The following is a 53,656-nucleotide window of genomic DNA, read 5'->3' as shown; positions in this document are numbered from 1 at the left end:
GGCAGCGGCAGCGGCACATGGTTGAACTGGGCCCAGGCCGCGCCAGTGGACGCAAGCGGGACCAGGACGAGTGCGGCGCGGCAGACGGCGCGGCGCAGGCAGGGCAGGGCGGCGGTCTTCATGCCCTGCTTTGTCGGCCAAAACCCGGCCGACCTGATGGAACCGGATGCAACAGGCGTGACGAAGCCGCCCGGAGCTGTCAGCGCATGTAGCCCTTGCGCCGGAAGTAGTACAGCGGCGCCGCCACCGAGGCCGCCATCAGCGCCAGCGCGAAGGGGTAGCCCCAGGGCTGGGCCAGCTCGGGCATGTGCTGGAAGTTCATGCCGTAGATGCTGGCGATCAGCGTGGGCGGCAGCAGCGCCACGCTGGCCACCGAGAAGATCTTGATGATCTTGTTCTGGTTGATGTTGATGAAGCCGACCGTGGCGTCCATCAGGAAGTTGATCTTGTCGAACAGGAAGGCGGTGTGGCTGTCCAGTGAGTCGATGTCGCGCAGGATCTGCCGAGCCTCCTCGAACTGCTCGGCGTTGAGCATGCGGCTGCGCATCATGAAGCTCACCGCGCGGCGGGTGTCCATCACGTTGCGGCGGATGCGGCCGTTCAGGTCCTCTTCCTTGGCGATCGCGGCCAGCGCTTCGCCGGCGGCGCGGTCGTCCACGTCCTGCTTGAGCACCCGCGCCGAGACCGATTCCAGCGCGTCGTAGATGCCTTCGAGCGCATCGGCCGAGTACTCGGCGTCAGCGTCGTAGAGCTTGAGCAGCACGTCCTTGGCGTCCTCGATCAGCGCCGGGTTGCGCCGGGCGCGCAGGCGCAGCAGGCGGAACACCGGCAGGTCCTCCTCGTGCACCGAGAACAGGATGCCGTTGAACAGGATGAAGGCCACCCGCACGTTGCGCGGCGTGACGTCGTCGTCGATCAGGAAGTCCGAGCGGATGTGCAGCTCGCCGTTGTCCTCCTCGTAGAAACGGGCGGACTCTTCCAGGTCGTCGTCGACGATGTTGTTGGGGATCTGCAGGCCGAAGCGGCCGGCGATCCAGCCGATCTCCTCGGCGGTGGGGGCTTCCAGGTCGACCCACACCGGCTGGACCTGGGCCAGGTCGGCGGCGGAGTCGATCTCTTCCTGCAGCAGGCGGCCGCTGAGGCGGCCTTTATCCAGCGTGAAGACGTTGAGCATGGGGCATCCAGCTGTCACGGGGCTGCGGCAGGCAGCCCGGGTGCGGTGTGGGGCGGGGGAAGACCGTCCGGGTCCGCACGGGCGCTGGGCCCTCTAGCCTGGGTGCTAGGCGGAGCGGACGGTCACCGAGGGTGCGGTGTGTCCAAGCGCGTGGCTCCGGTCATCAAGATGCGGTGATTATGGTGCAAGTTCAGGCACCGTCGGCACCCAGCAGGCGCTCGATCGTCTCGATCAGCTGCAGCGGGCTGAAGGGCTTGACCAGGTACTCGTCGGCGCCGGCCTGCTCGCCGGCCTCGCGGTCCTTCTGCTGGCCGCGGGCGGTCAGCAGCACCACCTTGGAGCCGGCCATCTCGGGGTCGCTCTTGATGCGCTGGCAGACCTGCAGGCCGTCGATCTCGCCGGGCATCATCACGTCGAGCAGCAGGATGTCGGGCTTGATCGCCTGGGCCATGCGCAGGCCGAAGGAGCCGTCCGCCGCTTCGTGGATCTCGTAGTTCTCGAACTCGAGCGTCATGCGGATCAGTTTGCGGATGTCCGCCTGGTCCTCGACGATCAGCACTCGTTTCATCGCTCGTCTCCAATGGGGGCGCCGGTGCGGCGGCGGGCGCGTTCCTGCAGGGCCGCCAGGTCCTGGGCGAAGCGCGCGGCCTGCAGCTGCGCGCCGGATGCATCGGCCTGGAAGGGCGCGCCGGTGGGCAGCTCGACGATCAGGTCGCGGGTGTCGTCGTCCTGTTCGATGCGCAGCTCGCCGCCGTGGGCCCGGGCGATGGCCTCGGCCAGGTCACGCGCCGGGCCGTCGTGGTCGGTGGTGAAGGCCCGCGTGCCCAGCAGCACGATCTGGGTGTGTGAACCGACAGGACGGTGCTCCATCTCGATCGGACAGCCCGGGGCATTGACCATGGCCGATTCTATGCACTCGCTCAGCAGGCGCCGCAGCCAGCGGCCACTGCCGTAGAGCGCGCCCAGCGCGCGCGGGTCGGCGTGCGGCCGGAACTGCGCCTGCACGCCCAGCAGCGCGGCCATCGGCGCCTGTTCCTGCCAGGCCTGCTGCAGCAGCGGCCAGGGCTCCAGTCGCTCGGTGGGCAAGGGTTGCAGTTCCTGCCGCAGGCGCAGCAGATCGGCGCGGGCGCTCAGCACCCGCAGGCCGGCGTCCAGCGCGGCGAGCTGCCGGGCCTGCCGCTGGGCGTCGGGCGACAGCCGGGCCAGCTGCAGCTGGTGACGCAGCGAACCCAGCTGGCGGCCGAAGTCGGTGGCGTCCGCGTCCGCGGCGGGCAGGTCAAAGGTGGCGGTCATGGCGGGCGGCTGGCGTGGGCACGGCACCGGGTGGCAAACACGTCCCGGCCCCTGGCCTATCGGCCGCCGACGCACCGACTTGAGGGCTTGCCGGGCAGGGCGCACAGCGACAGTCCGATGCGGTGACAACTGACCAGTCTACCCGCCACTTTCGCGCGCCACCATCCTTGTCAAAGCCCCCCCCGCGGAGCACACTGGGTCGGACGCGGCGGCCTCATCCGCCGGCCGCGGGCCGCAGCCCCCGGGGCTGCGAAGCGCAACCTCCCGAGAAAGGACGCCCCGATGAATCTGACGATCAGCGGCCATCACCTTGAAGTGACCCCTGCGCTGCGTGAGTATGTACTCACTAAGCTAGAGCGCGTCACGCGGCATTTCGACCAGGTGGTGGACGTGAGCGTGTTGCTCACGGTCGAGAAGAACAAGGAGAAGGAACGACGCCAGAAGGCCGAGGTCACTCTCCACGTCAAGGGCAGGGACATCTTCGTCGAGCAGTCGCACGAGGACCTCTACGCCGCGATCGACCAGCTGATGGACAAGCTCGACCGCCAGGTGGGTCGCCACAAGGACCGCATCCAGGACCACCACCACGCCTCGCCCAAGCGCCAGGAAGTGCCGGCGCCGTGACACCTGCCACGGCCTGAGTGGCTGAACAAGGAAGGCGGCCTGCGGGCCGCCTTGTCTTTTCCGGCGAATGTCGGCAGGATGTTGCTGCAACGCAGCATCATCGGGTCAACCCAGCGCGCCGAGGGGCCGTTCAAGTTCCCATCGTGAAGCGTCGATTCCTATAATCCGCAGCCTTTTGTCCGCCCGCCGGCGCATGCGTCCGGTGCCCACGAACGCCTCTGACACCCGCCGCCATGAACCGCCTCGCCGCCATCCTGCCCGTTGCCAATGTGGCCGTGGGTGTGGACGCCACCAGCAAGAAGCGCGTGTTCGAGCACGCGGGCCTGCTGTTCGAGAACCAGCACGCGATCGCCCGCGCCACGGTGACCGACAACCTGTTCGCCCGCGAACGCCTGGGCTCCACCGGCCTGGGCCACGGCGTGGCGGTGCCGCATGGCCGCATCAAGGGCCTGAAGAACCCGCTGGCGGCGGTGCTGCGCGTGCAGCAGCCGATCGCCTTCGACGCCCCCGACGACGAGCCGGTCAGCCTGCTGATCTTCCTGCTGGTCCCCGAGGCCGCCACGCAGCGCCACCTGGAGATCCTCTCCGAGATCGCCGAGCTGCTGTCCGACCGCGACCTGCGCGAGAAGCTCAAGGCCGAGGCCGACCCGGCCGAGGTGCACCGCCTGATCGCCGGCTGGGAGCCGCTGAAGTCGGTGGCCTGAGCCGGCAGCGCTCCGCGTGAAGCCGATCTCCATCAGCGCCGAGGCGCTCTTCGAGGAGCACCAGCCGGCGCTGAAATGGGAGTGGATCGCCGGCCACGCCCACCCGGAGCGCCGCTTCGATGAAGCCGCGGTGCGCGATGCGCGCTCGGCCGCCGACCTGGTCGGCTACCTGAACTACATCCACCCCTACCGGGTGCAACTGGTGGGTCGCCGTGAGGTGGCCTACCTGTCTGAATCAGCGGCCGCGCCCGAGGTGCAGGAGCGCCGCATCCAGCGCATCGTCACGCTGGAGCCGCCGGTGATCATCGTCGCCGACGGCGAGCGCGCCCCCGACCGCCTGGTGGCGATGTGCGACCGCGCCGAGATCCCGCTGTTCACTACCCAGCACTCCGCCGGCCACGTGATCGACGTGGTGCGCGCCTACCTGAGCCAGCTGATGGCCGAGCGCACCACGCGCCACGGCGTCTTCATGGACATCCTGGGCGTGGGCGTGCTGCTGACCGGCGAGTCCGGCCTGGGCAAGAGCGAGCTGGGTCTGGAGCTGATCTCGCGCGGCCACGGCCTGGTGGCCGATGACGCGGTCGACATCTACCGTGTGGCGCAGAACACGCTGGAAGGCCGCTGCCCCGAGCTGCTGCTGAACCTGCTGGAAGTGCGCGGCATCGGCCTGCTCGACATCAAGGCCATCTTCGGCGAGACCGCGGTGCGCCGCAAGATGCGCGTCAAGCTGATCGTCCACCTGGTCCGCAAGGAAACCATGGACCGCGAGTTCGAGCGCCTGCCCTACGAACCCCTCTATGAAGAGGTCCTGGGCGTGCCGGTGCGCAAGGTGGTGATCGCGGTGGACGCCGGCCGCAACCTGGCGGTGCTGGTGGAGGCGGCGGTGCGCAACACCATCCTGCAGCTGCGCGGGATCGACACCTACCAGGAGTTCATTGCCCGCCACCAGGCGGCAATGGAGCAGAACCGGGATTCTTGACCGGGCGGTGCTCGCAGTGTTCGCGGGTGCACACCGCGTACAGCGACAGCGCGTGTTCCTGCAGCTGGAAGCCGTTGCGCGCGGCGATGTCGCGCTGACGCGCCTCGATCTCGGGGTCGAAGAACTCCTCCACCCGGCCGCAGGTCATGCACACCAGGTGGTCGTGGTGCTGGCCCTCGTTGAGCTCGAACACCGACTTGCCCGACTCGAAATGGCTGCGCGCCAGGATGCCCGCCTGCTCGAACTGCATCAGCACCCGGTAGACGGTGGCCAGGCCGATGTCGGACCCCTCGGCCAGCAGGGCCTTGAAGACGTCCTCGGCCGTCATGTGCCGCAGGGTCGAGGTCTGGAAGACTTCGAGGATGCGGATGCGCGGCAGCGTGGCCTTCAGGCCGCTGCTCTTGAGTTCGTCGGCGTGCGTCATGGCAGGGTGTGGAGCCGGGTGTGCACCCCGGTCGGGGGCGCACCGCTAGAATCACCCGATCATAGCCATCTCGGCGGCCACCGCGCAGCGGCGGCCCTGCGAAACCCTGCGACACGCGTCGCCTGCTCCGTCCTGCCGCATGCCGATCACCCACCTTCCCCGCGCCGCCGCCCGCCGCCTTCCCGCCCTGGCGCTCGTGCTGGCGGCCACGCTGGCGAGCAGCGGCTGCGCCGTCGTCGACCAGTCCATGCACGCCGTGGCCGGTCTGCTGACGCCCTACCGCGCCGACATCCTGCAGGGCAACGTCGTCACGCGGGAACAGGCCCAGAACCTGAAGCCGGGCCTGAGCCGCGACCAGGTCCGCCAGCTGCTGGGCGCGCCGCTGCTGGCCGACCCCTTCCATGCGGACCGCTGGGACTATGTCTTCATGATCCGGCGCCAGGGTGTCGAGCCGCAGCGCCGCAACCTGGTGGTCTGGTTCGAGGGCGAGCGCGTCAGCAAGGTCGAGGGCGCCGACATGCCCAGCGAGTACGAATTCGTCGCCGCCATGTCCAAGGCGCCGCCCTCCGAGGGCAACCGCAAGCTGGCCCTGAACGACGACGAGCGCGCGGCCCTGCCGCCGCCGGCGCCGCGCGCGGCCGCGTCGTCGGTCTTCGCGCCGCTGGGCGCGGTGCGCAGCTACCCGCCGCTGGAGCCGCAATGACCGCGCCGCTGCGGGTGGCGGTGGCCGGCGCCTCCGGCCGCATGGGCCGCATGCTGATCGAGGCGGTGCAGGCCGCCGACGACTGCGTGCTGGCCGGCGCGCTGGACATGCCCGGCAGCCCGGCGCTGGGCCACGATGCTGCCGCCTGGCTGGGCCAGACCAGTGGCGTGCTGATCACGGCCGATCTGGACCAGGGCCTGGCCGACGCCGAGGTGCTGATCGACTTCACCCGCCCCGAAGGCACGCTGGCCCACCTGGCCGTCTGCCGCCGCCTGGGTGTGAAGCTGGTGATCGGCACCACCGGCTTCACGGAACCGCAGAAGGCCGAGATCGCCGCCGGTGCCCAGCACACGGCGGTGGTGATGGCGCCCAACATGAGCGTCGGCGTCAACGTCGTGATGCGCCTGCTGGACATGGCCGCGCGCGCGCTGAACCAGGGCTACGACATCGAGGTCATCGAGGCCCACCACCGCCACAAGGTCGACGCCCCCAGCGGCACCGCGCTGGCGATGGGCGAGGTGGTGGCCGCGGCGCTGGGCCGCGACCTGAAGGACTGCGCGGTCTACGGCCGCGAGGGCCACACCGGCGCGCGCGACCCGTCCACCATCGGCTTTGCCACGGTGCGCGGTGGCGACATCGTCGGCGACCACACCGTGCTGTTCGCCGGCATCGGCGAGCGCATCGAGATCAGCCACAAGTCCTCCAGCCGCGTCGGCTATGCCCAGGGCAGCCTGCGCGCGGCGCGCTTCCTGCGCGCCCACGCCAGCGGCCTGTTCGGCATGAACGAGGTGCTGGGTCTCTGATGGACGGCCTGGCCGGTTTCTGGGCGCAGAGCGACGCCATCGGGCGGACGGTGGCGGCGCTGCTGCTGCTGATGTCCATCGGCGCCTGGGTGGTCATCCTCTGGAAGGTCTGGGTGCTGCGCCGCGCCCGCCGGGGTCTGGCCGAGGGCATCGCCGCCTTCTGGGAGGCGCCCGACCTGGCCCAGGCGCGCGAGCGCGCCGCCGCGCTCGACCCCGAGGGCCTGCTGCGCCCGCTGATCGACGCTGCCGCCGCCAGCGCGCCGGCCGGCACGCTGCAGGACCGCGCCCAGCCGGGCGACCAGCTGACGCGCCGGCTGCGCGACGCATTGCACCGCACGCTGGCCCACCTGCAGACCGGCCAGGTCTTCCTCGCCTCGGTGGGCTCCACCGCGCCTTTCATCGGCCTGTTCGGCACGGTCTGGGGCATCTACCACGCGCTGCTGGGCCTGGGCACCGGCGGCGCGATCAGCATCGAGCGCATCGCCGGCCCGGTCGGCGAGGCGCTGGTGATGACCGCCGCCGGCCTGGCGGTGGCGATTCCCGCGGTGCTGGCCTACAACCTGTTCGGCAAGTGGGTGGGCGCCTGCGAGGCCGAACTCGAAGGCTTCGCGCATGACCTGCGCGGGCTGGCGCTGGCGGCATGAGGACACGCCGGGCCGCCCCAAGTGTCCTCATCCCCCTCGGGGGGCCTGACGCGCAGCGGCAGGTCTGGGGGCGCCAATGAGCTTCGGCCGGCTCGAGCGCACCTCGGCGCCCGCGCCGATGAGCGACATCAACATGACGCCGCTGATCGACGTCATGCTGGTGCTGCTGGTGATCTTCATGGTCACCGCGCCGCTGATGGCCAGCAGCCTGCGCCTGGACCTGCCGGCCACTGAGGGCGCCACGCCCAGCGACGCACCCCAGACGCTGATCGTGGCCCTCGACGCCGAGGGCCGGCTGTTCATCGCCGAGGAGCGCAGTGACCTCGCTGCGCTGGCCCAGCGCGCCGAGCGCACCGCCCGCGAGCATCCCCGCACCGAGGTGCAACTGCGCGCCGACGCCCGCGTGCCCTATGGCCAGGTGGCCGAGGTGCTGGGCGTGCTGCAGACCGCCGGCCTGAGCCACATCGCCTTCGTCGCCCAGCCCAAGCCCGCGCCGAAGTAGGCCTGGCGTGGCGGCGCGGCCCGCCGCTGCCCAGGTGCTGAGCCCGGGTGTGAAGCCCAGGTGCGACGGCGCCTCCTACAATCCGGGGATGAACGACAAGTACGCCCCCGCAGAGGTCGAGCGCGCCGCCCAGGCCCACTGGAACGCGGCCGATGCCTATCGCGTCACCGAGGACGCTTCCAAGGCCAAGTTCTACGCCTGCTCCATGCTGCCCTACCCGAGCGGCAAGCTGCACATGGGGCATGTGCGCAACTACACCATCAACGACATGCTCGCCCGCCAGCTGCGGATGAAGGGCATGAACGTGCTGATGCCCATGGGCTGGGACGCCTTCGGCCTGCCGGCCGAGAACGCGGCGATGAAGAACAAGGTGCCGCCGGCCGCCTGGACCTACGCCAACATCGCCCACATGAAGGGCCAGATGCAGGCCATGGGCCTGGCGATCGACTGGTCGCGCGAGGTGGCCACCTGTGACCCGGCGTACTACAAGTGGAACCAGTGGCTGTTCCTGAAGATGCTGGAGAAGGGCATCGCGGTGCGTCGCACCCAGGTCGTCAACTGGGACCCGGTGGACCAGACCGTGCTGGCCAACGAGCAGGTCATCGACGGCCGCGGCTGGCGCTCGGGTGCGCTGGTCGAGAAGCGCGAGATCCCCGGCTACTACCTGAACATCGTGCAGTACGCCGAGGAGCTGCTGTCGGCGGTGGCCAACCCCGAGGACCCGAACTACCTGTCCGGCTGGCCCGAGCGCGTGCGCCTGATGCAGGAGAACTGGATCGGCAAGAGCGCCGGCGTGCGCTTCGCGTTCCCGCACCAGATCCGCGGCGCTGATGGCGCGCTGATCCAGGATGGCCGGCTGTACGTGTTCACCACCCGCGCCGACACCATCATGGGCGTCACCTTCTGCGCGGTCGCGCCCGAGCACCCGCTGGCGGCGCACGCCGCCGCCGGCAACCCGGCCGTGGCCGCCTTCATTGCCGAGTGCGCACAGGGCGGCACCACCGAGGCCGAACTCGCCACGCAGGAGAAGAAGGGCGTGCCCACCGGCCTGACGGTGACCCACCCGCTGACCGGCGCCGAGGTGCCGGTGTGGGTGGGCAACTACGTGCTGATGAGCTACGGCGACGGCGCGGTGATGGGCGTGCCGGCGCATGACGAGCGCGACTTCGCCTTCGCGCTGAAGTACGGCATCGAGATCCGCCAGGTGATCGCCGCCGAAGGCGAGGCCTTCAGCGCCGCCGCCTGGGCCGACTGGTACGGTGACAAGCAGCGCGCCACCTGCGTGAACTCCGGCCAGCTCGACGGCCTGTCGCACAAGGCGGCGGTGGACAAGGTCGCCGAGCTGCTGGCCGCGAAGGGCCTGGGCGAGAAGAAGACCACCTGGCGCCTGCGCGACTGGGGCATCAGCCGCCAGCGCTACTGGGGCACGCCGATCCCCATCATCCACTGCGACAGCTGTGGCGCCGTGCCGGTGCCCGAGAAAGACCTGCCGGTGGTGCTGCCCGAGGACCTGATCCCGGATGGCAGCGGCAATCCGCTGAACAAGTGCGAGGCCTTCCTGAACGTGGCCTGCCCCTGCTGCGGCAAACCGGCGCGACGCGAGACGGACACGATGGATACGTTCATCGATTCGTCCTGGTACTACATGCGCTACTGCGATCCGACCAACACCGAGGCGATGGTCGCCGGCGGCACCCAGTACTGGATGGCTGGCGGCGGCATGGACCAGTACATCGGCGGCATCGAGCACGCGATCCTGCACCTGCTGTACGCGCGCTTCTGGACCAAGGTGATGCGCGACATCGGCCTGGTCACCGTGGCCGAGCCCTTCAAGCGCCTGCTGACCCAGGGCATGGTGCTCAACCACATCTACAGCCGCCGCACCGAACAGGGCGGCATCGAGTACTTCTGGCCGCATGAGGTGGAGAACGTCTTCGACGCCAGCGGCAAGGCGGTGGTGGGCGCGAAGCTCAAGGCCGACGGCTCGCCGGTGGACTACGGCGGCATCGGCACGATGTCCAAGTCGAAGAACAACGGCGTCGACCCGCAGGAGCTGATCGACCGCTATGGCGCCGACACCGCGCGCCTGTTCGTGATGTTCGCCAGCCCGCCCGAGCAGACGCTGGAGTGGAACGACGCCGGTGTCGAGGGCGCGCACCGCTTCCTCAAGCGCGTCTGGGCCTTCGGCGCGAAGAACGCCGAGGCGCTGAAGGCCGCGGCCGATGGCGGCGCCGAGTTGCGCGCCGATGCGAAGGCGCTGCGCCGCGAGGTGCACCTGGTGCTCAAGCAGGTCAGCTACGACTACGAGCGCATGCAGTACAACACCGTCGTCTCCGGGGCGATGAAGCTGCTCAATGCGCTGGAAGCCTACAAGAGCGACGGCTCGGCCGGCGACGCGGCGGTGCTGCGCGAAGGCCTGTCGGTGCTGCTGCGCGCGCTCTACCCCGCCTGCCCGCACATCACCCACGCGCTGTGGGTGGAACTGGGCTACGCGGCGCGCCTGGGCGATCTGCTCGATGCGCCCTGGCCGCAGGTCGACGAGACCGCGCTGGTGCAGGACGAGATCGAACTGGTGCTGCAGATCGCCGGCAAGATGCGCGGTGCCGTGAAGGTGCCGGCCGACGCCGACAAGGCGGCCATCGAGGCCGCGGCGCTGGCCAGCCCCGAGTTCGCCAAGTTCAGCGAAGGCAAACCGGCGAAGAAGGTCGTCGTCGTGCCGGGCCGTCTGGTCAACATCGTCGTCTGATGCAGCGCCGCGCCGGCCTGGTCCTGCTGGGCGCCAGCCTGCTGGCCGGCTGCGGCTTTGCGCTGCGCCAGCCCACCGAGGTGCCGTACGAGCGCATCGCGCTGGCGGGCTTCAAGCCACGCTCGCCGATGGCCGAGGCGCTGCGCCGCGAGCTGCCGGCGCGGGTGCGTATCGTCGAGGCCGCCGCGCAGGCCCAGGTGCAGGTGGTGGCCGACGAAGACGTGCTGCACCGCACCGTCGTGGCGTCCACCGCGGTGGGGCAGGTGCGCGAGTTCCGCCTGCGGGTGCGGCTGCGCTTTCACTTCGCGCGGCCGGACGGCGAGGCCCTGAGCGGCGTGACCGAGCTTGAGCAGATGCGCGACCTCAGCTATTCCGAGACCGCCGCGCTGGGCAAGGAGGTCGAGGAGGCCGAGCTGCTGCGCGAGATGCGCGCCGACATCGCCCGCCAAGTGGTGCGGCGCCTGGCGGCGCTGGGCCAGACCGGGCGCTGAATGCAGATCCGTGCCGACCAGCTGGCCACCGCGCTGCAGCGCCAGGGCCTCAAGCCGATCTACACGATCCACGGCGATGAGCCACTGCTGGCCCAGGAGGCGGCCGACCTGCTGCGCGCCCGGGCGCGCGAGGAGGGCTACGCCGACCGCCAGGTCTTCGTCGTCAGCGGCGCCCACTTCGACTGGAGCAGCGTGCTGGGCGCGGCGCAGTCGATGGGCCTGTTCGCCGACCGCCAGCTGATCGAGATCCGCATCCCGTCCGGCAAGCCGGGCAAGGACGGTGGCGCTGCGCTGCAGCAGTACTGCGAGCAGCTGGGCGAGGGCGTGCTGACCCTGGTGCACCTGCCGCGGCTGGACAAGCAGCAGCAGTCCAGCGCCTGGTTCTCGGCGCTGGACGGCGCCGGTGCCACCGTGCGCGTCGACCCGATCGAGCGCCACCAGCTGCCGGCCTGGATCGGCCGCCGCCTGGCCGCCCAGGGCCAGCCGGTGCCGCCGGGCGAGGAGGGCGAGCGCGCGCTGGCCTTCTTCGCCGACCGGGTCGAGGGCAACCTGCTGGCGGCCCACCAGGAACTGCAGAAGCTGGCCCTGCTGCACCCGCCGGGCGAGCTGGGCTTCGCGCAGATCGAGGCCGCGGTGCTGGACGTGGCGCGCTACGACGCGCGCCAGTTCGTCGCCGCGGTGCTGGGCGGCCAGGTGGGCCGGGCGCTGCGCATGCTCGACACCCTGAAGGCCGAGGGCGAGGCACCGGTGCTGGTGCACTGGACCCTCGCCGAGGAACTGCGCGCGCTGCAGCGGGCGCGCACCGCGCTCGACAGCGGCAAGCCGATGCCGGTGGCGCTGCGCGAGGCGCGGGTCTGGGGCGAGCGCGAGCGACAGTTCGAGCGCCTGCTGCCGTTACTCGGGCGTGACTCGCTGGCCGCCCTGGTGACCGCCGCCAGCCAGTGCGACGGCCTGGTCAAGGGCCTGCGCCACCCCGGCTGGCCCACCGATCCCTGGGACGCCTTGCGCCGTTTGGCCTTGTCGGCATTGGAGATTTCGGCCCGTGGCGGGCGCCAGGGCGCGTCGCCCGGCCGCCTGGCGCTGCATCTGTCCACCCCCTAAAGCGGGATACCCCTGGCCCTTGCATCGGCCCGGGGCGACGACAGAATGGGGTCGTCCGGTTGTTCGCGTCCGGCGACCCGATCTCTCCCCCCATGCCCCACCCCGAACGACGTCAGCCGAAGCGCCTGCTGAACCGGTCCGCCCACCGCTCGCCTGCGGCGGCCCGGCCGCCCGTGGCCCCCGCCGCCGCCCGCGGCGCGGTGTCGCTGCGCCTGCTGCTGATGGTCGCGCTGGTGGCGGCGCTGCTGCTGCCGGTGGCGGTGCTGAGCTGGCTGGCGCCGCAACCGGCGGCCTCGCTGGAGCTGCTGCCGGTGCTGGCCTGGCAGGTGGGCGCGGTGCTGCTGGTGCTGACCGCGGTCTGGATGCTGGGTGTGCTGCGCCCGCTGATGCGCCTGCGCGCCGCCGCGATCGGCCTGGCCGACATGCGCGGCGAGGGCGTGCAGGTCTGCCGCCCCGGCTGGCGCCCGCTGGGCAGCGAGCTGGACCAGATCACCCGGCTGCTGCAGCAGGCCCAGGGCCGCATGGCCGGTCTGCTGGGCGAGCTGGAAGAGCGCCACCGTGAAATGCACCGCATGGCGATGTACGACGCCCTCACCGGCCTGCCCAACCGCCGCATGCTGCGCGAGATGTTCGACCGCGCTGCCGCCCAGGCGCGGCGCCAGAACCGCCCCATGGCGGTGCTGTTCATCGACCTGGACCACTTCAAGGAAGTCAACGACCGCCACGGCCACCCGGCCGGGGACGAGTTGCTGCAGACCATCGCCCGGCGCCTGCAGGACACGCTGCGCCGTGCCGATCTGATCGGCCGCCTGGCCGGCGACGAGTTCGTCGCGCTGCTGCAGGACGCCAGCGACCCGCAGCACCTGGCGCACACCACGCTGCGGGTGATCCACGCGGTGGAGCAGCCGGTGCCCCTGGACGGTGGCCGCATCCAGGGCGAGGTCTCGGCCAGCGTGGGCGTGGCCCGCTTCCCGGCCGACGGCGACGATTTCGACCAGCTGCTCGACCACGCCGACCAGGCGATGTACCAGGCCAAGATGCTGGGCCGGGGCCGCTTCGCGCTGTTCCAGCCGCAGCTCTCGCCGGGCGAGCGACCGATCGGTGCCGACGGCGAGATGCTGCGCGCCTTCGACGACGACGAGCTGCAGCTGTTCTTCCAGCCGGTCATCGACACCGAAACCGGCCAGGCCGTCGGCGCCGAGGCCCTGATCCGCTGGCAGCACCCCAGCGAAGGCCTGCTGCCGCCCTCGCGCATCATCCACCGCGCCGAGGAAACCGGCGCGCTGCACCGGCTGGAGCTGCGCACGCTGGACCAGGCCTGTGCCCAGCTGGCCGCCTGGAAGCGCATGGGTCTGAAGCCGGGCAAGGTCTCGATCAATGTGTCGGCCCCCGAATTCCGCCACGCCGCCTGGGCCGAGGAACTGGGCCAGGCGCTGACCCGCCACGGCATCCACCGCGGCGAGCTGGCTGTCGAGCTGACCGAGGGCACGCTGATGGGCGACGCCGAGGACACCGCCCAGCGCCTGCGCGCGCTGCGCAGCCTGGGCGTGCCGCTGGTGATCGACGATTTCGGCTCGGGCCCGATCTCGCTGGCCCGGCTGGGCGAGCTGCAGCCGGCCATGGTCAAGCTGGATGCGGGCTTCGTGCAGCGTCTGCCGCAGGATGTGGCGGCGCGCGCGCTGGTGTCGGGCATCGTCGGTCTGGCGCGCAGCCTGGGCATCACCGTGATCGCCGAGGGCGTCGAGACCGAGGCCCAGCGCGACATGCTGGCCGACCTGGGCTGCCCGCTGCAGCAGGGCTACCTGTTCGCCCGGCCGCAGCCGGCGCTGCCCGAGCCGGCCTGGCCGCTGCCGCACGCCGAGCCCGACCTGGAGCCCTGGCCGCTCGAGGGTGCCAACGACGCCATGCTGTCGCCGCTGGACGCATTGCAGCCCAACCGCCAGCTCGGCCTGCGCTGAGCACCTGCACGCGGCCGGTCCGCGGCGAGCGTCAGCCCAGCGCGTCCACCAGCATCGTCAGCGCGCGCACCACGGTGGCGCTGCGCACCGCGGTCCGGTCACCCTCGAAGACCTGGCACTCGGCCCGGGTGTCGCCGCCGCGCTGTCCCAGCGCCAGCCACACCGTGCCCACCGGCTTGGTCGCTGAGCCGCCGCCCGGCCCGGCAATGCCGGTCACCGCCAGCGACCAGTCGGCGTCGCTGTGCTGCAGCGCGCCCTCGGCCATCGCGCGCGCCACCGGCTCGCTCACCGCGCCGTGGCGCTCGATCAGTGCCGCAGGCACGCCCAGCAGCTCGTGCTTGGCGGCATTGCTATAGGTGACGAAGCCGCGCTCGAACCAGTCCGACGAGCCCGCCAGCACGGTGCAGCTGGCGGCGATCAGGCCGCCGGTGCAGCTCTCGGCGGTGGTCAGCCGCTGGCCGCGGGCGCGCAGGCCCTGCGCCACCTGCTCCAGCAGCGGCGCCAGTGCCTGGGGGTCATCGATCAGCCGCATCAGGTACCGGCCCGCCACAGGGCCATGACGATCAGTGTGCAGAAGGCCGCCACCAGGTCGTCGAACAGGATGCCGAAGCCCTGGCGCCAGCCGGGCGCTTCACCTGGCCTGGCCTTGAAGAGCCGATCCGCCCAGCCCACCGGGCCGGGCTTGGCGGCGTCGAACAGGCGGAACAGCGCGAAGGCCACCAGCTGGGTCCACCAGCCGGCCGGCGTGACCACCCACAGCACCAGCCAGATCGCCAGCCACTCGTCCCAGACCACCGCGCCGGGGTCGGCGGTGCGCATCGCCTGCGCGGTGCGGGTGCAGGCCCACCAGCCGACCCCAAAGCCGGCCAGCAGCAGCACAGCCCACTGCGCATCATCCAGCCGGCCTTCCAGCAGATGGAAGGCCACCCAGGCCCACAGCGTGCCCACCGTGCCCGGCGCCATCGGCGCCAGACCGCTGCCGGCGCCCAGCGACAGGAAATGCAGCGGCGAGGACAGCAGCAGCCGCCAGTCGGCCCGCCGCGGGGCGCCGACGATCTGCGCGTCGCTGACCTCGGGGGCGGTGCTCATGGCGCGGCGAAATGGTCGAAGCCGCGCCAGCCGCGCAGGTTCAGCGCGGCGCCCTGGGCGTCGCGCACGACCAGACCGGGCTCGGCGGTGATGCGGCCGATCCGGGTGACGGCCACACCGGCGGCGGCGCCGGCGGCGCGCACGCCCTGGGCATGGGATTCGGGCGCGGCAAACAGCAGCTCGTAGTCGTCACCGCCGGCCAGCAGGCAGGTGCGCTGCAGCGCCGCCGGCTGGGCGGCCAGCAGGGCGCTGCGCGGCAGCGCCGCCTCGTCCAGCTCGGCGCCCACGCCGGAGCGCGCCAGCACATGGCCCAGGTCGCCCAGCAGGCCGTCGGACAGGTCGATCGCCGCGCTGGCCACGCCGCGCAGTGCGCGGCCCAGGGCGACGCGGGGCGTGGGCGTTTCCATCGCCCGGCGGGCCTGCTCGAAGCCCTCGCCGGCCAGCGCCACGGTGCCGCGGAAGGCCTCCAGCGCCAGCCGCGCATCGCCCAGCGTGCCGCTGACCCACAGCGCATCGCCCGGCCGAGCGCCGCTGCGCAGCAGCGCCTCACCGGGCGGCACCTCGCCAAAGACGGTGATGCCGATCGTCAGCGGTCCGGCGGTGGTGTCGCCGCCGACCAGCTCGATGCCGTGTTCATCGGCCAAGGCCAGCAGGCCCCGGGCGAAGGGGGCCAGGAAGGCCTCGTCGGCGCGCGGCAGCGCCAGGCTGAGGGTGAAGGCCAGCGGCTCGGCGCCGCTGGCGGCCAGGTCACTGAGGTTGACCGCCAGTGACTTGTGGCCCAGCCGGGCCGGGTCGACCGTGGAGAGGAAATGCCGGCCCTCGACCAGCAGGTCGGTGGACACCGCCAGCTGCAGGCCGGGGCGCACCCGCAGCAGCGCGCAGTCGTCGCCCACGCCCAGCGCGGCGCGCTGCACCGGGCGGCGGAAGAAGCGGTCGATCAGCGCGAATTCACCGAGGGCCATGGGCGGCATTGTCGCCCACGCCCTGCTGGTAGATCGCTTCGGCCAGCGCCAGCAGCTCGGCCTTGGGCAGGGCGCCGGTCAGCGCGTAGCCGGCGCCGCCCTCCACCCAGTAGAACTGGCCCAGGCCGTCCTGCTCGCGGTACTGGAAGGCGGCGGGCGTGCCGGCCTCGGGCTTGCGCAGGTAGACGGTGACGCGGCCGCCATCGGCGCGCTCGTACATCAGCTGGGCGCCGGGCGCGCCGCCATCAGGCAGCAGGCGGCCGCCCACCAGCTGGTAGCCGCGGGCCTGCAGGTCGAACAGCTTGACCGGCACCGTCAGGCGCTTGGTCAGCCAGGCCGCCAGATGCTGTTCCTGGGCGGCGATGGCCTGACCGTCGTCGCCGCGCACCGACACCTCCACCGGGTGGCGCTTCTCGGGCACGTAAACCGCGTGGGCGGCGGCGGCGCGCTGCACCCAGGGCGTGGCCGTGGCCAGGGCGGTGCCGCCGCCGCTCCAGCGTCCCGCGGCAAAGCCGGCCAGGCCGGTGGCCAGCGCCAGCGCGGCGGCCAGCGCCGGGCGGCGCCAGGCACTGTCGTTGGCGGGCGCGGCCTGCAGGCGCTGCACCCAGGGCTCGGGCAGCGGCTCGGCCAGTTCGGCGTCCAGGCGCTGGCGCAGCGCGTCGCGGTCGGCGGCCCACAGGCGCACGCGGGCGGCTTCTTCAGGGTGGGCCTGCAGCCAGGTCTCGACGGCCTGGCGCTCGGGCGGCGGCAGCTCGCCATCCAGCCAGGCCTGCAGGCGCGCGTCGGTGGGGGAAGGGGTGGAGGCGTTCATGGCTCAGACCACACGTTTGAGCGGCACCGGCGGGCGCGCCGGCGGCGCGCCGTCCAGCGCCTGGCGCAAGGCGGCACGGGCGCGCGACAGGCGCGACATCACCGTGCCGGCGGGCACCTGCAGCACCTCGGCGCACTCGGCATAACTCAGCTGCTCGACGCCCACCAGCAGCAGCACCTCGCGGTGCAGCGGTGCCAGCTGGGCGAAGGCGGCCAGCAGGTCGATGCGCAGCCCCGGGTCGCGCGGGCCGTGGTGCGCCTGGGCGTCCTGCAGTTGCGCCAGCTCGTCGGGCGGCAGGCCCTGCCAGCGGCGGTCGCGGCGCAGGGCGTCGTGGTGGGCGTTGTGGGCGATCGACAGCAGCCAGACCAGCAGGTCGCGCCGCTGGTCGAACTGGTGCCAGTGGCTCAGCGCCCGCTCGATCGTGCCTTGCACCAGGTCGTCGACGCCGGCGCTGTCGTGCACCAGGGTGCGGGCATAGCGCCGCAAGCGCGGGAGGGCATCCAGCAGCTGGCGGCGGAAGGGCTCGGGGGCGTGCATCACTCGGTAGACGTCGCGCGGCGTCCGAATATTCCCACGGCCCGCGGCCCGAGCTCTTGAAATACCGTCGCCGGTACCCATCGTGCTGGGCATGGACTCTTCGCATGCTCCCCACATCGTCTGCACGCACTGCGGCGCCACCAACCGCGTCCCGGCCCAGCGCCTGGGTGAGGACCCCCGCTGCGGCCGCTGCGGCCACGCGCTGCTGCCGGGCGAGCCGGTGGAGCTGACCGACGCCAACTTTGCCCAGGTGGTGAACGGCACCGACCTGCCGGTGATCGTCGACGTCTGGGCCGCGTGGTGCGGCCCCTGCCGGATGATGGCACCGCAGTTCGCCGCCGCCGCGGCGCAGATGAAGGGCCGGGCGCTGTTCGCCAAGCTCGATTCCGACGCCCACCCGCGCACCGCCGGTGCACTGGGCATCCGCAGCATCCCCACGCTGATCAGGCTGCAGCGCGGGCAGGAGCTGGCGCGCCAGTCCGGCGCGCTGCCTGCTGCACAGATTGTCGCTTTCGCGGGCTGATCGCCGCCGAATATTCGGTAGCAAGGCGCCTACACTCGGCACTCCCACCAGGAGTGCTTTCCGATGAAACCGGTCACCCATGTGCTGGTCGTCAGTGCCGACCCGGCCTGGCGCCAGCCGGTGTGTGACGGCCTGAACCAGGCCGCCGCCCAACGCGACAACCCCCACGGCCTGCTGGCCGTGCCCTGCGCCTGCGACACCAGCGCGCTCGAAGCCGCGCTGTCCACCCAGCACGGCGCCGATGTGCAGGTGGTGCTGGTCGACCACGGCCCGGCCGGCGGCGGCCAGGGCCCGGCGGCGGTGCTGCTGGCCCAGCGCCTGATCGAGGCGCGGCCCGAGCTGTCGCTGTACATGGTGCTGGAGGACGATGCCGACAAGCTGCTCGTCGAGCAGCTCGCCAGCGACGCGGTGGACGGCTATTTCTTCCGCGGCGAGGACGACCCGGTCGGCTGGCTGCGCATCCTGGCCGCCGAAGTGGCCGAGAAGGCCGACACCCCTTTCTACGACGCGCTGCGCGACTATGTGGCGCAGGCCAAGGACAGCTGGCACACGCCCGGCCACGCTGGCGGCGACGCCTTTAAGGGCAGCCCCTGGGTGGGCGATTTCCATGGCTTCGTCGGCGAGGAGATGCTGCGCGCCGACCTCTCCTGCAGCGTGCCCGCGCTGGACTCGCTGTTGCACCCCACCGGCGTGATCGCCCAGGCGCAGCGGCTGGCGGCCAAGGCCTTCGGCGCGCGCGCCACCTACTTCGCCACCAACGGCACCAGCACCTCCAACAAGGTCATCTTCCAGAGCCTGCTGACGCCTGGCGACAAGCTGCTGCTGGACCGCAACTGCCACAAGAGCGTGCACCACGGCGTGATCCTGTCGGGCGCGCGGCCGGTGTACCTGGATTCGGCGGTGAACCGCCACTTCGGCCTGTTCGGTCCGGTGCCCAAGGCCACCATCGCGCAGGCCATCGCCGAGCACCCCGACGCCCAGGTGCTGATCCTCACCAGCTGCACCTACGATGGCCTGCGCTACGACCTGCGCCCCATCATCGAGATGGCGCACGCCGCCGGCATCAAGGTGATCGTCGACGAGGCCTGGTACGGCCACGCGCGCTTCCACCCCGAGCTGCGCCCCACCGCGCTGGAGTGCGGCGCCGATTACGCCACGCAGAGCACGCACAAGGTGCTGTCGGCCTTCTCGCAGGCCAGCATGATCCACGTGAACGACCCGGGCTTCGACGAGCACCTGTTCCGTGAGAACTTCAACATGCACGCCAGCACCAGCCCGCAGTACACGCTGATCGCCAGCCTGGACGTGGCGCGCAAGCAGGCGGTGATGGAGGGCTACCGGCTGCTCGACCGCTCGCTGGCCTATGCGCGCGAGCTGCGCGAGAAGATCAACGCCACCGGCGCCTTCCGCGTGCTGTCGCTCGAGGAGCTGCTGCCGCCCGAGCTGAAGGACGACGGCATCCGCCTGGACCCGACCAAGCTGACGATCGACATCAGCGCCAGCGGCTGGAGCGCCGACGCGCTGCGCGACGAACTGATCGGCCGCTTCAACATCCAGGTCGAGAAGAACACCCACAACACGCTGACGCTGCTGCTGACCATCGGCACCACGCGCTCCAAGGTCTCGCGCCTGTTTGACGCCATGCTGCGCCTGACCAAGGAGCGCCGCACGCCGCTGACCTACGCCCGCATGCCCGAGGCGCCGCGCTTCAGCACCCTGGCCTGCCTGCCGCGTGACGCCTTCTACGAGGCCGGCGAGCGCCTGCCGCTGCTCGACGAATCGGGCCAGCCCAACGCGGCGCTGTCGGGCCGCGTCTGCTGCGACCAGATCGTGCCCTACCCGCCGGGCATCCCGGTGCTGGTGCCGGGCCAGGTGATCGAGCCCGCGGTGGTGGCCTACCTGGTGCGCCTGCTGCAGACCCAGCGCAGCATCGACCTGCACGGCCTGGCCACGCAGGATGGCGAATGGCACCTGCGCGTGCTGACCCCCGCCGAGCAGGCGGCGCTGCCCACGCTCGATCGCGCCAACGCCTAAAGGCCCTGCGCGCGGCGGGGCCGAAGCCGCCGGCTGGCCCTGGCGCATCGGCGTGACTAGACTCGACAGCTTCACGCTCGTGCTGTGCGCGAGAGACGTGCGCGGAGGTGTCATGGAACGACGCACGACAGTCGGCTGGGCGTTGGCGCTGCTGCTGGCCAGCCTGGTCGCTGCCGGGGCAGGCGCCCTGGTGCACCGGCACAACGCCGAACAGCGCCAGCAAGGCCTGGATAGGCTGGCCGAGCGCGCCGTCGCGCGGGTCATGTCGCGCGTCCGCACCTATGAGTACGGCCTGCGCGGCGCCCGTGGCGCGGTGGCGGCGGTCGGACTTGATGATCTGACGCGCTACCGGTTCCAGTCCTACATCGCCACCCGCGACCTGCCGCGCGAGTTTCCGGGGGCCCATGGCTTCGGGTTCATCCGGCGCGTCGACCCGTCGCGCCAGGCCGAGTTCGTCAACGCACAGCGCCGTGACGGACGGCCCGACTTCAGCATCCGGCAGTTCGAGCGCCATGACGGCGATCTCTTCGTCATCGAGCACATCGAGCCCGAAGCCTCGAACCGCGTGGCCGCCGGCCTGGACATCGCGTCCGAGCCGCGGCGCCGCCGGGCGGCCGAGGAGGCCGAACGGCGCGGCCAGGCCATCCTGACGGGGCCGATCACCCTGGTCCAGCAGGACCGCCAGTTCGATGGCGGCCTGCTGATGCTGCTGCCGGTGTTCGATCCGCGCGGGGCGCTGGACCGGGCCGCGGGCTGGGTCTACGCGCCGCTGCTGCTCAGCGAGGTGATGGCCGGCTACGACTTCGAGGGCAATACCTTCGGCCTGGTCATCGACGACATCACCGACGGCGCGTCCGCACCACAGCGCGGCTTCCTCTCGGCCGGCTTCGAGGCCCTGGCCGACGATCTGCCGGCCACCACACGCAGCCTGGACCTGTATGGCCGCCGCTGGCGCATCGGCGTGCAGACCACGCCCGCCTTCATCGTGGGGCTGCGCGAGACCTCGGCGGTCCAGGTCGGGGTGGCGGCCTTCCTGCTGCAGGTGCTGATGCTGGGCGGCCTGGCCTACTACCTGCGCAGCAGCCTGCGCCTGCGGCAGGCGCACGAGGACCATGCCGAACTCGCCGCGATCGTCGAGAACTCGATCGACGCCATCATCGGCAAGCGGGGCGATGGCGTGGTGACCAGCTGGAACCGTGCGGCCGAGCTGATGTTCGGCTACACGCGCGAGCAGGCGCTGGGCCGGCCGCTGGCCGAATTGATCATCCCCCCCGAGTTGCACGACGAGGAGGTGCGCATCCTCGGGCGCATCGCCAGCGGCGAGCGGGTCAGTCATTTCGACACCGTGCGGCGCACCCGCGATGGCCGGCTGCTCAATGTCTCGATCGCGGTGTCGCCGATCCGCGATGAGCGCGGGCACATCGTCGGTGCCTCGAAGACGGTGCGCGACATCACGCTGCAGAAAGAGACTGAGCTGCGCATCCGCCAGCTCAATGCCACGCTGGAGCAGCAGGTGGCCGAGCGCACACGGGAGCTGTTCCATGCGCTGGAATCGGCGCAGCAGGCGGCGCAGGCCAAGTCGGCCTTCCTGGCCAACATGAGCCACGAGATCCGCACGCCGATGAACGCGGTGCTGGGCTTGGCCTACCTGGCCGAGCGCCAGTCGACCGACCCGACCGTGCGCTCGATGGTGGCCAAGATCGGTGAGTCCGGCCGGTCACTGCTGCGCATCCTGAACGACGTGCTGGACTTCTCGAAGATCGAGCAGGGCCGGCTGGAGCTGGAGGCCACCCCCTTCGACCTGCAGGGCGTGCTGGACCGCCTGGCCACGATGATGGGGGCCTCGGTGGGCGACAAGCCGGTGGAGCTGGTGATCTCGCCGCTGCCCCCGGCGCTGCGGCGCGTGGTGGGCGACCCGACCCGGCTGGAGCAGGTGCTGGCCAACCTGGTGGGCAACGCGATCAAGTTCACCGCCAACGGCTATGTGCAGGTGGCCGTGCGACTGGTCTCGGACCGCGACGGTGACCTGCTGCTGCGCTTCGTGGTGCAGGACAGCGGCATCGGGATTCCGTCGGACAAGCTGTCGCAGATCTTCGCGCCGTTCACCCAGGTCGATGCCAGCACCACGCGGCGCTTTGGCGGCACGGGCCTGGGACTGGCGATCTGCCGCGAACTGGTCACGCTGATGGGCGGCGAGATCGGTGCCGAGAGCGTCGAGGGCCGCGGCAGCGAGTTCTGGTTCACCGCGCGCCTGCGCCGAGACGATGAACCCGAAGTGGCGCCGCGCCGCCTGCTGGGGTCGCTGCAGGTGCTGCTGGCCGATGACAACGCGATCGCGCTCGATGCCCTGCAGCGCACCAGTGAGCAACTGGGCTGGCGCTGCCAGGCGGTGGGCGATGGCGAGGCCGCCCTGACGGCCGTCACCACGGCAGAGCAGCCGCCCGACGTGCTGGTGCTGGATTGGCAGATGCCCCTGCGCGACGGCCTGGCGGTGGCCCGCGCGCTGAAGGAAGGCGAGCCCCAGCAGCACCGCCCAGTGGTCATCATGGTCACGGCCCATTCGCGGGAACAGCTGTCGGGCCATCCGGATGCCGTCTTCGCCGACAGCGTGCTGGCCAAGCCGGTGACCGCGTCGGCGCTCTACGACGCGGTTGCGCGGGCGATGAGCGAGCGGGGGCTGGTCGAACTCCCACGCCACTCGGCGGACATCGCCCACCGTCTGGCCGGCACGCGCGTGCTGCTGGTCGACGACAGCGACATCAACCGCGAACTCGCGCGGCGCATCCTGGAAGCCGAGGGCGCGGTGGTGGAGGAAGCGGCCGACGGCGAGCAGGCGGTGCGGTGGATGCAGCAGCACCCGAGCCGGGCCGATCTGGTGTTGATGGATATCCAGATGCCGGTGATGGACGGCCTCACCGCCACCGGCATGATCCGTCAGATTCCCGGTTGTGCGGCCTTGCCGGTGCTGGCGCTGACCGCCGGGGCCTTCGCCAGCGATCGCGAGGCGGCGCTGGCCGCCGGCGTCAGTGCGGTGGTGACCAAGCCGTTCAACATCGACCACACGGTGGCGGTCATCCGTCGCCTGATTGACGAGCATCGTCCGGCGCCCGATGAGGCACCGGCCGCAGCGGCGCTCCCAGACACGGCCACCGACGGCTTGATCGACTTCGCCGCCGGGCAACGCATCTGGGGCGATCCAACGATCTACCACCGCTACCTCGACCGCTTCTTCGGCGAATACGCCGGCTTCCCGGCCGAGGCGCGCGAACTGCCACTGCTCACGCTGGGGCGGGCGATGCACAAGTTCCGCGGCGCGGCGTCGGCCGTGTGTCTGCCGGCGCTGGTGGCCCAGGCCCAGGCCGTCGAGGAGCAACTGGTGGCCGGGCGGCCGGTCGAGTCGGCGCTGGCGTCGTTCGCGGCCACGATGGAGGCCACGCTCGCCGGCTGGGAGCGGTACCGCGAAGCGCTCACCCCGCCCTCGGCTGCAGCCACGCCACAGGTCGTGGCCGCGCTGCGTCGCCTGGTGCGGTCGCTGGAGTCGCAGGGCGACCCGCAGGCCGCGATGGCGGAGCTGGCCAGTCAGCTGCCTGAGCAGTCGCTGAGCGGCCTGCGGGCCGCCGTGTCGCGTGGTGATCGGCGCGCCGCGGCCGACGAGGCGCGGGCGCTGGGGCATGCGCTGCGCGAGGGCCCGGTGCCGCGGTAAGCTCGCCGCATGACGGTCGCGAACGCCTCGGTGCCACGGCTCAACCTGGTGGGGGCCGGCCGCGTCGGCCGCACGCTGGCGCGGCTGTGGCAGCGTGCGGGCGTGGTGCAGGTGCAGGCCGTGCTGGCGCGCCAGCCCGGCAGCGCCGCGCAGGCGGTGGCGGTGATCGGTGCGGGCCAGGCGGTGGATCGGCTGGCGGCCCTGCCGCCGGCCGAGCTCTGGCTGCTGGCCGTGCCCGACACCCAGATCGCGCCGGTGGCCGCGGCGCTGGCCGCGACGGGTGCCGCGCCCGCCATCGCCTGGCACGCCAGCGGCTTCCTGCCCGCGTCTGAAGCCGCGCCGCTGCAGGCCGCCGGCTGGTCGGTGGCCAGCACCCACCCCGCACTGAGCTTTGCCGATGTCGACCAGGCCTGCGCCCAGTTCCCCGGCACGCTGTGCGCGCTGGAGGGCGACGCCGCCGCGGTCGCACGAGCACGCGCCGCCTTCCAGGCCATTGGCGGCCAGTGCGTGGACCTGGCCGCGGCCGACAAGCCGCTCTACCACGCGGCCGCGGTATTCGCGTCCAACTTCGCGCCGGTGCTGCAGGCGGTGGCGGCCGGGCTGTGGCGCGACGTCGGCCTGCCCGCCGACCGGTCAGAGGCCCTGGCCGCCGGCTTCCTGCAGCGCGCAGCGGCCAACCTGCAGGCGCTGGGCCCGCGCGGCGCGCTCACCGGCCCGGCGGCGCGGGGCGACACCCGCGTCCTGACCGAGCAGGGCGCCGCGCTGACCGCGCACGACCCGGTGCTGGGCCAGGCCTACGCGGCGCTGAGCGAGTTGGCCCGGCGCCTGGCGGCTCAGAGCAGGTAACGCGCCAGCGACTCCGCCACGCAGGCCGGTTTGGGCGCGCCTTCGCGCTCCACCGTGACCTCGTTGCGCAGCTGCCAGCCGCCGTCGATCGGCTCGCAGGCCACCAGGGTGAACACCGCGCGCAGCCGGCTGCCCACCGGCACCGGCGACGGAAAGCGCACCTTGTTCAAACCATAGTTCAGGCCCATGCGCACGCCGTCCACCCGGAAGGCCTGCTCGCTCATCACCGAGATCAGCGACAGCGTCAGAAAGCCGTGCGCGATCGTCGTGCCGAACGGGCCGGCCGCGGCGCGCGCCGGGTCCACGTGGATCCACTGCAGGTCGCCGGTGGCGTGGGCGAAGGCGTCAATGCGGGCCTGGTCGATCAGCATCCAGTCGCTGGTGCCCAGCGCCTGGCCCACGAGGTTCGGCAGGTCGGCGGCGGCGTGGACGGTCAGGCTCATCGGACGGGCTCCAGTGGGGGTCGAGGCGCCGACGATAGCGTTGCCGCCCCGCCACGGCTGTCGCCTGGGTTACCCGACCGCCATGGTTGGTGATGCGAACAATTCTCATTCGATAAGCGCACAATCGGGCGCATGAACCTGGCCGATCTGCCCGACGGCGCCCATGCCACCGTGACTGCCCTGGCGGAGCGCTCCGCTGACCTGGACGCCAACCAGTTGCGCCGCCTGGGCGAGCTGGGTTTCCTGCCGGGCGAGCCGGTGCAGGCGCTGCGCCGCGGGCCGGGCGGTCGCGAGCCGATCGCGGTGTGCATTGGCGACACCTTGATCGCGCTGCGCCAGGTCGAGGCCCGCTGCGTGCAGGTGCGCCTGCCCGAGGGCGCGTGAACGCCGCGCTGCTGTCGCGCGCACACGCCGGGCCGCCGCGCTCGGTGGCGCTGGTGGGCAACCCGAACTGCGGCAAGACGGCGCTGTTCAACCGCCTGACCGGCGCGCGCCAGAAGGTGGCCAACTACAGCGGCGTCACGGTGGAGCGCAAGGTGGGCATCGCCCGGCTGCCCGACGGCAGCACGGTGCAGGTGGTCGACCTGCCCGGCACCTACAGCCTGCACCCGGTGTCGGCCGACGAGGAGGTCACGCTCGAGGTGATCGAGGGCCGCCGCGCGGGCGAGGAAGCGCCCGACCTGATCGTCGCCGTGGTCGACGCCACCAACCTGCGCATGAACCTGCGCCTGGTGCTGGAGCTGCGCCGCATCGGCCGGCCGATGCTGGTGGCGCTGAACATGATGGACACCGCGCGCCAGCAGGGCCTGCGGCTGGACCGCGAGCGCTTGGCCGAGGAGCTGGGCTGTCCGGTGGTCGAGACCGTGGCCATCGCCAGCCACGGCCACGAGGCGCTGCTGGCCGAGCTGGCGCGTGACCTGCCGCCGGTGCACCAGCATGTCGACGGCCACCACGTCGAGACCCCCGACGCCCGCGCACTGCAGAACGAGGTGCGCCGCCTGCTGGCCCTGGTGGCCAGCGGCGCCGCGCCGGCCACGCGCTTTCACCCGCGCCTGGACGCCTGGCTGATGCACCCGGTCTGGGGCCTGCTGATCCTGGCCGGCCTGCTGTTCGTGATGTTCCAGGCGGTGTTCACCTGGGCCGAGGCACCCAAGGGCCTGATCGAGGACGGCGTGGCCGCGCTGGCCGGCCTGGTCGAGGCCGGCATGGACCCGGGGCCGCTGAAGAGCCTGCTGATCGACGGCGTGCTGGCCGGCGCCGGCGGCGTGCTGGTCTTCCTGCCGCAGATCCTGATCCTGTTCGCCTTCATCCTGGCGCTGGAGGACTCGGGCTACCTGCCGCGCGCCGCCTTCCTGCTCGACACGCTGATGGGCAAGGTGGGCCTGTCGGGCCGGGCCTTCATCCCGATGCTCTCCAGCTTCGCCTGCGCGGTGCCCGGCATCATGGCCACGCGCAGCATCACCCACTGGCGCGACCGCCTGGCCACCATCATGCTGGCGCCGCTGATGACCTGCTCGGCGCGGCTGCCGGTCTACACCCTGCTGATCGGCGCCTTCGTGCCCGAGCGCGGTGTCGGGCCGGGGGGCTTTCTGGACCTGCGCGGCCTGGTGATGTTCGGCCTGTACGTGGCGGGCGTGGCCTCGGCGGCGGCGGTGGGCTGGGCACTGAAACGCACCTGGCTGAAAAGCCGCTACCAGCCGTTGATGCTGGAGCTGCCGCCTTACCGCTGGCCCAGCCCGCGCACGCTGGCGATCGGGCTGTGGGAGCGCGCGCGCATCTTCCTGCTGCGCGTGGGCACCATCATCTTCGCGCTGACCGTGGTGCTGTGGTTCCTGGCCACCTGGCCGGCGCCGCCCGAGGGCGCCAGCGCCGCACCCATCACCTACAGCCTGGCCGGCCAGATCGGGCGGGCGCTGGAGTGGGTGTTCGCGCCGATCGGCTTCAACTGGCAGATCTGCATCGCGCTGATCCCCGGCCTGGCGGCGCGCGAGGTGGTGGTGGGCGCGCTGGGCACGGTCTACGCGCTGTCGGCCAGCGGCGACGCGGTGGCCGACGCGCTGACCCCGCTGCTGGCCGCGCAGTGGTCGCCGGCCACCGCCTATGCGCTGATCGCCTGGTTCATCTTCGCGCCGCAGTGCCTGTCCACGCTGGCCACCGTGCGGCGCGAGACCAACCACTGGCGCTACCCGCTGATCATGGCCGGCTACCAGTTCGCGCTGGGCTATGCGGCCGCCTTCGTCACGTACCGGGTCGCGCTGGCCTGGGGAGGCTGAACACCATGCAAACGCTGATCGTGGGGGCCATCGTCGCCGTCTGCGGGGTCTATGCCACCTGGTCGCTGATGCCCGCCGCCTGGCGCCGTGCGCTGGCGCGGCGCCTGCTGCGCTGGCCCGGCCTGGGCCGCTGGCGCGCCGTGCAGCGCGCGGCCGGTGGCAGCGGCGCGGGCTGCGGCGGCTGTGGCGACTGCGGCGAGGCCCCGATCCAGGTGGTGCGCCGACCCCGCTGAGCGTGCGGCCCTGGCCGGGCGGCTACCATCGCCGCCATGGCCAACCGTCTCACCCAGATCGCCACCCGCACCGGCGACGACGGCACCACCGGGCTCGGCGACGGGCAACGGGTGCCGAAGACCCACGCGCGCATCGCCGCGATGGGCGATGTCGATGAACTCAACTCCCAGCTCGGCGTGCTGCTCGCCGAGCCGCTGCCGCCCGATGTGCGCGAGCTGCTGGTGGTGATCCAGCACGAGCTGTTCAACCTGGGCGGCGAGCTGTCCATTCCAGGCTTCACGCTGCTCAAGGACGAGGCGGTGCTGCGCCTGGACGAGGCGCTGGCGCACTACAACGCCACGCTGCCGCGCCTGGCCGAGTTCATCCTGCCGGCCGGCACCCGCAGCGCCGCGCTGGCCCATGTGGGCCGCACCATCGCCCGCCGCGCCGAGCGCGCGGTGGTGGCGCTGGCCGCGGCCGAGCCGGTCAACGAGGCGCCACGCCAGTACCTGAACCGGCTGTCGGACCTGCTGTTCGTGCTGGCCCGGGTGCTCAACCGCGCCAACCTCGACGGCCTGGGCGGCGACGACGTCTACTGGCGCAGCGAGCGGCTGCAGCGCGACGGCGGCGCCTGAGCCGTCAGGCGCGCGTCGCTCAGCTGACCTTCATCGTCTGCAGGTTGATCGTCACCGCCGGGCGCTGCAGCTGACCCAGCACCGCGCGCGCGAAGGCCAGGCGCAGCGCCTCATCGGCAAACCCGGCGGGGCCGATCTCCTGCGCCAGCACCAGCAGCTTGTCGGTGGTCAGCAGCTTGCCGCTGGGGCGCAGCGGCTCGCATTCGCGGCGGGTGAATTCCTCGTCCAGCCAGCGGCGCGCGTCCAGCGGGTCGGGCAGTTGGGCCGCATCGACGGCGATCTCCACCGTGGTCTGGTCGTCGAACTGGATCAGCAGGTCGTGGCGCATGGTCACTCTTTCGGGGAGGCGGAAGGGGGGCTGTGGCTGAGTTCTCGGTGGAGCCAGGACTTGGCCAGCGTCCAGTCGCGCTTGACGGTGGCGGGGGAGACCGCCAGCACCTCCGCAATCTCGTCGATCTCCAGGCCACCGAAGAAGCGCAACTCCACCACTTTGGCAGCGCGCGGGTCGACCGTCTCGAAGGCCAGCAAGGCATCGTTGACCGCGATCAAGTCCCGGTCAGGTGGCAGGGCCAGCGACTCCAGGCCCGAGACGGTCAGGCTGGTCAGTTCGGCATCGCGCTTGTTGGCGCGCCGGGCCTGCTCGTGGTTGATCAGGATGCGCCGCATCATCGTGGAGCTGACCGCCAGGAAGTGCGCCCGGTTGCGCCACTGGGTGCGGGTCTGCTCGGCCATGCGGAACCAGGCCTCATGCGTCAGCGCGGTGGCGCTGAGGGTGTGGCCGGCGGCTTCCTTGCGCATGTGGTTGCGCGCCATGCGCCGCAGGTCCTCGTAGAGGCTTTCGAACAGGCGCTGGCCGGCCTCGGGATCGGGACCCGCGAACTGGCTGAGCCACTGCGTCAGGGAAGGGTCGGGCGCCGACATGGTGTCGAACACGGCATCTTGGGGGGACGACACCCGAGTCTAGCGTGCGGGTGAGCCACTGCACGCGCCAGCGCGGCGTATGTGATCAAGTGCACAGCGCCGATCGGCGGCGTCTGGCACCTCACCTGGTACCCACGATGCACACGATGACCCGACCGCTGACGCTGGCCCTCACGATGGCCGCCCTGCTGAGCCTGACCGCCTGTGGCGGCGGTGACAGCACCGCAGCCGCCGACGGCGTGGCGGCCGACTGCGACACCAAGGCCTATGTGGCCGGTGCCGTGGTGGCGCCCACGCTGGATGATCTCAAGGCCTATGCCGGCACCTTCAACGGCGATGAGGGGTCCTATGACGGCGGCGGCACCTTCACCAAGTCCGGCACGGCCAAGCTCGTGATCGGCGCGGATGGCGCCATCACCTACAAGGACGCCAAGCAGACCGTGACCTCGATCTGCATGGACAAGACGGCCGGCCCGGTGGGCAAGCTGGTGTACTTCATCGTCGGCAAGGGCCACCTGGACGTGGCCGACAAGCCGGCCATGGGTCTGGGCCAGGCCTGGGGCGTGTCGCCTGTCGATGGCACCACCATCTTCACCAACGGCCTGAAGTGATGGCGGCGGGCCGCGCGCGCCGGCCCTGCGTACACTGGCGCCGACGGCCGTTGGCGGCGGAAGGATGAGCGTGCACACGGGCGAACACTGGCAACAGGTCAAGGCGCTGTTCGAGTCGGCGCTGGAGCATCCGCAGGCGGCGCGCGAGGCCTTCGTGCGCGCCAGCGGGGCCGACGCGGCGGTGCAGGACGAGGTGCTGAGCCTGCTGGCGCACGAGCGCGCACTGAGTGAGGCGACGACCGACGACTTCCTGGCCCCGACCGAGCCGGCCGCAGCGCCGCCGCTGCTGCAGCCCGGCGAGCGCCTGGGGGCCTGGGAGATCGTCGGCCCGCTGGGCGCGGGCGGCATGGCCGAAGTGATGCGCGCGCGCCGCGCCGACGGCGCCTGGGACGGCGAGGCGGCGGTCAAGGTGCTCAAGCGCGGCATGGACTCGGCCGCGGTGCTGGCGCGCTTCGCGCTGGAGCAGCGCGCGCTGGCGCGGCTGAACCACCCGCACATCGCCCACCTGCTGGACGCCGGGCGCAGCGCCAGCGGGCTGCCCTACTTCGTGATGGAGCTGGTGCGCGGCCGCCCGATCGACCAGGCCTGCGAGGGCCTGGCGCTGGAGGCGCGGCTGGCGCTGTTCCTGCAACTGGCCGACGCGGTGGCCTTCGCCCACCGGCAGCTGCTGGTGCACCGCGACCTCAAGCCCAGCAACGTGCTGGTCACCGAGGACGGCCAGGTCAAGCTGCTGGACTTCGGCATCGCCAAGGCGCTGGACCCGGCCGAGGGCGAGCACACCGGCGCCGGCCCGCGGCCCTACACGCCCAACTACGCCAGCCCCGAGCAGGTGCGCGGCGAGCCGGTGGGCACGCTGACCGACATCTACAGCCTGGGCGTGCTGCTGTACGTGATGCTCACCGGGCTGCGGCCCTACGGCAGACACGCGACGACGCCGCAGGAAGCCGCCCGCAGCGTGCTGGAGGAAGAGCCCACGCGGCCCAGCGCGCTGAGCCCCGGCCTGGTGACCGACCCGCAGTGGATGGCCACGCGCAAGCGGCTGAAGGGCGACCTGGACAACATCCTGCTGAAAGCCCTGGACAAGGCCCCGGCGGCGCGCTACCCCAGCGTGGATGCGTTCGCGGCGGATGTGCGGGCGCACCTGGCGGGGCTGCCGGTCAGCGCACGCGCGCCCAGCGCCGGCTACCTGCTCAGCCGCTTCGTGCTGCGCCACCGGGCGGCCAGTGCGGCGGCGGCGCTGGCGGCGGTGTCCCTGGTGGTGGGCGCCGGTGTGGCCGGCTGGCAGGCCCATGTCGCTGGCCAGCGCCTGGAGCAGTTGCGCGGCCTGAGCCGCGACGTGGTGCTGCGCTACGCCGATGCTGTCACCTATCTGCCCGGCGGCCTGGTGGTCAAGGAGAACCTGCTCAAGGGCCTGCTGGGCCAGCTCAGCGAGGTCGAACAGGAGGCCGGCGACGATGCCGAATGGCTGGCCCTGCTGGCCGGCGTCTACGCCCGCCTGGCCCAGGTGGGTGGCGACGACGGCGGCGTGTCGCTCAGCAAGATGGGCGAGGCGCGCCAGCACGCCGAGCACGCGATCACGCTGGCCCGGCAGGTGCTGCTGGCGCGGCCCGACGACGCCGCGCTGAGCCTGGCGCTGTCGCAGGCGCTGCAGATCCGGGCCCGCGCGCAGCGCGCCGACGGCCAGCCCGAGCAGGGCCTGAAGACGCTGGAGGAGGCGATGGCGCTGATCGACCAGCGGCTGCAGCGCCTGCCACCGGCCGAGCAGCGCGACCTGCAGGTGCAGCGCGCCTCGCTGCAGATCGTCGAGGCGCAGTTCTTCGACCAGCAGACCGTGGCCAGCCTGAACCGCCCCGAAGACGCGCTGGCGCTGTACGGCCAGGCCGAGCAGGCCTTGCGCCGCCTGGAGCGCGACGGCGACGCCAGCCTGGCGCCGCTGCTGGGCACGCTGCTCGGGGCGCGGGCGATCACCCATGCGCGGCTGGGCCGGCTCGACGCCTCGCGCGGTGACGCCGAAGCCGCCTGGCAGCAGCGCCTGCGCGCGGTGCAGGCCGAGCCTTTCCACACCGGCCGGCGCGACGAGCTGGTCACCGAGGCCACCAATGCCGCGGTGATCCTGATGCGTGCCGACCAGCCCGCGCGTGCCGTGCTGGCCAGCCAGGCGGCCTGGGACACGGTGCAGCGCCTGGCCGCCGAGAACGGCCCGCAGAGCAAATGGGCCGAGAACCTGCCGCGCGTGGCCCAGCACCATGGGCGGGCACTGGCGCTGGTCGGCCGCTCGGCCGACGCGCTGCCGGTACTCGACAGCGCGCTGGCCTACTGGCAGCGCCAGCGCGAGGCCAAGCCCGGGCCACACCCTGAGCGCCTGTGGGCCTGGCTGGGCATCTACCGTGCGGTCGCGCTGCTGGGGCTGCAACGGCGCGACGAGGCCCTGACGCAGCTGCGCCAGAGCCAGGCCATCCTGGAGCCGCTCTCGCGCGAGCCCAAGGCCCGCGATGCGCTGCTCAACCTGGCCGAGTCGGCGCTCGTGATGGCGGCGGCCGAGCCCGCCGCCGCCCCCGCCTGGCGCCAGCGCGCGCTGCAGCACTACCAGGCGGCCGACGCGCTGCTGGCGCTCAACGGCGAGCACCTGCGCCGCCGCGATGCGCTGGCGCGCGGCGAACCGATCGGTCTGTAGCCTGCCATGACCGCCGGCGACACCCACTGGCCGCAGGTCAAGGCGCTGTTCGAGTCGGCGCTGGAGCATCCGCAGGCGGCGCGCGAGGCCTTCGTGCGCGCCAGCGGGGCCGACGCGGCGGTGCAGGACGAGGTGCTGAGCCTGCTGGCGCACGAGCGCGCACTGAGTGAGGCGACGACCGACGACTTCCTGGCCCCGACCGAGCCGGCCGCAGCGCCGCCGCTGCTGCAGCCCGGCGAGCGCCTGGGGGCCTGGGAGATCGTCGGCCCGCTGGGCGCGGGCGGCATGGCCGAAGTGATGCGCGCGCGCCGCGCCGACGGCGCCTGGGACGGCGAGGCGGCGGTCAAGGTGCTCAAGCGCGGCATGGACTCGGCCGCGGTGCTGGCGCGCTTCGCGCTGGAGCAGCGCGCGCTGGCGCGGCTGAACCACCCGCACATCGCCCACCTGCTGGACGCCGGGCGCAGCGCCAGCGGGCTGCCCTACTTCGTGATGGAGCTGGTGCGCGGCCGCCCGATCGACCAGGCCTGCGAGGGCCTGGCGCTGGAGGCGCGGCTGGCGCTGTTCCTGCAACTGGCCGACGCGGTGGCCTTCGCCCACCGGCAGCTGCTGGTGCACCGCGACCTCAAGCCCAGCAACGTGCTGGTCACCGAGGACGGCCAGGTCAAGCTGCTGGACTTCGGCATCGCCAAGGCGCTGGACCCGGCCGAGGGCGAGCACACCGGCGCCGGCCCGCGGCCCTACACGCCCAACTACGCCAGCCCCGAGCAGGTGCGCGGCGAGCCGGTGGGCACGCTGACCGACATCTACAGCCTGGGCGTGCTGCTGTACGTGATGCTCACCGGGCTGCGGCCCTACGGCAGACACGCGACGACGCCGCAGGAAGCCGCCCGCAGCGTGCTGGAGGAAGAGCCCACGCGGCCCAGCGCGCTGAGCCCCGGGCTGGTGACCGACCCGCAGTGGATGGCCACGCGCAAGCGCCTGAAGGGCGACCTGGACAACATCCTGCTCAAGGCCCTGGACAAGGCCCCGGCGGCGCGCTACCCCAGCGTGGATGCGTTCGCGGCGGATGTGCGGGCCCACCTGGCGGGGCTGCCGGTCAGTGCGCGCGCGCCCAGCGCCGGCTACCTGCTCAGCCGCTTCGTGCTGCGCCACCGGGCGGCCAGTGCGGCGGCGGCGTTGGCCTTGTCGTCCCTGGTGGCTGGGGTCGGCGTCGCCACCTGGCAGGCCCACGAGGCCGATCGGCAACGCCAACGCGCCGAGGCCCGCTTCGCCCAGGTGCGCCAGCTGGCCAACCAGATGGTCTTCAAGTACCACGACCAGATCGCCCACCTGCCCGGGGCCACCGCGGTGCGCGATGCGCTGCTGCAGGACGCCGCCGGCTACCTCGACGCGCTGGCGCGCGACGTGGCGGATGACGCCGGGCTGGCCCGCGAGCTGGCCGAGGCCTGGTTCCGCCTGGCGGTGCTGCAGGGCGAGTCCTTCTCGCCTGGCCAGGAGCGGCCCGACGATGCGCTGCACAGCGCCGAGAAGGCGCTGGCGCTGCTGCCGCTGTATCTGCCGCAGGCCGATGTGCCGGCGCTGGACAAAGCGGTCGACCTGCGGCTGCTGCACAGCGACCTGCTGCTGCGCCAGGGTCGGTTGATTCCGGCGAACGAGGCGCTGGCCGAGGCCAGTCGCCTGGTCGAGCGCATCGTGGCCCAGAAGCCCGATGACCTGCAGACCCTGTCGCGCCAGGCCACGGTGCTGGGCCGGCGCGCGGTGCTCACCGGCGGCAGCGTGGCCGCGTCCAACCTGGGACGCACGGAGGAGGCGCTGCAGTTGTGGCAGCAGGCACTGGCGATCTTCGAGCGCATGCGCGCCCGCGAGCCGGGTGAAGTCGAGTGGGTGCACCAGACCGCCTGGGCCCACCACGGCCTGGGCAGCGTGGGTGTGCTGCGCGGTGACAACGCGCTGGCCCTGGCTCACACCGCGCAGGCGGTGGCGCTGCGTGACGAGGCCGCTCGGCGTGCGCCGCAGAGTTCGCACTTCCGCCACCAGACCGCGATGGCCCGGGTGGTGCGCGGCGTGGCACTGAATCAGGCAGGACACAACGCCGAGGGCCGCGCCCGGCTGAACGAGGCCGAGGCGACGATGCGCGCATTGTCCGCCGAGGACCCGGGCAACGAGGTGCTGCAACGCGACCGCGTGCTGCTGGGGCTGCTGCAGGGGCGGTTGCTGATCGATGCCGGCCAGCCCGCCGAGGCGCGGCAGCGCATCGACACCGCCGCCGAAGCCCTGTCGCGTCGTGCCCAGGGCGGCCACGACTTCTACGTCCAGCGCTGGTGGGCCGACGCGCTGCTCTGGTCAGCGCGGCTGCGCCTGTCGCAGGACCCGGCCGAGGCCGCACACCGTGCCGCCCAGGTCGTGGCGATCATGCAGGGCGACGACGCCACCAGCAACGCTGCCCGGGGCTGGCAGCTGGCCCAGGCCCTGAGCACCGAGGGCCAGGCGCTGGCCGCGCAGGGTCGCCGTGACGATGCACGCGAACGCGGCCGCCAGGCCCTGCGCCTGTGGAACGCACTGCACCCCGATGGCCAGATCCCCGGCGCCTTGCAGCGCTGGTTCCGCGAGGCCCAGGCGCTCAGCGCCGCCGCGCCTTGATGGCGCTTGCCGGGCTTGGCGCGCTGCGCCATTCAAGCCCGATGGACCACCGCTGGGTGGCCGGTGGCCGTCAACGACCGGTCAAGCGACTCCACAGCGCAGACAGCGATGCCTGCCAACCCGCATCGTCCGGCGCGGCCAGCGTCGACCGAGCGCTGATGCGCACGTCGGCCGCCTGCGCGACCGTCGACAACAGGCTGACACCGAGTGCGACGGCACACGCGAACGACTTCAGACGCGACATGGCAACTCTCCCTTGAACCTGTTGTGGATGCGAGATCCTAGTTCAGGGTGTGAGGTGGCGCGTCATGGTTTGCGCGAACTTCAGCGCCGCCGCGCCTTGACCGCGTCGCTCAGCACCTGCAGCGCATCGATCGAGTCGTCCCAGCCCAGGCAGGCGTCGGTGATGCTCTGGCCGTAGGTCAGCTGGGCCGGGTCGTCCTTGCCGGGGCTGAACTTCTGGGCGCCGGCCTGCAGGTGGCTTTCGATCATCACGCCGAAGACCTGGCGGCTGCCGCCGGCGACTTGCGTGCCGATGTCGCGCGCCACATCCAGCTGGCGCTGGTGCTGCTTGCTCGAGTTGGCGTGGCTGCAGTCGACCATCAGCGTGCCGGGCAGCTTGGCGGCCTCGAGTTCCTTGCAGGCCGCGGCCACGCTGGCGGCGTCGTAGTTGGGCGCCTTGCCGCCGCGCAGGATGACGTGGCAGTCCTTGTTGCCGCGCGTCTCGACGATGGCCACCTGGCCGTTCTTGTGCACCGACAGGAAGTGGTGCGGCTTGCCGGCGGCCTGGATGGCGTCGGTGGCGATGCGGATGTTGCCGTCGGTGCCGTTCTTGAAGCCCACCGGGGCCGACAGGCCGCTGGCCAGCTCGCGGTGCACCTGGCTCTCGGTGGTGCGCGCGCCGATCGCGCCCCAGCTGATCAGGTCGCCGATGTACTGCGGGCTGATCACGTCGAGGAACTCGCTGCCCGCAGGCACGCCCTGGCGGTTGATCTCGACCAGCAGCTGGCGGGCGATGCGCAGGCCCTCGTCGATGCGGTAGCTCTCATCGAGGTAGGGGTCGTTGATCAGGCCCTTCCAGCCCACGGTGGTGCGCGGCTTCTCGAAGTACACGCGCATCACGATCTCCAGCGTGTCCTTGAACTTCTCGCGCTGGGCCTTCAGGCGGCGGGCGTACTCCACCGCGGCGGCCGGGTCGTGGATCGAGCAGGGGCCGATGATGACCAGCAGCCGGTCGTCCTTGCCGGTCATGATGCGGCGGATGGTCTCGCGGGTGGCCTTCACCATCTGCTCGACCGGCGTGCCGGCGATGGGGAAGAAGCGGATCAGGTGTTCAGGCGGCGGCAAGGGGGTCACCTCCTCGATGCGCTGGTCGTCGGTCTGGCTGGTGCGTTCTCCGGGCGGATAGCCCGACCAGTGCTCGTGGGTGGCTTTGGCGTTCATCGAGGTCTTCTCCTGGGTGGGTGCTGGGGGCCGACCGGCGAAAAAAAACCGCCGGGGGTTCCGGCGGTTTTCTGGGGGTGTTCGCTTGGTCTCAGTTGCGCGCGATTGCCTCTCCAGCCGCCGATCGGGGCGAGAACCAAAAGTACGCAAAAAAGTAGGCCGATGCGCAACGTATGACCCAAGTCTAGCATCATCTGCAGTCCGGGACAGGCCCTAGACTGTCGCCCGATCCGACACCCGCGTGGGTGGAAAGGCCCCGATGAGCAGTGACCCCGCCCCGCCACCGGCCGGGCTGATCAACCGACGGCGCTGGCTGCACCTGGCCGGCTGGAGCGGTCTGGCCACGGCCTGCGGCGGTGGTGGCGGATCGGCCACGCCCTCGCCCCCGCCGCCGCCGCCCATCAGCGGCAATGTGCTGATGATCGCGGTGGACGACCTGAACGACTGGGTCGGCTTCCTGGGCGGCCACCCCCAGGTGCGCACGCCGGCGCTGGATGCGCTGGCGGCCCGCTCCACCGTGTTCCGGCGGGCCTACTGCACCGCACCGGTGTGCTCGCCAGCGCGCGCAGGCGTGCTGTCGGGCCTGCTGCCACGCCGCACGGGGGTGGTCGACAACACGGCCACCTTCAGCAGCGTCAACCCCGGCAAGCAGACGGTCGACCAGCAGTTCGCCAGCGCCGGCTACACCGTCGAGCGCTTCGGCAAGATCGACCACATCTGGTCGGTGGTGCCCACGCCCCTGCCCAGTCCGATGCCCTACACCAACAAGCAGTGCCCGGCACCGGTGGGCGAGAACGGCTTCGACTGGGGACCGGCGCGCGGCGAGGACAACAACCAGCCCGACTACCAGTACGCGCAGGCCGGCATCGATTTCCTGAACCAGCACGGTGCCGACCAGCCCTTCTTCCTGTCGGTGGGCTTCACCCGCACCCACACCGGCTGGTATGTGCCGCAGCGCTACTTCGACCTCTACCCGCTGGGCAGCATCCAGCTGCCCTACGCCCCGCCGGACGACCTGGACGATCTGGGCCCGGAAGGCCGCGCCACCGCGCTGCGCTTTGACATGCACAACTGCATCGTGCGCCAGGGCCTGTGGGCCTCGGCGGTGCGCGGCTACCTGGCCAGCATCAGCTGGGTCGATGCGCAGATCGGCCGACTGCTGGCCGCGCTGGCGGCCAGCCCGCACGCCGACACCACCACGGTGGTCTTCTGGAGCGACCACGGCTTCATGCTGGGCGAGAAGTTCCACTGGCACAAGATGGCGCTGTGGGAGCACGCGACCCGGGTGCCCTTCCTGATCCGCCGGCCTGGCCAGACGACGGGGGCGGTGGTCAACGCCCCGGTCAGCCTGGCCGACCTGGCACCCACCCTGCTGGGCCTGCATGGCCTGACGCCGGCCTATTCGATGGACGGCCAGAGCCTGCAGCCGCTGCTGAGCAACCCGGCGCAGGCCTGGGAGCGCCCGGTGCTGATCACTCGCCGCCAGGCCGATGCGCTGCAGAGCACCGGCCTGGACTATGCGATCCGCACCGCGCAATGGCGCTACATCCGCTATGCCAACGGCGAGCAGGAGCTCTACGACGTGATCGCCGACCCCGGCGAGCTGCGCAACCTGGCGGCCTCGCCGGCGCATGCGGCGGTGATCGCCCAGCTGGATGCGCAGATGCCGCCGACGGCCTGGCCCTGAGGTCGGAGCGAAGGGGCGGCGGCGGCCGCGTCAGTCGTCCTCGGACAGGGGCAGCAGGCGGCGGTCCCAGCTGACGCCACTGCGCACCACCCGGGCCGGCACGCCGACAGCCAGGCTGTTCGGCGGAACCTCGCCGGAGACCACGGCGCGGGCGCCCACGATGCTGTGGGCGCCGATGCGTGCACCCTTGAGCACGTAGGTGCCGAAGCCCAGCCACACGTGTTCGCCGATCTCGAGGTCGCCGGGCGGGTTGATGCGCCGCCCCGTGGCCACGTCGATGATGCTGTGCATGTCGCTGGTGTCCATCCGGACCTCGGCCGCGAACATGCAGTCCGTGCCGATGCGGATCGTGCCCGGCTCGTGCAACGTGATCGTGGCGCCCATCATCGTGGTCTTGTCGCCGATCAGCAGCCGCGTGTGGCTGGCGCGGCACACGAAGCCCCCGGCCAGCTGGCAGCCCTGGCCGATCTCGATGGTGCAATGGTGGCCGCGGATGTCCAGGCGACAACGCGTCAGCTTGACGCCGGCGCCGATGCGCACCTGGTTGTCGTGACCGTTGATCATGAGCTTGAGCTCGCCTCGCAGGTCGGGCGGAATCTCGATGACATTGCGCTGGCCCTTGTCCTGCACCGAGATCGCGGGCGCGGTGCCCGACGCCCCGGCCGGCGCAGCGGGAGGCGTGCTCACTTGAAGGCGACGATGCAGCGCCGCTGACCGACGCCGTAGGGGTCGGTCTTGAAGCCGGCCCAGGCGGGATCAGGCTCGCCCTGCAGCTCGATGACTTCCTTGAAGCCGGCCAGGTAGGCCAGCTCGATCAGCGCGCGGTAGGTGGGGTGCAGCTCGCAGCCGGTGGCGGTGGCGGCGTGTTCGGGGGCGTGCTCGCCGGTGCCCAGGATGAAGCCCGAGAAGGGCTCGCGGTGCACCACGGTGTCGAACACCGCCATGTGCTTGCACAGCGCATGCGTGGCCCGCACCAGCTCGTAGGGCTTGGTGATGTGGTACATCAGGCCCAGGTTCAGCACGATGTCATAGGTGCGCTGGGGCTGGAACTCGTAGACATCGGCCACCGAGAAGCGGGTGTTGGCTTCGGTGCCGAAGTACCCGGACAGGCGGCGCGCCCGCTCGATGTTCTGGGTGCGGATGTCGAAGCCGTCCACCTCCTGCGCGCCGCGCAGTGCCGCCTCGATCGCGAAGGCGCCCCAGTTGCAGGCGATGTCCAGCAGCGACAGGCCGTCCAGGCGCCCGCCCACCAGCTGGCTGACGCCGTCCATGATGAAGTTCAACCGGTACAGGCTGCGCCAGCGGGAGGTGGCCTGCGGCACCGTCAGGCTGCCCACCGCGCCCAGCGTGCCCAGCCCCGGCGCCAGCGGCATGAAGTAGCCCCACTCGTTGGGCGGCACCTCGCGCAGCAGCGCACGGGCGGCGGCCTCGTTGTCCTGCTGCTCGGCCCAGCGCTCGGCGGCCGATGGCCGGCGCGGCACGGTCAGCAGCGGCACCAGCTGTTCCACCACCTGCATCTGGGCCGGCTTGCTGTTCTGGAGGAACTCACCGTAGCGGGCCGACAGTTTGGTGCCGCGCATCTGGTGGTTCACCCGCACCAGCGGCGACACGCGCGCCGTCAGGTCGAGCTGGCAGCCGCCGGCCACGGCCTTGTTCACCGCCTCGCTGGCCTGGGGCAGGCCGATGGCCAGCGGTGCGTCCGTGGCGGGCGCCGGCCCGACACCGGAGCCGACCACCGGTTTGGAGCCGGGCTTGTTCTTGCCGAAAGGGGACCACATGGCGGCTCCAGGGGGGACGGAAAAGAAGGGCGAAGGGATCAGGCCGTGCCACCGACGGTCAGGCCGTCGATGCGCAGCGTCGGCTGGCCCACGCCCACCGGCACGCTCTGGCCGTCCTTGCCGCAGGTGCCCACGCCGGAGTCCAGCGCCAGGTCGTTGCCGATCATGCTGACGCGCTTCATCGCGTCGGGCCCGTTGCCGATCAGCGTGGCGCCCTTGACCGGGTACTGGATGCGGCCGTTCTCGACCCAGTAGGCCTCGGACGCCGAGAAGACGAACTTGCCGCTGGTGATATCGACCTGGCCGCCACCGAAGTTGGTGGCGTACAGGCCGCGCTTGATGCTGGCGACGATCTCCTCGCGCGGCGTGCTGCCGGCCAGCATGTAGGTGTTGGTCATGCGCGGCATCGGCACGTGGGCGTAGCTCTCGCGGCGGCCATTGCCGGTGGGCTTCACGCCCATCAGGCGGGCGTTCATGCTGTCCTGGATGTAGCCGCGCAGGATGCCGTCCTCGATCAGCACATTGCGCTGCGTGGCATGGCCCTCGTCGTCGATGTTGAGCGAACCGCGGCGGTCGGCCAGCGTGCCGTCATCGAGCACGGTGACGCCCTTGGCCGCCACGCGCTGGCCGATGCGGCCGCTGAAGGTGGACGAGCCCTTGCGGTTGAAGTCGCCCTCCAGGCCGTGGCCCACGGCTTCGTGCAGCATCACGCCGGGCCAGCCCGCGCCCAGCACCACCGTCATCTCGCCGGCCGGCACGGGGCGTGATTCCAGGTTGGTCAGCGCGGCGTTCACCGCCTGGTCCACGTACTCGGTCAGGTGGCTGTCCTGGAAGTAGCCCAGGCCGAAGCGGCCGCCGCCGCCGCCGGTGCCCACCTCGCGGCGATCGCCCTGCTCGGCGATCACGGTGACCGACAGGCGCACCAGCGGGCGGACATCGGCGGCGCGGGTGCCGTCGGTGCGCGCCACCATCACCACGTCGTACTCGGCGGCCAGGCCGGCCATCACCTGCACGATGCGCGGGTCCTTGGCGCGGGCCATGCGCTCGACCTTCTCGAGCAGCGCCACCTTCTGCGTGCTGTCGAGCGTGGCGATCGGGTCCAGCGGCGCGTAGAGCAGCCGGCTGGGCGCCACCTTGGGCGCGCCCACCTTGACGCGCCGGCTCTGGCCGGCGGCAGCGATCGTGCGCACGGTGCGCGCGGCATCGAGCAGCGCGGCCTCGGACAGCTCATCCGAATAGGCGAAGGCGGTCTTCTCACCCGCCACGGCGCGCACGCCCACGCCTTGGTCGATCGAGAAGCTGCCGCTCTTGACGATGCCTTCCTCCAGGCTCCAGCCCTCGTGGCGGGTGTACTGGAAGTACAGGTCGGCATCGTCGACACGGTGTTCGCCGATCACCGACAGCGCGCGCGCCAGGTGGACTTCATCCAGCGCATGGGGCTCGAGCAGCAGGCTGCTGGCGACGGCCAGGCGCTCCTGCGTGGTGGCGCGGGAGGTGGCGGCAAGAGGGGTGGCGGAGAAGGGCGTCAACATTTCTTTGCAAACTCGCTGTGGTCCGGGCCCGGTCGGCCTGCGTTGTCTGCGCATGGTGCCACACAGGCTGGCATCTGTTGAACAAGGAGATTGAACATGCAGACCCCCTCCACCCGCACCCTCTTCGGCGCCCTGATGCTGGCCCTGTCCGCCGGTGCCATGGCCCAGACCGCCACGGCCACCGCCGCCTCGGGCGCCGCCCGCATCGACCAGCGCCAGGCCAACCAGGAGCAGCGCATCCAGCAGGGCAAGGCAGACGGCTCGCTGACGCACCATGAGAAGCGCAAGCTCGTGCGTGGCCAGAGGCGCATCTCCGCCGCCGAGGACCGGGCCGCCGCCGATGGCAAGCTGAGCGCCGCCGAACAGGCCAAGATCGAGGCGCGCCAGGACCACCAAAGCAAGGTCATCCACCGCGTCAAGAACGACACCGACAAGCCCCAGGCGCAGCCCGCCAAGTGATCGGGCGAAGTGTCAGGCCGCTCAGTCGCCCTTGAGCCGCAGGGCCTCGTCGTAGAGCAGGTTGCGCGGCAGGCCGCAGAGCTCCACCGCCAGCGCCACCGCCTGCTTCAGCGGCAGCTCGCGCATCAGCACCTGCAGCTGGCGGCGCGCGGCCTCGGGCACCGCGTCGTCGGTGACGACCGGCTGCGCCTGGGCATGCAGCACCACCACGAACTCTCCGCGGCGGCGCGAGGCCTCCTCGGCCAGCCAGGCCGGGGCCTGGGCGGCGACCAGGGTGTGAACCTGCTCGAACTGCTTGGTCAGCTCGCGGCACAGCGTCAGCGTGCGGTCGCCACAGGCCTGGGCCAGCTCATCGGCCAGCGCCTCGATGCGGTGCGGCGCCTCGAACAGCACCACGCTGCGCGGCTCGTCCGCCAGCGCGCGCAGGCGGGCGCTGCGATCGCGGCCCTTGGCGGGCAGAAAACCGGCAAAGACAAAGCTGCCGGTCTGTCCGGGCAGCGGACCGTCACCGGCCGCGCTGAGCGCGGTGACCACCGCGCTGGCACCGGGCAGCGCGTGCACTGCATGGCCGGCCGCCCGCACCCGTGCCACCAGCCAGGCCCCGGGGTCGGAAATCGCCGGCGTGCCGGCGTCGCTGACATAGGCCACGCGCTCGCCGCGGGCCAGGCGCTCCAGCACCCGCTCGGCGGCCTCGCGCTCGTTGTGCTCGTGCACCGCCAGCAGCGGCTTGTCCAGGCCCAGGTGGCGCAGCAGTCCGGCGCTGACGCGGGTGTCCTCGCAGGCCACGGCGTCGGCCAGGGCCAGCGCGTGGATGGCGCGCAGCGTGAAGTCGGCCAGGTTGCCGATCGGCGTGGCCACCACGTACAGTGCGCCGGAGGGCCAGTGCTGGTGGCCGGCGGCCTGCCGGGCGGTGGCCAGCAGCTCAGAGGCGGGGAGGGACATGGTCTGGCGGTGGGGTTCCGGTGCGCGCAGTGGACAGGCGACGCAGGCCAGCGGCGCCCAGGCCGAGGACCGTGCCCTGGCCTACCTGCAGGCGCAGGGCCTGCGGCTCGTCGAGCGCAATTATCGGTTCGCGCCGGGCCGCTCGCGCGCTGGCGGCGAGATCGACCTGATCCTGCGCGAGCGCGACGGCACGCTGGTCTTCGTCGAGGTGCGTGCCCGGGCCCGCGCCGAGCAGGGCGGCGCGGCGGCCAGCATCACCGCGGCCAAGCAGGCCCGCATCGTGCGGGCCGCCCAGGCCTACCTGCTGCGCCTGGCGGCGCCGCCGCGCTGCCGCTTCGACGTGGTGGCGATCGACGGCGAGCAGCTGCAGTGGCTGCGCGCTGCCTTCGATGCCGGCTAGACCCCGGTGCGCCGCTTATCATGGCGGCCCATGCTCGAACCCCGGATCCAGCAGCACTTCTTCGAGAGCGCCGACCAGCTCTACCAGGTGGCCGAACCCATGGCGCGGCCGATCGCCGACGCCGCGCAGTTGATCGTCGCCTGCCTGACCGGCGGCGGCAAGCTGCTGGTGGCCGGCGAGGGCCGGGCGCGCTGGCTGGCGCGCGCCGCCGCCAGCGCCCTGCAGCAGGGCTTCGAGCGCGAACGCCCGCCGCTGGCCGCCTGCCTGCTGGGCGACGGCGCGCTGCCGGGACCGCGGGCGCTGGCGCAGTCGGTGGCCGCGCTGGGGCAGGGCGGCGACCTGCTGCTGCTGTTCAGCCTGGCCGACGAGGACCCGGCCGCCCAGGCCGCGCTGGACGAGGCGCACCAGCGCGACCTCAATGTCGTGCTGCTCGGTGCCGGCCTGGCCGCCCCCTGGGCCTCGCTGCTGTCCGAATCCGACGTCTGGATCGCCGCGCCGGTCAACGGTGGCCCGCGCGCGATGGAACTGCTGCTGCTGGCGCTGCATGCGCTGTGCGACGCGATCGATGTGCAATTGCTGGGCGAGGCCGATGAGCCCTGAGCCCCTGAGGAGATCCCCGTGATGAACCCCCTCCAACACCGTGTGTCCACGCGTGTCCTGCTATCGGCGCTGGCCCTGAGCGGCCTGCTGGCCGGCTGCGCGCCGCTGCTGCTGGGCGGTGCCGCCGTGGGCGGTGCGCTGATGTACAAGGACCGCCGCACCACCGGCACCCAGCTCGAGGACGAGGGCATCGAGATCAAGGCCGCCGCGCGCCTGCGCGAGCGCCTGGGCGACAAGGCCCACCTGAACGTCACCAGCTACAACCGCATCGCGCTGGTCACCGGCGAGGTGGCCACCGATGGCGACCGTGCCGCGGTCGAGGAGGTGGTGGCCAAGGTCGAGAACGTGCGCTCGGTGGTCAACGAGAGCGCGGTGATGGGCATCACCTCGATGACCGCGCGCTCCAACGACCTGATCATCACCAGCCGCGTCAAGGCGGCGCTGATCGATGCCAACGACCTGCCGGTGACCGCGGTGAAGGTGGTCACCGAGCGCGGCGTGGTCTACCTGCTGGGCCGCGTGACCGAGCGCGAAGCCACGCGCGCCACCGACGTGGCGCGGGGCGTGTCCGGCGTGGCCAAGGTGGTCAAGGTCTTCGAGACGCTGACCGAGGACGAACTCAAGGCGCTCTCCACCGAGAAGCGCTGAGCAGCCGCGCTGGCGGGCCGCCCGGCCCGCGCCTCAGCGCAGCCGGCGGATCAGGCTGGAGGTGTCCCAGCGGCCGCCGCCCTGGCCCTGCACATCGGCATAGAACTGGTCGACCAGCGCGGTCACCGGCACCCGCGCGCCGTTGCGCCGGGCCTCGTCGAGCACCAGGCCCAGGTCCTTGCGCATCCAGTCGACCGCGAAGCCGAAGTTGAACTGGTCATCCACCATGGTCTTGCCGCGGTTGTCCATCTGCCAGCTCTGCGCGGCACCCTTGCCGATCACCTCGAGCACCTGCTTCATGTCCAGGCCGGCCTTCTGGCCGAAGGCGATGGCTTCCGACAGGCCCTGCACCAGCCCGGCAATGCAGATCTGGTTGACCATCTTGGCCAGCTGGCCCGCGCCGCTCTCGCCGACGCGGGTGACGGCCTTGGCAAAGGCCATGGCCACCGGGCGGATCTGCTCGAAGGGCGCGGCGTCGCCGCCGCACATCACGGTGAGCACGCCGTTGACCGCACCGGCCTGACCGCCGGAGACCGGCGCATCGATGAAGTGCAGGTCGCGCTTCTGGGCGGCCGCATGGAGCTCGCGCGCCACCTCGGCCGAGGCGGTGGTGTGGTCGACGAAGATCGCGCCCGGTGCCATGCCGGCGAAGGCGCCGTCGGGGCCCAGCACCACCGAGCGCAGGTCGTCGTCATTGCCCACGCAGGCAAAGACGATCTGCGCCCCCTTGGCCGCCTCGCGCGGCGTGGGCGCCCAGGTGCCGCCGTGCTCGGCGGCCCAGGCCTGGGCCTTGGCGGCGGTGCGGTTGTAGACGCTCACGCGGTGACCGGCGCGCTGCAGGTGGCCGGCCATTGGCGCGCCCATCACGCCCAGGCCGATGAAGGCCACGGTGTGCGGAGTCACGGGGTCGTAGGTCTTGCTCATGGGCGGCGTGGGGTCGTCAGATGATCTGCAGGTGCTCGGTGCCGGCCGACAGGTCGGTCACGCGGGCGCGCTTGCTGTCGAGCTTGATCTGCAGGCGCAGGTCGTTGACCGAGTCGGCGTTGCGCAGCGCGTCTTCGTAGCTGATCGCGTGCGACTCGTAGAGGTCGAACAGGGCCTGGTCGAAGGTCTGCATGCCGTGCTCGCGCGAGCGCTTCATCAGCTCCTTGATCTCGCCCACCTGGCCCTTGAAGATCAGGTCGGCCATCAGCGGCGTGTTGAGCATGATCTCCACCGCGGCGATCCGGCCCTTGCCTTCCTGGCGCGGGATCAGGCGCTGCGAGATCAGGCCCTTGAGGTTCAGCGAGACGTCCATCAGCAGCTGGTCGCGGCGCTCCTCGGGGAAGAAGTTGATGATCCGGTCCAGCGCCTGGTTGGCGCTGTTGGCGTGCAGCGTGGCCATGCACAGGTGGCCGGTCTCGGCAAAGGCGATCGCCAGCTCCATCGTCTTGCGGTCGCGGATCTCGCCCATCAGGATCACATCCGGCGCCTGGCGCAGCGAGTTCTTCAGCGCCACGTCCCAGTCGTCGGTGTCGATGCCGATCTCGCGCTGCGTGACGATGCAGTTCTTGTGCGGGTGCACGAACTCCACCGGGTCTTCCACGGTGATGATGTGGTCGTGGGCGTTCTCGTTGCGCCAGTCGATCATCGCCGCCATCGAGGTGCTCTTGCCCGAGCCGGTGCCGCCCACCAGGATCACCAGGCCGCGCTTGGTCATGCCGATGTCCTTGAGGATCTTCGGCAGGCCCAGTTCATCCACGGTGGGGATGTGCGCGGGAATCGTGCGCAGCACCATGCCCACATGGCCCTGCTGCATGAAGGTGCTGACGCGGAAACGCCCGATGCCCTGCGGCGAGATCGCGAAGTTGCACTCCTTGGTGCGCTCGAAATCGGCCGCCTGCTTGTCGTTCATGATGGCCCGCGCCAGCGCCACGGTGTGGGCGCCGGTCAGCGGCTGCGGCGAGACCTTGGCCACCTTGCCGTCCACCTTGATCGCCGGCGGGAAGTCGGCCGTCAGGAAGAGGTCCGAGCCGTTGCGGGTGACCAGCAGACGCAGCAGGTCATTGATGAATTTCGAGGCCTGGTCGCGTTCCATGACAAGTCTCCGTGAGGTGCTCAGTCGGCCGTGCCGCGGGTGAGTTGGGCGCCCAGGCGGGCATTGGCCTGGCGCAGTCGGCGCGAGACGCGCTTGCCCAGCCAGGTCAGCAGCGCAGCGGCCAGGCGCGGGTCTTCCTGGGTCATGCGCTCCAGCGTGGAGGCGCTGATCACCGCCAGCGTCACCGGCGAGGCGGCGGTCCACGACGAGACGCGGGTCTCGCTGTCGAGCGCGCTGAATTCGCCCAGCAGGTCGCCGGCGCGGGCCTCGCCCAGGCGGATGCGCTCGCCCGAGGGCTGCAGCCGCGTTTCCACCAGCATGCCGTGCAGCACGACCATCATGAAGTCGCCCTGTTCCTCCTGGCCGATGATCAGCTTGCCCGATTCGATCTGCACATAGTCGAGGTAGCCGCCCAGCACCGACAGCTGCTCGGTGCCCAGGTCGGCCAGCTGGCGGTCGGAGCCCAGCAGGCGCACCAGCGCCAGCACGCCCAGCGCGCTGTCGTAGGGCTCGGCCTTCAGGTCGGGCGCGCGCTGCGCCCAGTGGACGTAGAGCTGGGTGTCGGCGTGGCGCTCGACGAACTGGGTGGCGTAGAAGCCCTGGTCGTCGGGGCGGGCGGCGGTGGTCGAGGACGACCGGCCGAAGAGTCGCTTGAAGAAGTCGTGCACGATGGATCAGCCCGGGAAGTTCTCGGGGAAGCGGGCGCGGGTGCGTGCCTCGGCCGCCGAGATCTGGTTGCGCCGCACCAGGTCGGCCAGGCACTGGTCGAGGGTCTGCATACCCACGTTCTGGCCGGTCTGGATGGCCGAGTACATCTGGGCCAGCTTGTTCTCGCGGATCAGGTTGCGGATGGCGGCGGTGCCCAGCATGATCTCGTGGGCGGCGACCCGGCCGTTGCCGTCCTTGGTCTTGCACAGCGTCTGGGCGATCACCGCGACCAGCGACTCGGACAGCATCGCGCGCACCATGTCCTTCTCGGCGGCGGGGAAGACGTCGACCACGCGGTCCACCGTCTTGGCGGCGCTGGAGGTGTGCAGCGTGCCGAACACCAGGTGGCCGGTCTCGGCGGCGGTCAGCGCCAGGCGGATGGTTTCCAGGTCGCGCAGCTCGCCCACCAGGATGGCGTCGGGGTCTTCGCGCAGGGCGGCGCGCAGCGCGTTCGAGAAGCTCAGCGTGTGCGGGCCCACCTCGCGCTGGTTGACCAGGCACTTCTTGCTCTCGTGGACGAACTCGATCGGGTCTTCCAGCGTCAGGATGTGGCCGTACTCGCTCTCGTTGAGGTGGTCGACCATGGCCGCCAGCGTGGTGGACTTGCCCGAGCCGGTGGGGCCGGTCACCAGCACCAGACCACGCGGCTTGAGCGCCAGGTCGGCGAACACCGCGGGGCAGTTGAGCTGCTGCAAGGTCTGGATCTTCGACGGAATGGTGCGGAACACGGCCGAGGCGCCGCGCTGCTGGTGGAAGGCGTTGACCCGGAAGCGCGCCAGGCCCTGGACCTCGAAGCTGAAGTCGCACTCCAGCGTGTCCTCGTAGGTCTTGCGCTGGGTGTCGTTCATGATGTCGTACACCATGGCGTGCACCTGCTTGTGCGTCAGCGGGTCGATGTTGATGCGCCGCACGTCACCGTGCACGCGGATCATCGGCGGCAGGCCGGCCGCCAGGTGCAGGTCCGAGGCCTTGTTCTTGACGGAGAACGCGAGCAGCTGGGTGATGTCCATGGTGCGGTGGGCCCGGTCACGGGCCTGTGGCTTATGCTCTGTGGGGTGATGCCCAGTATCCCCGAGAACATACTACAGGTGCGCACCCGGATCGAGGCCGCGTGCACACTGGCGCACCGGCCCGCGGGGTCGGTGACGCTGCTGGCGGTCAGCAAGACCTGCCCGCCCGATGCCGTGCGTGCCGCGCTGGCCGCCGGCCAGCGGGCCTTCGGCGAGAACTACGTGCAGGAGGCGCTGGACAAGATCGCCGCGCTGGCCGACCGGCGTGCCGATCTGGAGTGGCACCTGATCGGCCCGCTGCAGTCCAACAAGACCCGACCGGTGGCCGAGGCCTTCGACTGGGTGCACTCGGTGGACCGGCTGAAGATCGCCCAGCGCCTGTCCGAACAGCGCCCCGACCACCTGTCGCCGCTGCAGCTGTGCCTGCAGGTCAATGTGAGCGACGAGGCCAGCAAGAGCGGCGTGGCGCCCGACGAGCTGCCCGCGCTGGCCCAGGCGGTGGCCAAGCTGCCGCGGGTTCGCCTGCGCGGCCTGATGGCGATCCCTGAGCCCGAGGACGACCCGGTGCGCCAGCGGGCCCCGCACGCGCTGCTGCGTTCCTTGCGCGACGGCCTGCGCACCCAGGGCCTGGACCTGGACACGCTGTCGATGGGCATGAGTGCCGACCTGGAGGCCGCGGTGCAGGAAGGCGCCACGATGGTGCGCATCGGCACCGCGATCTTCGGCGCCCGCGCCCGGCCCGGCCCGGCTCAGTGAGGGGCGCTGGCGGGTTCCAGGCTGAGGAAGTGCAGCGGGAACTCGTGCAGTTCCTGCAGGAACAGGCCGGCGCGCAGGTCCTGGCTGGAGCCCTGCCAGTCGCCCAGGCCGGGCAGGGTGGCCGAGGGGGTGTCGGTGGGCGGGGTGTCAAGGGCGGGCGGCGGGGTCATGGCGGGCTCCTCGCGGTGGGTGCCGCCATCTTCAGCGCCGCGCGCTGGCCGCCCCATCACCCGGTGGGGGGTGATGCGACCGGTGGATCCCCCTAACTTGAAGTCGCTGCCGGGGTGTCAGAAACTCAGCGCGGTGGTGTTCTTGACCTCTTCCATCACGGCGTAGGTGCGGGTTTCGCGCACACCGGGCAGCGACCAGATCACGTCGCCCACGAAGCTGCGGTAGGCCGCCATGTCGGACACCCGCGTCTTCAGCAGGTAGTCGAAGCCACCGGCCACCAGGTGGCATTCCAGGATTTCCTGGCGCACCTGCACCGCGGCGCGGAAACTGTCCATCACGTCGTGCACCGTGCGGTCGAGCAGCACCTCGACGAAGACCATCAGGCCGGCGCCCAGCTTGGCGGGGTTCAGCCGCGTCTCGTAGCCCAGGATGTAGTTGTCGCGCGTCAGCCGCTTGACCCGCTCCAGCACCGCGGTGGGCGACAGATGCACCTCCTCGGCCAGCTTGAGGTTGCTGATGCGGCCATCGGCCTGCAGCACCCGCAGGATGCGCAGATCGATCTTGTCGAGGCTGCGTTCGGCATTGGGCGCAGGATCGGGTGTCGACTTCATGCGGGTAAAAACTCCGTGAGGACTACAAAACTCCGAATCTTTCGCAGGCATTGTCGCCATACGCTGCGCATCTTCGCAGTAGTTCTAACCCTGCCATCACCGCCATGAACACCCTCTCCCCGCTCGCCCTGCCGCGTCCGCCGCACGCCCGCCTGCCGTTTCCCTACCGCCCCGAGGCCCAGGCCCTGGCCGGCTGCCGCGAACGCCTGGGCCGTGGCTTCGACTGGTCGGCCGTGGTGGCCCGCGCCCGGCCCTGGGTGCAGGCGGTGCGCGAGCACCCGGCCCCGTTCTGGGCGATGGAGTCGCTGCTCAAGGAGTACCCGATCAGCAGCGCCGAGGGGCTGGCCCTGATGCGCCTGGCCGAGGCGCTGCTGCGCGTGCCCGATGTGGAAACCGCGATCGCGCTGACGGCTGACCAGCTCGGCCGCGCCGACTTCGACGCCGCCGACGGCTCGCAGGGCCTGCTGGCGCGCCTGTCGGCCACCGCCATCGCGATGAGCAAGAGCTTCCTGCCCGAGGCCGGCACCAGCGAGCCCGGCCTGATGCAGCGCCTGGGCGCGCGCACCGTGGTCGCGGCCACGCTGCGGGCGATCCAGTTGCTGGGGCGGCAGTTCGTGCTGGGCCGCACCATCGACGAGGCGATGGACGAGGCCGACGGCCAGCGCCGCGCCCAGCCGCGGTTGCGCTTCTCCTACGACATGCTGGGCGAGGGCGCGCGCACCGAGCACGACGCCGAGCGTTATCTGGCCGCCTACGCGGGCGCGATCCGCGCCATCGCCGCATCGGCCAGCGGCCGCTCGGCGCTGCAGGACGGGCCCACCGGGGCCGATGGCATCTCGATCAAGCTCTCGGCGCTGTTCTCGCGCTATGAGGAACTGCAGCGCGAGCGCGTCGAAGCCGAGCTCTTGCCGCGCGTCTGGCAACTGGTGGCGCTGGCCGCCGAGGCCAACCTGAACCTGACCATCGACGCCGAGGAGGTGGACCGGCTGGAGCTGTCGCTGGATGTCTTCGAGGCGCTGGCGCGTCGCATTGCCGCGCAGTACCCGCGCTGGGCCGGCTTCGGCCTGGCGGTGCAGGCCTACCAGACGCGCGCGCTGGGCGTGGTCGACGAGGTGGCGCGCATCGCCCGCACGCTGAACCTGCGCTTCATGGTGCGCCTGGTCAAGGGCGCCTACTGGGACGGCGAGGTCAAGCGCGCCCAGGAGCTGGGCCTGGTGGGCTACCCGGTCTACACCCGCAAGGCGCACACCGACGTCTCCTACCTGGCCTGCGCCAAGGCATTGCTGGAAGCGCGCGACGTGCTGTACCCGCAGTTCGCCACCCACAACGCCGGCACCATCGGCGCCATCGACCAGCTCGCCCGCGGCCTGGGCGCGCTGCCCGACACCCATTTCGAGATGCAGCGCCTGCACGGCATGGGAGACGGCGTCTACCGCGAGGTGCTGAAGGACGGCATCGGCGCGCTGCGCGTGTACGCCCCCGTGGGCGAGCACCGCGACCTGCTGGCCTACCTGGTGCGCCGGCTGCTGGAGAACGGCGCCAACTCGTCCTTCGTCCACCAGCTGGCCGACCCGCGGGTGCTGCCCGAGGAACTGCTGGCCTCGCCGCTGGCGCTGGCCCATGCCGGCGAGCAGGCCGAGGGCCTGACGCTGCCGGCCCAGCTGTACGGCGTGGCGCGGCGCAATTCGGTGGGCGTGGACATCAGCTGCCTGGCCCAGCGCGCGCCGCTGGAAGCCGCGGTGGCCCTGGCCCAGGTGCCGGCTGTGCCGCTGGCCGACGCGGCCGCGGTGGACGCCGCGATGGCGCGGCTGCAGACCGGCTTCGAGGGCTGGAACGCACGCCCGCTGGCCGAGCGCGCCGCGGTGCTGGAGCGCGCCGCCGACGCGCTGGAGGCCCGCCTGCCCGAGTTCTGCGGCCTGCTGGTCACCGAAGCCCGCAAGACCCTGGGCGACTGCGTGGCCGAGGTGCGCGAGGCGGTGGACTTCTGCCGCTACTACGCCCAGCAGGCGCGCACTCGCCTGGCCGAGCAGGAATTGCCCGGCCCCACTGGCGAGCGCAACACGCTGCGCCTGCATGGCCGCGGCGTGTTCGTCTGCATCAGCCCCTGGAACTTCCCGCTGGCGATCTTTGCCGGCCAGGTGGTGGCGGCGCTGGTGGCTGGCAACAGCGTGGCCGCCAAGCCGGCCGAGCAGACGCCGGGCGTGGCGCTGCGCATGGTGGAACTGCTGCACCAGGCCGGCGTGCCCGCCGACGCGCTGGTGCTGCTGCACGGCCCCGGCGAGACCGTCGGCGCCGCGCTGGTGGCCGACGCCCGCACGGCGGGCGTGTGCTTCACCGGCTCCACCGCCGTGGCGCGCCACATCAACCGCGCGCTGGCCGCCAAGGATGGCCCCATCGTGCCGCTGATCGCCGAGACCGGCGGCCTCAACGCGATGCTGGTCGACAGCACCGCGCTGCCCGAACAGGTGGTGGATGCGGTGGTGCAAAGCGCCTTCCGCTCGGCCGGCCAGCGCTGCTCGGCGCTGCGCCTGCTGTGCGTGCACGAAAGCATTGCCGATGGCCTGCTCGAGATGCTGGCCGGCGCGATGCGCGAGCTGCGCGTGGGCGACCCGGCGCGGCTGGACACCGACGTCGGCCCGCTGATCGACGCCGAGGCCCACGCCGGCATCGCCGCCCAGGTGCAGCGGCTGCGCGGCGAGGCCCGGCTGATCGCCGAGACCCCGGCGCCGCAGGCGCTGCCCGACACGCAGACGCCGGTGGCCTTCGAGCTGCAGCACATCGGCCAGCTGAGCAGCGAGATCTTCGGTCCGGTGCTGCACGTGGTGCGCTGGGGCGGCGTGCCCGAGGACGTGGTGCGCCAGGTCAACGCGCTGGGCTACGGCCTGACCTTCGGCCTGCAGACCCGCATCGACAGCCGCGCCGAGCGCCTGGCGCAGCAGGCGCGCATCGGCAACGTCTACGTCAACCGCAACACCATCGGCGCGGTGGTCGGCGTGCAGCCCTTTGGCGGCGAGGGCCTGTCGGGCACCGGCCCCAAGGCGGGCGGCCCGCACTACCTCTACCGCTTCTGCGCCGAGCAGACGCTGACGGTCAACACCGCCGCAGCGGGGGGCAACGCCGCGCTGCTGGCTGGCGGGCATTGAGCGGCTTCGGGGCACTGGTCTACAGTCGGCGGATCCCCTGATGATCCGCCGACCTGCGATGAGTGACATTCCCGCCGACATCTATACCGAGCCGAACCCGATCGACGTCCACACGCTGGCCAACCTGGGCCCGCTGGCCCGCATGGCCGGCGTCTGGGAAGGCCGGCGCGGGCTGGATGTGAAACCCAAGGCCGAGGGCCCGAAGAAGCAGGCCTTCCATGACCGCATCGAGCTGCAGCCGATCGACCCGGTCACCAACGGCCCGCAGCTGATGTATGGCCTGCGCTACCACCAGTTCGTCACCAAGCCCGACAACATCAAGACCTACCACGACCAGGTGGGCTACTGGCTGTGGGAGCCGGCCACCGGCCAGATCCTGCACACGCTGACCATCCCCCGCGGCCAGACCGCGCTGGCCGGCGGCACGGCGGCGCCCGACGCCGACCAGTTCGTGCTCACCGCCACCCAGGGCCTGGACACCTTTGGCATCTGCTCGGCGCCCTTCCTGGATGCGGCCTTCAAGACGGTGAGTTTTCGCATCCAGGTCACGTTCAACCCGGATGGCAGCTGGACCTACGACGAGGACACGGTGCTGAAGATCCGCGGCCAGGACGAGTTGTTCCACCACAC

General features: G+C 71.6%; 55 protein-coding genes (2 of these 55 cut by a window edge). 30 read left to right on the top strand and 25 right to left on the bottom strand.

All coding sequences use genetic code 11. The annotated features are described in order from the left end of the window. The 4 genes from KAK03_RS06850 to KAK03_RS06835 form a co-directional block, all read right to left on the bottom strand. A protein-coding gene (locus KAK03_RS06850) for a hypothetical protein (RefSeq protein WP_210852723.1) crosses the window boundary here: on the bottom strand, positions 1–122 show its 5' portion. 367 nt of this gene lie to the left of the window's left edge; 122 of the gene's 489 nt are visible here — the first part of the coding sequence; its start codon is at positions 120–122; its stop codon lies beyond the left edge, outside the window. A gap of 77 nt (positions 123–199) precedes the next feature. Then, the gene (gene corA, locus KAK03_RS06845; protein ID WP_210852721.1) at positions 200–1,174 is read right to left on the bottom strand and encodes a magnesium/cobalt transporter CorA; all 975 of its coding nucleotides are present in this window, start codon (positions 1,172–1,174) and stop codon (positions 200–202) included. A 190-nt stretch (positions 1,175–1,364) separates the two neighbouring features. Beyond that, entirely contained in the window at positions 1,365–1,742 is a 378-nt protein-coding gene (locus tag KAK03_RS06840) for a response regulator transcription factor (protein WP_210852719.1), read from the bottom strand. Then, on the bottom strand, positions 1,739–2,467 hold the full coding sequence (locus tag KAK03_RS06835) for an ATP-binding protein (protein ID WP_210852717.1): 729 nt from the start codon (positions 2,465–2,467) through the stop codon (positions 1,739–1,741). The genes KAK03_RS06840 and KAK03_RS06835 overlap by 4 nt, the downstream gene beginning before the upstream one ends. A 282-nt stretch (positions 2,468–2,749) precedes the next feature. Between KAK03_RS06835 and hpf the strand changes: the two genes are divergently transcribed. The 3 genes from hpf (at position 2,750) to hprK (ending at position 4,774) form a co-directional block, all read left to right on the top strand. Beyond that, complete coding sequence (hpf, locus tag KAK03_RS06830; protein WP_210852716.1) at positions 2,750–3,091, top strand: ribosome hibernation-promoting factor, HPF/YfiA family; 342 nt, start codon at positions 2,750–2,752, stop codon at positions 3,089–3,091. Positions 3,092–3,324: 233 nt separating this feature from the next. Beyond that, on the top strand, positions 3,325–3,795 hold the full coding sequence (locus KAK03_RS06825) for a PTS sugar transporter subunit IIA (RefSeq protein ID WP_210852714.1): 471 nt from the start codon (positions 3,325–3,327) through the stop codon (positions 3,793–3,795). Positions 3,796–3,811: 16 nt separating this feature from the next. Next, positions 3,812–4,774, top strand: a complete 963-nt coding sequence (hprK, locus tag KAK03_RS06820) for an HPr(Ser) kinase/phosphatase (RefSeq protein ID WP_210852712.1) — start codon at positions 3,812–3,814, stop codon at positions 4,772–4,774. Here hprK and fur read toward each other — a convergent pair. Further along, the gene (gene fur / locus KAK03_RS06815) at positions 4,728–5,198 is read right to left on the bottom strand and encodes a ferric iron uptake transcriptional regulator (protein WP_210852709.1); all 471 of its coding nucleotides are present in this window, start codon (positions 5,196–5,198) and stop codon (positions 4,728–4,730) included. The genes hprK and fur overlap by 47 nt on opposite strands. Before the next feature lie 139 nt (positions 5,199–5,337). Between fur and KAK03_RS06810 the strand changes: the two genes are divergently transcribed. The 8 genes from KAK03_RS06810 (at position 5,338) to KAK03_RS25380 (ending at position 14,146) form a co-directional block, all read left to right on the top strand. After that, positions 5,338–5,901, top strand: a complete 564-nt coding sequence (locus tag KAK03_RS06810) for an outer membrane protein assembly factor BamE (RefSeq protein ID WP_210852703.1) — start codon at positions 5,338–5,340, stop codon at positions 5,899–5,901. Continuing rightward, complete coding sequence (gene dapB, locus KAK03_RS06805; protein WP_210852701.1) at positions 5,898–6,704, top strand: 4-hydroxy-tetrahydrodipicolinate reductase; 807 nt, start codon at positions 5,898–5,900, stop codon at positions 6,702–6,704. The genes KAK03_RS06810 and dapB overlap by 4 nt, the downstream gene beginning before the upstream one ends. Next, positions 6,704–7,348, top strand: coding sequence for a MotA/TolQ/ExbB proton channel family protein (locus KAK03_RS06800; protein ID WP_210852699.1), 645 nt, complete (start codon positions 6,704–6,706; stop codon positions 7,346–7,348). The genes dapB and KAK03_RS06800 overlap by 1 nt, the downstream gene beginning before the upstream one ends. Positions 7,349–7,424: 76 nt before the next feature. Next, complete coding sequence (locus KAK03_RS06795) at positions 7,425–7,850, top strand: ExbD/TolR family protein (protein ID WP_210852696.1); 426 nt, start codon at positions 7,425–7,427, stop codon at positions 7,848–7,850. Positions 7,851–7,938: 88 nt separating this feature from the next. Then, positions 7,939–10,596, top strand: coding sequence for a leucine--tRNA ligase (leuS, locus tag KAK03_RS06790; protein WP_210852695.1), 2,658 nt, complete (start codon positions 7,939–7,941; stop codon positions 10,594–10,596). Beyond that, on the top strand, positions 10,596–11,087 hold the full coding sequence (locus tag KAK03_RS06785) for an LPS-assembly lipoprotein LptE (RefSeq protein ID WP_210852693.1): 492 nt from the start codon (positions 10,596–10,598) through the stop codon (positions 11,085–11,087). Before leuS ends, KAK03_RS06785 begins: the two co-directional genes overlap by 1 nt. Continuing rightward, the gene (gene holA / locus KAK03_RS06780; RefSeq protein ID WP_210852691.1) at positions 11,088–12,188 is read left to right on the top strand and encodes a DNA polymerase III subunit delta; all 1,101 of its coding nucleotides are present in this window, start codon (positions 11,088–11,090) and stop codon (positions 12,186–12,188) included. It abuts the gene before it with no gap. A gap of 92 nt (positions 12,189–12,280) precedes the next feature. Beyond that, complete coding sequence (locus KAK03_RS25380) at positions 12,281–14,146, top strand: putative bifunctional diguanylate cyclase/phosphodiesterase (RefSeq protein WP_210852690.1); 1,866 nt, start codon at positions 12,281–12,283, stop codon at positions 14,144–14,146. A gap of 31 nt (positions 14,147–14,177) precedes the next feature. Here KAK03_RS25380 and KAK03_RS06770 read toward each other — a convergent pair whose 3' ends face one another. Genes KAK03_RS06770 through KAK03_RS06750 form a run of 5 tightly spaced genes read right to left on the bottom strand, consistent with a single transcriptional unit; the run spans position 14,178 to position 17,545 of the window. Beyond that, a complete protein-coding gene (locus KAK03_RS06770) occupies positions 14,178–14,678 on the bottom strand; it encodes a CinA family protein (RefSeq protein WP_210852688.1) in 501 nt (166 codons plus the stop codon). After that, positions 14,678–15,235, bottom strand: a complete 558-nt coding sequence (locus tag KAK03_RS06765; RefSeq protein ID WP_210852686.1) for a phosphatidylglycerophosphatase A family protein — start codon at positions 15,233–15,235, stop codon at positions 14,678–14,680. The genes KAK03_RS06770 and KAK03_RS06765 overlap by 1 nt, the downstream gene beginning before the upstream one ends. Then, positions 15,232–16,197 (bottom strand): thiamine-phosphate kinase, encoded by a 966-nt coding sequence (gene thiL, locus KAK03_RS06760; RefSeq protein ID WP_210852684.1) that lies wholly within the window; start codon positions 16,195–16,197, stop codon positions 15,232–15,234. The genes KAK03_RS06765 and thiL overlap by 4 nt, the downstream gene beginning before the upstream one ends. Continuing rightward, complete coding sequence (locus KAK03_RS06755; RefSeq protein ID WP_210852683.1) at positions 16,184–17,008, bottom strand: anti-sigma factor family protein; 825 nt, start codon at positions 17,006–17,008, stop codon at positions 16,184–16,186. Before KAK03_RS06755 ends, thiL begins: the two co-directional genes overlap by 14 nt. A gap of 3 nt (positions 17,009–17,011) precedes the next feature. Continuing rightward, a complete protein-coding gene (locus tag KAK03_RS06750; protein WP_210852681.1) occupies positions 17,012–17,545 on the bottom strand; it encodes a sigma-70 family RNA polymerase sigma factor in 534 nt (177 codons plus the stop codon). A 91-nt stretch (positions 17,546–17,636) separates the two neighbouring features. On the opposite strand from KAK03_RS06750, the gene trxC reads away from it, so the two are divergent. From trxC to KAK03_RS06730, 4 genes are all read left to right on the top strand, one after another. Next, positions 17,637–18,068, top strand: a complete 432-nt coding sequence (gene trxC, locus KAK03_RS06745) for a thioredoxin TrxC (RefSeq protein WP_210852679.1) — start codon at positions 17,637–17,639, stop codon at positions 18,066–18,068. 63 nt (positions 18,069–18,131) lie between these two features. After that, positions 18,132–20,102, top strand: coding sequence for an aminotransferase class I/II-fold pyridoxal phosphate-dependent enzyme (locus KAK03_RS06740; protein ID WP_210852677.1), 1,971 nt, complete (start codon positions 18,132–18,134; stop codon positions 20,100–20,102). Positions 20,103–20,214: 112 nt separating this feature from the next. Next, entirely contained in the window at positions 20,215–23,805 is a 3,591-nt protein-coding gene (locus KAK03_RS06735) for a CHASE domain-containing hybrid sensor histidine kinase/response regulator family protein (RefSeq protein ID WP_210852676.1), read from the top strand. A 9-nt stretch (positions 23,806–23,814) separates the two neighbouring features. Continuing rightward, positions 23,815–24,651 carry a Rossmann-like and DUF2520 domain-containing protein gene (locus KAK03_RS06730; protein WP_210852674.1) on the top strand — a complete coding sequence of 279 codons (837 nt, stop codon included), beginning with the start codon at positions 23,815–23,817 and terminating at the stop codon, positions 24,649–24,651. Here the strand turns inward: KAK03_RS06730 and KAK03_RS06725 are convergent. Further along, positions 24,639–25,094: a MaoC family dehydratase gene (locus KAK03_RS06725; RefSeq protein ID WP_210852672.1), complete on the bottom strand. Its 456-nt coding sequence runs from the start codon at positions 25,092–25,094 to the stop codon at positions 24,639–24,641. The genes KAK03_RS06730 and KAK03_RS06725 overlap by 13 nt on opposite strands. A 132-nt stretch (positions 25,095–25,226) precedes the next feature. Between KAK03_RS06725 and KAK03_RS06720 the strand changes: the two genes are divergently transcribed. From KAK03_RS06720 to KAK03_RS06705, 4 genes are read left to right on the top strand one after another with little or no spacing between them, the layout of a single operon-like run. Continuing rightward, positions 25,227–25,478: a FeoA family protein gene (locus KAK03_RS06720; protein ID WP_210852670.1), complete on the top strand. Its 252-nt coding sequence runs from the start codon at positions 25,227–25,229 to the stop codon at positions 25,476–25,478. Further along, positions 25,475–27,367, top strand: a complete 1,893-nt coding sequence (gene feoB / locus KAK03_RS06715) for a ferrous iron transporter B (protein ID WP_310738495.1) — start codon at positions 25,475–25,477, stop codon at positions 27,365–27,367. The genes KAK03_RS06720 and feoB overlap by 4 nt, the downstream gene beginning before the upstream one ends. 5 nt (positions 27,368–27,372) lie before the next feature. Further along, positions 27,373–27,600 carry a DUF6587 family protein gene (locus tag KAK03_RS06710; RefSeq protein ID WP_210852669.1) on the top strand — a complete coding sequence of 76 codons (228 nt, stop codon included), beginning with the start codon at positions 27,373–27,375 and terminating at the stop codon, positions 27,598–27,600. Positions 27,601–27,636: 36 nt separating this feature from the next. Next, entirely contained in the window at positions 27,637–28,215 is a 579-nt protein-coding gene (locus KAK03_RS06705; RefSeq protein ID WP_210801597.1) for a cob(I)yrinic acid a,c-diamide adenosyltransferase, read from the top strand. Between the two features lie 19 nt (positions 28,216–28,234). On the opposite strand, the gene KAK03_RS06700 is transcribed toward KAK03_RS06705, so the two are convergent. Next, on the bottom strand, positions 28,235–28,543 hold the full coding sequence (locus KAK03_RS06700) for a hypothetical protein (RefSeq protein ID WP_210852667.1): 309 nt from the start codon (positions 28,541–28,543) through the stop codon (positions 28,235–28,237). Positions 28,544–28,545: 2 nt separating this feature from the next. Beyond that, entirely contained in the window at positions 28,546–29,169 is a 624-nt protein-coding gene (locus tag KAK03_RS06695) for a sigma-70 family RNA polymerase sigma factor (protein ID WP_210852664.1), read from the bottom strand. Between the two features lie 113 nt (positions 29,170–29,282). Between KAK03_RS06695 and KAK03_RS06690 the strand changes: the two genes are divergently transcribed. The 3 genes from KAK03_RS06690 to KAK03_RS06680 all read left to right on the top strand — a co-directional run bounded on the left by KAK03_RS06690 (position 29,283) and on the right by KAK03_RS06680 (position 35,061). Then, the gene (locus KAK03_RS06690; RefSeq protein WP_210852662.1) at positions 29,283–29,747 is read left to right on the top strand and encodes a hypothetical protein; all 465 of its coding nucleotides are present in this window, start codon (positions 29,283–29,285) and stop codon (positions 29,745–29,747) included. A gap of 64 nt (positions 29,748–29,811) precedes the next feature. Continuing rightward, the gene (locus KAK03_RS06685; protein ID WP_210852659.1) at positions 29,812–32,421 is read left to right on the top strand and encodes a serine/threonine-protein kinase; all 2,610 of its coding nucleotides are present in this window, start codon (positions 29,812–29,814) and stop codon (positions 32,419–32,421) included. 6 nt (positions 32,422–32,427) lie between these two features. After that, the gene (locus KAK03_RS06680) at positions 32,428–35,061 is read left to right on the top strand and encodes a serine/threonine-protein kinase (RefSeq protein ID WP_210852658.1); all 2,634 of its coding nucleotides are present in this window, start codon (positions 32,428–32,430) and stop codon (positions 35,059–35,061) included. Positions 35,062–35,131: 70 nt separating this feature from the next. Here KAK03_RS06680 and KAK03_RS06675 read toward each other — a convergent pair whose 3' ends face one another. Together KAK03_RS06675 and KAK03_RS06670 are read right to left on the bottom strand one after the other, a co-directional pair. After that, positions 35,132–35,305: a hypothetical protein gene (locus tag KAK03_RS06675; protein ID WP_210852655.1), complete on the bottom strand. Its 174-nt coding sequence runs from the start codon at positions 35,303–35,305 to the stop codon at positions 35,132–35,134. A gap of 80 nt (positions 35,306–35,385) precedes the next feature. Continuing rightward, positions 35,386–36,504 carry a 3-deoxy-7-phosphoheptulonate synthase gene (locus KAK03_RS06670; RefSeq protein ID WP_210852653.1) on the bottom strand — a complete coding sequence of 373 codons (1,119 nt, stop codon included), beginning with the start codon at positions 36,502–36,504 and terminating at the stop codon, positions 35,386–35,388. Positions 36,505–36,763: 259 nt separating this feature from the next. On the opposite strand from KAK03_RS06670, the gene KAK03_RS06665 reads away from it, so the two are divergent. Further along, the gene (locus KAK03_RS06665; RefSeq protein WP_210852651.1) at positions 36,764–38,191 is read left to right on the top strand and encodes a sulfatase; all 1,428 of its coding nucleotides are present in this window, start codon (positions 36,764–36,766) and stop codon (positions 38,189–38,191) included. Between the two features lie 30 nt (positions 38,192–38,221). Here KAK03_RS06665 and KAK03_RS25375 read toward each other — a convergent pair whose 3' ends face one another. Genes KAK03_RS25375 through tldD form a run of 3 tightly spaced genes read right to left on the bottom strand, consistent with a single transcriptional unit; the run spans position 38,222 to position 41,501 of the window. After that, positions 38,222–38,878: an acyltransferase gene (locus tag KAK03_RS25375; RefSeq protein ID WP_210852649.1), complete on the bottom strand. Its 657-nt coding sequence runs from the start codon at positions 38,876–38,878 to the stop codon at positions 38,222–38,224. Beyond that, on the bottom strand, positions 38,875–39,969 hold the full coding sequence (locus tag KAK03_RS06655; protein ID WP_210852647.1) for a class I SAM-dependent methyltransferase: 1,095 nt from the start codon (positions 39,967–39,969) through the stop codon (positions 38,875–38,877). The genes KAK03_RS25375 and KAK03_RS06655 overlap by 4 nt, the downstream gene beginning before the upstream one ends. 38 nt (positions 39,970–40,007) lie before the next feature. Next, positions 40,008–41,501 (bottom strand): metalloprotease TldD, encoded by a 1,494-nt coding sequence (tldD, locus tag KAK03_RS06650; RefSeq protein ID WP_210852645.1) that lies wholly within the window; start codon positions 41,499–41,501, stop codon positions 40,008–40,010. A 96-nt stretch (positions 41,502–41,597) separates the two neighbouring features. Between tldD and KAK03_RS06645 the strand changes: the two genes are divergently transcribed. Next, positions 41,598–41,960 (top strand): hypothetical protein, encoded by a 363-nt coding sequence (locus KAK03_RS06645; RefSeq protein WP_210852644.1) that lies wholly within the window; start codon positions 41,598–41,600, stop codon positions 41,958–41,960. Positions 41,961–41,981: 21 nt separating this feature from the next. On the opposite strand, the gene rsmI is transcribed toward KAK03_RS06645, so the two are convergent. Beyond that, positions 41,982–42,902, bottom strand: coding sequence for a 16S rRNA (cytidine(1402)-2'-O)-methyltransferase (gene rsmI / locus KAK03_RS06640; protein WP_210852642.1), 921 nt, complete (start codon positions 42,900–42,902; stop codon positions 41,982–41,984). Between rsmI and KAK03_RS06635 the strand changes: the two genes are divergently transcribed. The 3 genes from KAK03_RS06635 to KAK03_RS06625 are packed head-to-tail and all read left to right on the top strand — an operon-like array spanning position 42,901 to position 44,550. Further along, complete coding sequence (locus KAK03_RS06635; RefSeq protein ID WP_210852640.1) at positions 42,901–43,302, top strand: YraN family protein; 402 nt, start codon at positions 42,901–42,903, stop codon at positions 43,300–43,302. The two genes, rsmI and KAK03_RS06635, sit on opposite strands and share 2 nt — an antisense overlap. 30 nt (positions 43,303–43,332) lie before the next feature. Continuing rightward, entirely contained in the window at positions 43,333–43,902 is a 570-nt protein-coding gene (locus tag KAK03_RS06630) for an SIS domain-containing protein (protein WP_210852639.1), read from the top strand. Between the two features lie 21 nt (positions 43,903–43,923). Then, complete coding sequence (locus KAK03_RS06625) at positions 43,924–44,550, top strand: BON domain-containing protein (RefSeq protein ID WP_210852637.1); 627 nt, start codon at positions 43,924–43,926, stop codon at positions 44,548–44,550. Positions 44,551–44,583: 33 nt separating this feature from the next. Here KAK03_RS06625 and KAK03_RS06620 read toward each other — a convergent pair whose 3' ends face one another. Genes KAK03_RS06620 through KAK03_RS06605 form a run of 4 tightly spaced genes read right to left on the bottom strand, consistent with a single transcriptional unit; the run spans position 44,584 to position 48,345 of the window. Then, a complete protein-coding gene (locus KAK03_RS06620) occupies positions 44,584–45,474 on the bottom strand; it encodes an NAD(P)-dependent oxidoreductase (RefSeq protein WP_210852635.1) in 891 nt (296 codons plus the stop codon). Positions 45,475–45,490: 16 nt separating this feature from the next. Next, positions 45,491–46,627, bottom strand: a complete 1,137-nt coding sequence (locus KAK03_RS06615; protein ID WP_210852633.1) for a PilT/PilU family type 4a pilus ATPase — start codon at positions 46,625–46,627, stop codon at positions 45,491–45,493. Between the two features lie 20 nt (positions 46,628–46,647). After that, positions 46,648–47,295 carry a Crp/Fnr family transcriptional regulator gene (locus KAK03_RS25370; RefSeq protein ID WP_210852631.1) on the bottom strand — a complete coding sequence of 216 codons (648 nt, stop codon included), beginning with the start codon at positions 47,293–47,295 and terminating at the stop codon, positions 46,648–46,650. Between the two features lie 6 nt (positions 47,296–47,301). After that, positions 47,302–48,345: a type IV pilus twitching motility protein PilT gene (locus KAK03_RS06605; RefSeq protein ID WP_210801579.1), complete on the bottom strand. Its 1,044-nt coding sequence runs from the start codon at positions 48,343–48,345 to the stop codon at positions 47,302–47,304. Positions 48,346–48,393: 48 nt separating this feature from the next. Here KAK03_RS06605 and KAK03_RS06600 point away from each other — a divergent pair, with 48 nt between their 5' ends. Beyond that, complete coding sequence (locus KAK03_RS06600) at positions 48,394–49,101, top strand: YggS family pyridoxal phosphate-dependent enzyme (protein WP_210852629.1); 708 nt, start codon at positions 48,394–48,396, stop codon at positions 49,099–49,101. On the opposite strand, the gene KAK03_RS06595 is transcribed toward KAK03_RS06600, so the two are convergent. Both KAK03_RS06595 and KAK03_RS06590 read right to left on the bottom strand, forming a co-directional pair. Beyond that, complete coding sequence (locus KAK03_RS06595; protein WP_210852627.1) at positions 49,095–49,271, bottom strand: hypothetical protein; 177 nt, start codon at positions 49,269–49,271, stop codon at positions 49,095–49,097. The two genes, KAK03_RS06600 and KAK03_RS06595, sit on opposite strands and share 7 nt — an antisense overlap. A gap of 117 nt (positions 49,272–49,388) precedes the next feature. After that, positions 49,389–49,883 (bottom strand): Lrp/AsnC ligand binding domain-containing protein, encoded by a 495-nt coding sequence (locus KAK03_RS06590; protein WP_210852624.1) that lies wholly within the window; start codon positions 49,881–49,883, stop codon positions 49,389–49,391. Between the two features lie 104 nt (positions 49,884–49,987). Here KAK03_RS06590 and KAK03_RS06585 point away from each other — a divergent pair, with 104 nt between their 5' ends. Continuing rightward, positions 49,988–53,026: an L-glutamate gamma-semialdehyde dehydrogenase gene (locus tag KAK03_RS06585; protein ID WP_210852616.1), complete on the top strand. Its 3,039-nt coding sequence runs from the start codon at positions 49,988–49,990 to the stop codon at positions 53,024–53,026. A gap of 58 nt (positions 53,027–53,084) precedes the next feature. Continuing rightward, a protein-coding gene (locus tag KAK03_RS06580; RefSeq protein ID WP_210852608.1) for an FABP family protein crosses the window boundary here: on the top strand, positions 53,085–53,656 show its 5' portion. 61 nt of this gene lie beyond the right edge of the window; the window shows 572 of its 633 coding nt (coding positions 1–572); its start codon is at positions 53,085–53,087; its stop codon lies off the right edge, out of view.

This window comes from Ideonella alba (assembly GCF_018069845.1).
Taxonomy (GTDB): Bacteria; Pseudomonadota; Gammaproteobacteria; order Burkholderiales; family Burkholderiaceae_C; genus Ideonella; species Ideonella alba.
This window is presented reverse-complemented; position numbering and strand designations above follow the sequence as displayed.

What these genes read in the sequence shown, in the direction of transcription:
- corA (WP_210852721.1), bottom strand. Translation starts at nt 1,174, where the DNA reads ATGCTCAACGTCTTCACGCTGGATAAAGGCCGCCTCAGCGGCCGCCTG.
- KAK03_RS06840 (WP_210852719.1), bottom strand. Translation starts at nt 1,742, where the DNA reads ATGAAACGAGTGCTGATCGTCGAGGACCAGGCGGACATCCGCAAACTG.
- KAK03_RS06835 (WP_210852717.1), bottom strand. Translation starts at nt 2,467, where the DNA reads ATGACCGCCACCTTTGACCTGCCCGCCGCGGACGCGGACGCCACCGAC.
- hpf (WP_210852716.1), top strand. Translation starts at nt 2,750, where the DNA reads ATGAATCTGACGATCAGCGGCCATCACCTTGAAGTGACCCCTGCGCTG.
- KAK03_RS06825 (WP_210852714.1), top strand. Translation starts at nt 3,325, where the DNA reads ATGAACCGCCTCGCCGCCATCCTGCCCGTTGCCAATGTGGCCGTGGGT.
- fur (WP_210852709.1), bottom strand. Translation starts at nt 5,198, where the DNA reads ATGACGCACGCCGACGAACTCAAGAGCAGCGGCCTGAAGGCCACGCTG.
- KAK03_RS06810 (WP_210852703.1), top strand. Translation starts at nt 5,338, where the DNA reads ATGCCGATCACCCACCTTCCCCGCGCCGCCGCCCGCCGCCTTCCCGCC.
- dapB (WP_210852701.1), top strand. Translation starts at nt 5,898, where the DNA reads ATGACCGCGCCGCTGCGGGTGGCGGTGGCCGGCGCCTCCGGCCGCATG.
- KAK03_RS06800 (WP_210852699.1), top strand. Translation starts at nt 6,704, where the DNA reads ATGGACGGCCTGGCCGGTTTCTGGGCGCAGAGCGACGCCATCGGGCGG.
- KAK03_RS06795 (WP_210852696.1), top strand. Translation starts at nt 7,425, where the DNA reads ATGAGCTTCGGCCGGCTCGAGCGCACCTCGGCGCCCGCGCCGATGAGC.
- leuS (WP_210852695.1), top strand. Translation starts at nt 7,939, where the DNA reads ATGAACGACAAGTACGCCCCCGCAGAGGTCGAGCGCGCCGCCCAGGCC.
- KAK03_RS06785 (WP_210852693.1), top strand. Translation starts at nt 10,596, where the DNA reads ATGCAGCGCCGCGCCGGCCTGGTCCTGCTGGGCGCCAGCCTGCTGGCC.
- holA (WP_210852691.1), top strand. Translation starts at nt 11,088, where the DNA reads ATGCAGATCCGTGCCGACCAGCTGGCCACCGCGCTGCAGCGCCAGGGC.
- KAK03_RS25380 (WP_210852690.1), top strand. Translation starts at nt 12,281, where the DNA reads ATGCCCCACCCCGAACGACGTCAGCCGAAGCGCCTGCTGAACCGGTCC.
- KAK03_RS06770 (WP_210852688.1), bottom strand. Translation starts at nt 14,678, where the DNA reads ATGCGGCTGATCGATGACCCCCAGGCACTGGCGCCGCTGCTGGAGCAG.
- KAK03_RS06765 (WP_210852686.1), bottom strand. Translation starts at nt 15,235, where the DNA reads ATGAGCACCGCCCCCGAGGTCAGCGACGCGCAGATCGTCGGCGCCCCG.
- thiL (WP_210852684.1), bottom strand. Translation starts at nt 16,197, where the DNA reads ATGGCCCTCGGTGAATTCGCGCTGATCGACCGCTTCTTCCGCCGCCCG.
- KAK03_RS06755 (WP_210852683.1), bottom strand. Translation starts at nt 17,008, where the DNA reads ATGAACGCCTCCACCCCTTCCCCCACCGACGCGCGCCTGCAGGCCTGG.
- KAK03_RS06750 (WP_210852681.1), bottom strand. Translation starts at nt 17,545, where the DNA reads ATGCACGCCCCCGAGCCCTTCCGCCGCCAGCTGCTGGATGCCCTCCCG.
- trxC (WP_210852679.1), top strand. Translation starts at nt 17,637, where the DNA reads ATGGACTCTTCGCATGCTCCCCACATCGTCTGCACGCACTGCGGCGCC.
- KAK03_RS06740 (WP_210852677.1), top strand. Translation starts at nt 18,132, where the DNA reads ATGAAACCGGTCACCCATGTGCTGGTCGTCAGTGCCGACCCGGCCTGG.
- KAK03_RS06735 (WP_210852676.1), top strand. Translation starts at nt 20,215, where the DNA reads ATGGAACGACGCACGACAGTCGGCTGGGCGTTGGCGCTGCTGCTGGCC.
- KAK03_RS06730 (WP_210852674.1), top strand. Translation starts at nt 23,815, where the DNA reads ATGACGGTCGCGAACGCCTCGGTGCCACGGCTCAACCTGGTGGGGGCC.
- KAK03_RS06725 (WP_210852672.1), bottom strand. Translation starts at nt 25,094, where the DNA reads ATGAGCCTGACCGTCCACGCCGCCGCCGACCTGCCGAACCTCGTGGGC.
- KAK03_RS06720 (WP_210852670.1), top strand. Translation starts at nt 25,227, where the DNA reads ATGAACCTGGCCGATCTGCCCGACGGCGCCCATGCCACCGTGACTGCC.
- KAK03_RS06710 (WP_210852669.1), top strand. Translation starts at nt 27,373, where the DNA reads ATGCAAACGCTGATCGTGGGGGCCATCGTCGCCGTCTGCGGGGTCTAT.
- KAK03_RS06705 (WP_210801597.1), top strand. Translation starts at nt 27,637, where the DNA reads ATGGCCAACCGTCTCACCCAGATCGCCACCCGCACCGGCGACGACGGC.
- KAK03_RS06700 (WP_210852667.1), bottom strand. Translation starts at nt 28,543, where the DNA reads ATGCGCCACGACCTGCTGATCCAGTTCGACGACCAGACCACGGTGGAG.
- KAK03_RS06690 (WP_210852662.1), top strand. Translation starts at nt 29,283, where the DNA reads ATGACCCGACCGCTGACGCTGGCCCTCACGATGGCCGCCCTGCTGAGC.
- KAK03_RS06685 (WP_210852659.1), top strand. Translation starts at nt 29,812, where the DNA reads ATGAGCGTGCACACGGGCGAACACTGGCAACAGGTCAAGGCGCTGTTC.
- KAK03_RS06680 (WP_210852658.1), top strand. Translation starts at nt 32,428, where the DNA reads ATGACCGCCGGCGACACCCACTGGCCGCAGGTCAAGGCGCTGTTCGAG.
- KAK03_RS06675 (WP_210852655.1), bottom strand. Translation starts at nt 35,305, where the DNA reads ATGTCGCGTCTGAAGTCGTTCGCGTGTGCCGTCGCACTCGGTGTCAGC.
- KAK03_RS06670 (WP_210852653.1), bottom strand. Translation starts at nt 36,504, where the DNA reads ATGAACGCCAAAGCCACCCACGAGCACTGGTCGGGCTATCCGCCCGGA.
- KAK03_RS06665 (WP_210852651.1), top strand. Translation starts at nt 36,764, where the DNA reads ATGAGCAGTGACCCCGCCCCGCCACCGGCCGGGCTGATCAACCGACGG.
- KAK03_RS06655 (WP_210852647.1), bottom strand. Translation starts at nt 39,969, where the DNA reads ATGTGGTCCCCTTTCGGCAAGAACAAGCCCGGCTCCAAACCGGTGGTC.
- tldD (WP_210852645.1), bottom strand. Translation starts at nt 41,501, where the DNA reads ATGTTGACGCCCTTCTCCGCCACCCCTCTTGCCGCCACCTCCCGCGCC.
- KAK03_RS06645 (WP_210852644.1), top strand. Translation starts at nt 41,598, where the DNA reads ATGCAGACCCCCTCCACCCGCACCCTCTTCGGCGCCCTGATGCTGGCC.
- KAK03_RS06635 (WP_210852640.1), top strand. Translation starts at nt 42,901, where the DNA reads ATGGTCTGGCGGTGGGGTTCCGGTGCGCGCAGTGGACAGGCGACGCAG.
- rsmI (WP_210852642.1), bottom strand. Translation starts at nt 42,902, where the DNA reads ATGTCCCTCCCCGCCTCTGAGCTGCTGGCCACCGCCCGGCAGGCCGCC.
- KAK03_RS06630 (WP_210852639.1), top strand. Translation starts at nt 43,333, where the DNA reads ATGCTCGAACCCCGGATCCAGCAGCACTTCTTCGAGAGCGCCGACCAG.
- KAK03_RS06625 (WP_210852637.1), top strand. Translation starts at nt 43,924, where the DNA reads ATGAACCCCCTCCAACACCGTGTGTCCACGCGTGTCCTGCTATCGGCG.
- KAK03_RS06620 (WP_210852635.1), bottom strand. Translation starts at nt 45,474, where the DNA reads ATGAGCAAGACCTACGACCCCGTGACTCCGCACACCGTGGCCTTCATC.
- KAK03_RS06615 (WP_210852633.1), bottom strand. Translation starts at nt 46,627, where the DNA reads ATGGAACGCGACCAGGCCTCGAAATTCATCAATGACCTGCTGCGTCTG.
- KAK03_RS06605 (WP_210801579.1), bottom strand. Translation starts at nt 48,345, where the DNA reads ATGGACATCACCCAGCTGCTCGCGTTCTCCGTCAAGAACAAGGCCTCG.
- KAK03_RS06600 (WP_210852629.1), top strand. Translation starts at nt 48,394, where the DNA reads ATGCCCAGTATCCCCGAGAACATACTACAGGTGCGCACCCGGATCGAG.
- KAK03_RS06595 (WP_210852627.1), bottom strand. Translation starts at nt 49,271, where the DNA reads ATGACCCCGCCGCCCGCCCTTGACACCCCGCCCACCGACACCCCCTCG.
- KAK03_RS06590 (WP_210852624.1), bottom strand. Translation starts at nt 49,883, where the DNA reads ATGAAGTCGACACCCGATCCTGCGCCCAATGCCGAACGCAGCCTCGAC.
- KAK03_RS06585 (WP_210852616.1), top strand. Translation starts at nt 49,988, where the DNA reads ATGAACACCCTCTCCCCGCTCGCCCTGCCGCGTCCGCCGCACGCCCGC.